We start from the raw sequence: 54594 nt of genomic DNA on the forward strand, positions 1-54594 counted from the left end.
TTGACGCCGTACAGCTCCGGGCGCTCCAGGCGCTCGATGAAGGCGAGGGCGTGGCCGACGGTGGGCAGCAGGATGTCGCCGCGCGGCTCGTTCGGCTTGGGCTCGATGGCGAACTTCAGGTCGTAGCCCTGGGAGGTCACGTACTCGCCGAGGAGGTCGAAGGCCTCCTTCATCCGGTCGAGCGCGACGCGCACGTCCTTGGCGGCGCCGGACTCGGCGCCCTCGCGGCCACCCCAGGCGACGTAGATCTTGGCGCCGAGCTCGACCGCCAGGTCGATGTTGCGGATCGTCTTGCGCAGCGCGTAGCGGCGTACGTCGCGGTCGTTGGCGGTGAACGCGCCGTCCTTGAAGACGGGGTGCGTGAACAGGTTGGTGGTGGCCATCGGGACCGTCATGCCGGTCGAGTCGAGGGCCTCACGGAAGCGCTTGATGTGCCCCTCGCGCTCACTGTCCGAGGATCCGAAGGGGATCAGGTCGTCGTCGTGGAAGGTCACTCCGTAGGCGCCGAGTTCCGCCAGACGCTGCACCGTCTCGACCGGGTCGAGGGCGCGCCGGGTGGCGTCGCCGAACGGGTCCCTTCCCTGCCAGCCGACGGTCCACAGGCCGAAGGTGAACCTGTCCTCGGGGGTGGGCTGGTAGTTCATGCCGCGGCTCCTTGCGCTCCGACTATTTCGTCATGGCGATTTACAAATTAGTATGCGGACGCGTCTGTGGGAAGACAAGATGTCGCCGGACGGAGACGTCAGCCGCGTCAGCGGCAGTCATGAGCCGCGTGAGAGGGAGAGCCCGATGTCAGCAGCCGAGGGTCCACTCGTCGTCGGTGTGGACTCGTCCACACAGTCCACCAAGGCCCTGGTCGTCGACGTGTCGACCGGGCGGGTGGTGGCGAGCGGGCAGGCGCCGCACACCGTGTCCTCCGGTGCGGGCCGTGAGAGTGATCCGCGCCAGTGGTGGGACGCGTTGTGCGAGGCGCTGAGCCAGTGTGGGGATGCGGCCCGCGAGGCCGCGGCGGTGTCGATCGGCGGCCAGCAGCACGGCCTCGTCACCCTCGACGCCCAGGGCGAGCCGGTCCGCCCGGCCCTGCTGTGGAACGACGTGCGCTCGGCACCGCAGGCGAGCCGCCTGGTCGAGGAGCTGGGCGGCGCGAAGGTTTGGGCCGAGCGTGCCGGAAGCGTGCCGGGGCCGTCGTTCACCGTGACGAAGTGGGCCTGGCTGGCCGAGAACGAGCCCGAGGCGGTCCGGGCCACCGCCGCCGTACGGCTCCCCCACGACTACCTGACCGAGCGCCTGACGGGTCAGGGCACGACCGACCGCGGAGACGCCTCCGGCACGGGCTGGTGGGCGTCGGCGACCGAGGCATACGACGAGGAGGTCCTCGCCCATGTGGGGCTGGACCCGGCGCTGCTGCCCCGCGTCGCCCGGCCGGGTGAGGTGGCCGGGACCGTGCGGGACGCTCATGACCTGCCGTTCTCCAAGGGCACCCTGGTCGCTCCCGGTACCGGTGACAACGCGGCCGCCGCGCTGGGGCTCGGGCTGCGGCCCGGCAGCCCGGTGCTGAGCCTCGGCACCTCGGGCACGGTGTACGCCGTCTCCAAGCACCGCCCCACCGACCCGACGGGCACGGTGGCGGGCTTCGCCGACGCGCACGGGGACTGGCTGCCGCTGGCCTGCACCCTGAACTGCACCCAGGCCGTCGACCGCGTGGCCGCCCTGCTGGGCCTGGACCGCGAGGCCGTGGAGCCCGGCACGAGCGTCACCCTGCTCCCCTACCTGGACGGCGAACGCACCCCGAACCTGCCGAACGCCTCGGGCCTGCTGCATGGGCTGCGGCACGACACGACCGGCGGTCAGCTGCTCCAGGCCGCGTACGACGGCGCTGTCCACTCCCTGCTCGGCGCCCTCGACCTGGTGCTGGACGCGGACGCGGACACCTCCGCGCCGCTGCTGCTCATCGGCGGTGGCGCGCGGGGCACGGCCTGGCAGCAGACCGTACGGCGGCTGTCGGGGCGTGCCGTACAGGTCCCCGAGGCCAAGGAACTGGTCGCGCTGGGCGCCGCCGCGCAGGCCGCGGGGCTGCTCACCGGCGAGGACCCGGCCGCGGTCGCCCGCCGCTGGGACACCGCCCGTGGCCCGGTGCTGGACGCCGTGGAGCGGGACGAGGAGACGCTGGCCAGGATCAGCGGGGTACTCTCCGACGCGGCTCCGCTGCTGGAGCGCGGGCCCGGCGGGCGCTGACAAGGGAAAGGGGTGTCCGACGTGGGGAAAGCCGGTTCCGGCATGATCTACGGGACACCCGCCACGACACACCGACGGGAACCGAGGGAGGCATGACCGCACCGCTGCACGAGGCGCACCCGAGCAGTCCCGGGCGCGGGCTGCCCGACACCCAGCAGGGGATGCGCCGCCGCAACCTCTCCCGGGTCATGCACACCCTCAACGCCGAGGGGCCGCTGTCGCGTGCCGCGGTCGCCTCGCACATAGGTCTGACCCGGGCCGCCGTGTCGACGCTGGTGGACGAGCTGATCCGCTCGGGGCTCCTGGAAGAGCTGGGTCCCGAGCGGCCCGGACGGGTCGGGCGACCAGGCTCGGCGCTCGCTCTCAGCGGACGTGGTCCCGCCGGCATCGGCGCGGAGATCGGCGTCGACCATTTCGCGGTCTGTGCCGTGGACCTGCGCGGTGAGGTACGGGCGCGGGCGGTGCGGCACGGCACCAACCGCGGCCGGTCGCCCGAGCCGGTCATCCACGAGCTGACCGCGCTCGTACGGCGGGTCGTCGCCGAGGCGGAGGGCGAGGGTCTGTGGCCGGCGGGCCTCGCGGTCGCCGTGCCCGGACTCGTGGCGAGCGACGCCCGGACCGTGGTCCGCGCCCCCAACCTCGACTGGCACGACATCGACCTCGGCGCCCTGCTGCCGGGCGATCTGCCGCTGACGGTGGACAACGAGGCCAACTTCGGCGGCCTCGCCGAGCTCTGGCTCGGCGAGGGGACGCCGTCCGACTTCCTGCATGTCTCCGCGGAGATCGGCATCGGTGGCGCGGTGGTCGTGGACGGCCGACTGCTCCGCGGAACCCGGGGTTTTGCAGGCGAGTTGGGCCATGTGCCCGTGCGTCCGGAGGGGCCCGCATGCGCCTGCGGTGGGCGTGGCTGTCTGGAGCAGTACGCCGGTGAGGAGGCCGTGTTCCGGGCAGCCGGGCTGGAACCAGGCGAGGACCGTGTCGAGTTGCTCGCCGAGCGAGCCGCCGCCGGTGACAAGGACGTATGCCGGGCGCTGAACGGTGCCGGTACGGCGCTCGGCATCGCGCTGACCGGCGCGGTCAATCTGCTGGACCCCGAGACCGTGGTGCTGGGCGGCGCGTTGGCCGGTCTCGCGCCCTGGCTGCTTCCGTCACTGGAGCGGGAGTTGTCCCGGCGCACGGCCGGACCCGCCTGCGCGGTGACCGTGTCGCGGCTGGGCTCCGAAGGGCCGCTGCTGGGGGCAGCGCATTCAGTGGTACGGGCGGTGCTGGACGACCCGGCGACGGTCGGGGTACGGCCGTAGCCGCCTGCCGGGAGAGTCGACTTCTCAACTCACAGGACCGCAGGCTCACTTACCTCTTGTGGGTGACGGAGTTATCCACAATGGGCTGGTTTTCCACTGATCTCCACGCCCTCCGACGGCTCGATCGGCGTTCGCCGTACGGTGATTCACGCGAGGCGCAGCCATTCAACCTGCGATTGCGTCTTCGAAACAGGACAACTCGCCAGCCAGGACAACTCACCAGCCACTCAGGGAAAGGCGGACTTCATGGAGCGAGCCAGATCGTCGCCGAGCAGGCGGCGGATGTTGCAGGGCGCGGCCCTCGCCGCGATCCCTTATGCGTTGCTGCCGAGCCCTAGGGCCGGTGCTCAGTCCGCGGCCGTCGACTACGCGCACGCCGGATGGGAGCCGGCGAGCCCCGCCAACTACACCACGGCCGAGCGTCCGACGAGCCACTCGGTCGACCTGGTGATCATCCATGTGACGCAGACGACGTACAAGAACACCTTGCCCGTCTTCTGGAACCCAGCGAAGCAGGTCTCCGCGCACTACGTCCTCCGGTCGGCCGACGGGCGGGTCACCCAGTGCGTCCGTGAGCGCGACATCGCCTGGCACGCGGGCAACTGGGACTACAACGCGCGCAGCATCGGCATCGAGCACGAGGGCTGGGTGGACCGGCCCGAGTACTTCACCGGTGCCATGTACGAACAGTCGGCGGCGCTCACCGCGGCGATCTGCGAGACATACGGCATACCCAAGGACCGTGCCCACATCATCGGTCACCACGAGGTGCCGGGCACCGACCACACCGACCCCGGGCCGCACTGGGACTGGGCGCGCTACATACGTCTGGTCAACGCCGTCTGAGGCGGGGAGCGGGACGGCGGACACCAGTGGTGCGGCCGAGCAACGCGGGCGATGTCGCGCGGCTTGTCGGGGCAGGGGTCCGGCGGTGACGATGGTCCTTGCCGCGGATACCTTGCGAAGGTCTCGCGGATGTCTGTCGGGAGGCCGAGTTGACCGATCCATGGGTGGCTCTGGAGCCGGGAGCCGACCCCGTCGAGCGGGTGCGGGTGCTGCGCCGTGCCCATGAGGCGTTCACCCAGGGCGGCCCGGTGGCGCGGCCGGTCCGTTCCGTGGTGGCCGACTCGTGGCGGCGTTCGGCCAAGGCGGGTGTCGGGCCGGAGGGCACCGCGTGTGTGGAGCTGACGGACGGCGACCTCGGTGCCTATCGCGCGGAGCATCCGCTGGCCAGGGTGATGCCGTTGGTCCGCGAGTTGCTGGGCACGTTCGCGGCGGACGGCGAACATCTGCTGGCCGTGTGCGACGCGCAGGGCAGGCTGCTGTGGGTGGAGGGCGATCCGGCGACCAGACGGCGGGCGGACCGGATGAACTTCGTGCCGGGAGCGCGCTGGGCGGAGTCCGCGGTCGGCACGAACGCGCCGGGGACCGCGGTCGCCCTGGACCGGCCCGTGCAGGTGTTCGCGGCCGAGCACTTCATACGGCGGGTGCAGCCCTGGACGTGCGCGGCGGCGCCGGTGCACGATCCGCGCACCGGGCGGGTGCTCGGCGCGATCGACATCACCGGCGGCGACGGACTGGCGCATCCGCACAGCCTCGGCTTCGTGCAAGCGGTGGCGCGGGCCGCCGAGTCGCAACTGGCGTTGCTCGAACCGCCGGGGGCCACGGCCGACGGTATCGAGCTCACCGCCCTCGGCCGAGACGAGGCCCAACTCCTCGTCGGCGGAAGCAAGGTCAGGCTCAGTCGGCGGCACAGCGAGATCCTGGTGCTGCTCGCCCGGCACCCGGAGGGGCTGTCCGGCGACGAGTTGCTCTGCGCGCTGTACGAGGACGAGTCGGTGACGCCGGTGACACTGCGGGCCGAGCTGGCCCGGCTGCGCCGACTGCTCGGGGCGGGTCTGCTGGGGTCGCGTCCGTACCGGCTCATGGTTCCGGTGGAGTCCGATGTCGCTGTGGTGGAGAGGAGGTTGGAGACGGGTGCGGTCATGTCGGCCGTGACGGCGTACGGGGGGCCGTTGCTGCCCGGTTCGCAGGCCCCGGCCGTAGTACGGCTACGGCACCGGCTCTCCGACGGACTGCGCACGGCGCTCATAGCCCGCCGCGACCCCGACCTCCTGGCTGACTGGGCCCACGCTCCCTGGGGCGAGGACGACCTCGACGTATGGCAGGCCCTGGCCGCCGTACGCCCGACGGCGGCCGTACGGGCAAGGCTGCGTGAACTGGAGGCGGAGCTGACGGCACCGCCGGGGTGGGAGCGAGGTGGGCGAGGGCTGCGGCGGGCGTCGCCCGGCTCGCAGGGCCTCGGCGGGTAGTCCGCGCGACGCCGGGTGCGGCGGCCGTGGCGGTGTGCGGCCGTACCGGAGGGGCAGTGTGTGGTCGTACCGAAGAGATGGGGTGCCGCAACGTCGTTGCAACATTCGGGTTTCTAGCCTCCTCACGAGAGCTGCCCAATGGCGGGTGGCGCTTCTTGGGAGGCAGGTATTCCATGACCCGTTTCGCAGCGCCCGGTACGGATGGCGCGGTCGTCTCCTACGAGGCGCGGTACGACCACTTCATCGGGGGTGAGTACGTGCCGCCGGCGCGGGGGCAGTACTTCGAGAACCCGAGTCCGGTGAACGGTTTGCCGTTCACCGAGGTGGCGCGGGGCACGAGCGAGGATGTGGAGCGGGCGTTGGACGCGGCGCACGCTGCCGCGCCCGGTTGGGGTCGTACCTCGGTGACCGAGCGTTCGGACATTCTGCGGAAGATCGCCGATCGGATGGAGGCGAACCTGGAGAAGCTGGCGGTCGCGGAGAGCTGGGAGAACGGCAAGCCGGTGCGTGAGACGCTGGCCGCCGACATTCCGCTGGCGATCGACCACTTCCGGTACTTCGCGGGCGTGGTCCGCGCGCAGGAGGGTTCGCTGGCGGAGCTCGACGACGACACGGTGGCGTACCACTTCCACGAGCCGCTCGGGGTGGTCGCCCAGATCATTCCGTGGAACTTCCCGATCCTCATGGCGACCTGGAAGCTGGCGCCGGCGCTGGCGGCGGGCAACGCGGTCGTGCTCAAGCCGGCCGAGCAGACTCCGACGTCGATCCATGTCTGGCTGAGCCTGGTCGCGGACCTGCTGCCGCCGGGTGTGGTGAACATCGTCAACGGGTTCGGGGTGGAGGCGGGCAAGCCGCTGGCGTCGAGTTCGCGGGTGGCGAAGGTGGCGTTCACGGGTGAGACGACGACGGGGCGGCTGATCATGCAGTACGCCTCGGAGAACATCACGCCGGTGACGCTCGAACTCGGCGGCAAGTCCCCGAACATCTTCTTCGACGACGTGTGGTCGGCGAACGACGACTTCCGTGACAAGGCCCTCGAAGGCTTCACGATGTTCGCGCTCAACCAGGGCGAGGTGTGCACCTGTCCGTCGCGGGCGCTGGTGCAGCGCGGCAACTACGCCGAGTTCATGGAGGCGGCCGTCGCCCGGACCGAGCAGATCAAGACCGGGCACCCGCTGGATACCGACACCATGATCGGCGCCCAGGCCTCCAACGACCAGTTGGAGAAGATCCTCTCCTACCTGGACATCGGCCGGCAGGAGGGCGCCAAGGTCCTCACCGGTGGTGAACGCATCGAACACGACGGCGAGTTGAAGGGCGGTTACTACGTCCAGCCGACGATCTTCGAGGGCGACAACCGGATGCGGATCTTCCAGGAGGAGATCTTCGGACCGGTCGTGTCCGTCACGTCGTTCAACGACTTCGACGACGCGATCAAAATCGCCAACGACACGCTGTACGGTCTCGGGGCGGGCGTCTGGACGCGGGACGCCAACACCGCCTACCGCGCGGGCCGTTCCATCCAGGCGGGCCGCGTCTGGACGAACTGCTACCACGCGTACCCCGCCCACGCGGCATTCGGCGGCTACAAGGGCTCGGGCATCGGCCGCGAGACCCACAAGATGATGCTGGACCACTATCAGCAGACCAAGAACCTTCTGGTGTCGTATTCGCCGAAGAAGCTGGGCTTCTTCTAGAGGCACGAGAAAAGGCGCCTGACCTGGGCTTTTGACCGTCAGGCGCCTTCCTCTCGGCCCGCCCGGAGCAAGGACCGACTTACGTCATAGCTCCCAGTTCCTCCCACCACTGTCCCGCTCCTGACCAGTACTTCCGGACCAGTCACGGACCAAACCCCGTCTCACCCTTCAGACTCCGTGCCCTGGCTGACGCGGTCCCACTCCTGCATGGACTGCTCGATGAGGCGGTTGGCCTGCTCTCGGACGCCGTCCAGGAACTTGGCGTAGTGGCGGAAGAGGACCTCAATGCTCTGGCCCGCGCGAGGGTGTGTCAACTTAACGGCTCTGTCTCACATTCGGTGGTGACGGAGCGTGCCGCTATCCGAGGAGGATGCGGTGGCGAAGGAGGGTGAAGCCTGCTCGTCCGTGCATCTGGCGCGCGATCCGCTTGGTCTTGGTGTTGACGCCCTCGGTGGGGCCGTTGCTGTACGGAAGCGGGAGCGCGGCGATCACGGTGTCGAGGTCCCGCTCCAGGCCCCGGGTGAAGGCGTGCAGGTGAGGCAGATCGACTGCGCGGACCTGGACGATCCAGCGCGAGAGTGCGTCGGCATTTCCTGCGCAAGGCGTCAGGAGTTCGGCGAAGCCCCGCCCGTTGGATGCCCCCGGCGGCTGCGGTCAGGCGCAGCCTGTCGTACGGAAAGAACGCAGTGCCACAGGTGCTCGAAGAGCAACGCCTGCGGAAGCCGACCACGACGATCACAGGGATTCGACCGCCGGGGAAGGCGGCGCGGGGTACAGCGTGTTGAGCAGCCGTGGCGAGGCCTGGAGTGCCGTTCGCTGCATCAGATCGACGACGCCGCGGGTGCCCGCCATCTCCGATCCTGCGCCGGCGCGACCGGGTCCGCCGTGTCTCAGGGCGGGCAGTGGTGATCCGTGCCCGGTTGTCTGCGCCATGTTCGTCGAGTCCAGCAGGTGGAGCCGTCCGTGCCAGGGGGCCACGTCCTGGAGGAAGGCGGTGGTCCAGGAGAGGTCGTCGCCGACGACGGAGGCGGCGAGGCTACCCCGACCGCGCACCACCAGGTTCGTCGCGTGGGCCGTGTCGCGGTACGCCAGCACGGTCGCGGCCGGGCCGAACGGTTCCACCGCGTGAGGGGCGGAAGCGTCCGGGTCCGCGGAGATAAGGAGGGTGTCCAGGAACGCCCCCCGCTCGGGGTCGGCGTCCACCACACGCACCTGTTCGGGGTCGCCGTGCACGAAGCGTCCGGACTTGGCGATCTGCCGCGCCGCCTGTCGTACGTCGTCGCGCTGGGCGAGGCTGACGACGGCCCCCATCCGCACGCCCTCCGCTGCGGGGTTGCCGATGGTCACCCCGGCGAGTTCGGAGGCGATCGCGTCGAGCGCTGCGGCCTCGTGCTCGCGGGGGACGAGGACGCGACGGATCGCGGTGCACTTCTGGCCCGCCTTGACCGTCATCTCGGTCACCACCTCGCGCACGAACGCCTCGAACAGGGGTGATCCCGGGGTGACGTCGGGGGCCAGCACGATGGCGTTGACGGAGTCGGCCTCGGCGTTGAAGCGGACGGAGCGGGCCACCAGGTTGGGGTGTGTGCGCAGCGTTGCAGCCGTGGCGGCGGAGCCGGTGAAGGAGAGGACGTCCTGCTCGCCGAGCAGGCCGAGTGCCGGGCGTACCGAGCCGACGACCATCTGCAGGGCTCCGGGCGGCAGGGCGCCGGCGTCGGTGACGATGCGGACCAGGTGCTCGGTGAGGTATGCGGTCGGGGTGGCCGGCTTCACCACACTGGGCATGCCCGCCAGCACCGCCTGGGCGAGCTTCTCCAGCGGCGCCCACACCGGGAAGTTGAAGGCGTTCACCTGGAGCATCAAACCCGGGGAGGGGGTGACGAGGTGGACGCCCAGGAAGTCTTCGCCGCGGGCGAGGCGTTCGGCGGGGCCTTCCACCAGGTGGGGTGCGTCCGGCAGTTCGGTGCGGGCGCGGGCGGCGTAGTCGCGCAGGACGCGGATGCCGCCGTCGACGTCGTAGCGGGCGTCGTTGAAGGTGGCGCCGGCGCGGGTCGAGAGGGCGTACAGCTCTTCGCGGCGGGCGCGGACGGCCGTGGCGACAGCGTCCAGGAGGTCGGCCCGCCGATGGAAGCTCAGCGCGCGCAGTGTGGGGCCGCCTGCGCGGCGCGCGTGGTCGAACGCGCCCGCGAGGTCGAGGCCTTGGGAGGAGACGCGGCAGACCGTCTTGCCGGTGACGGCGTCGTGCACGTCAACTGCCGTTGATTCGGCGGCAGATGGCACCACCCAGGTGTCCTGCAGATAGCTCTCGAGAAGCATGGGATACGGCCCGCCTTCTTTCAGGGGTCGAGGGACACGAAGTCGGACTACGAGACCGGGTGGTGGCCCCAGATGTCGGCCGTGTACGTACGGCTGACCCACGTGCTCTCGTCGACCTGCACTCCGCCCGCGCCGACCTCGATGCCGAAGCCGGCCGGCGAGGTCATGTAGAACGAGAACATTCCGTCGTTGGCGTGCTTGCCGAGTGTCGCCATGAGCGGTACGTCGTGCTCACGCGTCCGGTCGAGGGCGCGGCCGACCTCCTCCGGGCTGGTCACCTCGCACAGGATGTGGTGCGTTCCCTCGTTCTTGTACGACCGGATGAAGGCGATGCTGTGGTGCCGCGGGTTGCAGCCCAGGAAGTAGAACGTGCCCCAGGGGTAGTCGGCGGTGTCACTGAGCCGGAAGCCCAGGACGTCGCAGTAGAAGTCCACCGCCTTCTGGACGTGCGGGGTCTTCATGACGACGTGCCCGAGCCCCTGCTCGCCGGTCACGAAGTCGACGCCCAGCGGTGAGACGAACTGGCTGGGGGCGAGGCGGCGGCCGCAGAACAGCTCGGTGCGTATGCCGAGCGGGCCGGTGAAGTGCACCATGCGGGCCACCTGGCGGTCCCGGCACTCCTCGTCCGTGCCGGCGGTGACGTCGACGCCGGCCTCCTTGAGCCGCACGGTCATCTCGTCGATCGCGGCCGAGTCGCGGACCTCCCAGCCGATGACCGTCACACCGCCGGTCTCCGCCTCGGTCAGCCACATGCGGAACGGGTGCTGGTCCATACGCAGGCGGTGGCGCGCGAAGTCACTGGGCTCCCCCGGCTCGACCGCGAGGCCTATCACTGTCCGGGCGTACTCCGCCCATGCATCCGGGTCGGGCGCACCGATGCCCACGTACCCAAGGCTCTGGATCGTCATGACGAAGACGATATTTGTTAGACCCTTGACGGTCAAGGCACTGACTAATACGTTGACGCCATCGAGCCGAGGAGGTCCCCGATGTCGGGAGTAGTGCCCGAGAAGGCCCGCCTGCAGCCCGTCGACGAGGGCGAGCTGCACGAGAAGACACTGGCGTCGCTGGCGCCGTACCGCGATCAGGACGGGCGGGTCTACACGATCTGGGCGACCCTGGCCCACCACGAGGACGCGCTGCGCCGCTTCATCGTCTTCGGCAACCACGTGCTGGGGAAGAACACCCTGCCGCTGCAGTCCCGGGAGCTGATGATCCTGCGGATCGCCGCCCGGGCGCGGGCCGCGTACGAGTGGGACCAGCATGTCCGGATCGCCCGCCGCGCCGGGCTCACCGAGGACACGATCCTGGCCGCCGCGACCGGCGACTGGGACGGACTGGACGAGCTGGACCGGGTGCTGCTCACCGCCACCGACTCACTCCTCGACCGCCAGGGCGTCGACGACGAGCTGTGGGAACGGCTGACGGCCCACCTCGGCACCGAGCAGGTCATCGACGTCCTCTACACCGTCGGCCAGTACCTGACCATCGCCACCGTCATCAACACCCTCGGGGTCCAGGTCGAGGGCGACCTCGCACTGCCCCTGCCCGAACCGACCGAGAAGAAGGAAGAAGCCGCATGAAGCTCGCCAACCTCGCCGGCCGCCCGGTGGTCGTCCGCGACGACCTCGCCCTCGACATCGCGGACGCCAGCAAGGGAGCGATCGAGCCGCGCCTTGAGGTGCTCTCCGACCTCTCCCTCCACGACGAGCTGCGCGCCCTCGCCGAGCGGGCCGAGGAGCCGGACTGGAAGCCGTTCGAGCAGCCTGACCTGGGCCGGGTCGCCAAGCCCTACAAGGCGATCGGCGTCGCCCTGAACTACCGCGCGCACGCCGAGGAGTCCGACCTGCCCGTCCCGGACGAGCCGTCGGTGTTCGCCAAGTTCGCCTCGTCCGTGGTGGGACCGTACGACTCCATCGTGGTGGAGGCGCAGTACGACAAGGTCGACTTCGAGGCCGAGCTCGTGGTGGTCATGGGACGGACCGGCAAGAACATCCCCGAGGCCGACGCCTGGTCCTACGTGGCGGGTGTCACCGCGGGTCAGGACATCAGCGACCGCAAGGAGCAGTGGCGCAAGCCGATCAACCAGTTCACGCTGCCGAAGTCGTACGACACCTTCAGCCCGATCGGCCCGTACCTGGTCACGGTCGACGAGTTCGAGGACCCGAACGACATCGAGGTGGCGGGGTGGGTCGACGACCTGGAGGTACAGCGGGGCCGGACCTCGGACCTCATCTTCAGCGTGCCCGAGCTGATCGCCTGGCTGTCGAAGCGGGTGACGTTCGAGCCCGGGGACCTGATCTTCACCGGCACCCCCGCAGGCTGCGGGGTCCGCCGCACTCCTCGGCTCTACCTGACCGAGGGTAAGGTCCTGCGGACCGAGGTCACGGGCGTCGGCACTATGGTCAACCCGGTCATCGGCGGCTGACTGCGGTCCGGTCGGACCAGAGAGGGCGGGAGAACGTGACGGACACCGTTGGAGAAGCGGAAGCCACAAGTCTGCACCGGACCCGGGAGTTCTCGGAGCTGCTGCGCCACCACCATCGCGAGCTGGGCACCACCGATCCGCGGGATCTCGACGCGATCGAGATGGTCACCGACCTCACCCGCCTCGAAGCCCGGCTCACCAAGGACTTCGAGAAGCACGTCCACCGGCCGCTCGGTCTGACCTGGGCGGGATTCCGCATCCTGAACGCTCTGTGGGCCTACGACGGGCTCGCCCAGCAGGACATCGGCCGGGTCTCCGGGTCCACGCGCGCCAGCATCTCCAGCGCGCTGACGACCCTGGAGAACCGCGGCCTCGTCACTCGCCGGCGCGACGAGACCGACCGCCGCCAGCTGATCGTCGAGCTCACCGAGGAGGGTCGCGAGACGCTGCGGAAGGCGATCGAGGCCCAGACCCTGCGGGAGCGGGCATGGACCGCCGTCCTGCGCGACGACCAGCTCGGTGAGCTGGTTCACCTGCTGCGGACCCTGGTCAATCAGGAGACCCCGGCCGCAGACTGAACGACCGCGCCCGGCCCCTCGGCGACTGCCCGAAGCCCGTGGTGACGCCACCTTTCAAATTCGTAAGAACTTTGACTGTCACACCTCTGTCGAATATCTCCTAAGTGCTTTAACGTTCAGCCACCTTCACCTGACGCCCCCGTTCGGTTTCTCAAGGGAGAGAATCATGGTCCGTCGTGTCGTCACCGGTGTCAGCCCGAGCGGCAAGCCCGTGATCATCAGTGACGGCGAGCCGCCGCGCACCCGTCAGTACACCCACACCCCCGGCTTCGCCCGGTCCGTGGTGTGGAACACGGCGGCGCCCGCCGTTCCGTCGGCCGACCCGACGGAGTCCCTGAAGTCGTTCGTGCCCGCCCCCGGCGAGACGATAGCCCTGACCGTCACCTTCCCGCCGGCCAGTGTCTACGCCGACCCGGCCTGGGACCCGGCGGCCGCCGCCGACGAGCAGTTGGAGGCCACCCCGGGTCTGGCGGAGCTGTTCGAGCCCGACAACCCGGGCATGCACACCACGCCCACCGTGGACTACGGCGTCGTCCTGAGCGGTGAGATCGTCCTCGACCTCGACGGCGGTGAGGTCGCCACGCTGGGGCCCGGCGACCTGGTCGTGCAGAACGCCACCCGGCACGCCTGGCGCAACCCCGGCACCGAGCCCGCCACGGTCTTCTTCGTCCTGATGGGCGCCGGCGGCACCGCATGAGCGCCCTGATGGCCGCTGCCCCGGGTGCACCCGTCGTCGAGCTGGATCTCGCCGAGCTGCGCGACGACCCGTACCCGGCCTACACGGAGCTGCGCCGCACCGCCCCGCTTGCGTGGGTGCCGGCGGTCGGACGGCATCTGCTGACCCGGTACGAGGACATCGTCCACGCGGAGAAGCTGCCGGAGGTGTTCAGCTCCCGCGAGGAGGGCTCGCTGCTGCTGCGCACAGTCGGCTCCAATCTGCTCCGTGAGGACGACCCGGAGCACCGGCGGCTCCGGGCCGCGGCCGAGCCGCCGACCCGCCCCCGCCAGGTCCGCGACCTGTGGGCGGGGACCTTCGAACGCAACGCGCACAACCTGCTCGACCGGATCGCCGGGCGCGGCGAGGGTGACCTGATCGGCGACTTCGCCGAGCCGCTCGCGGCGGCCAACCTGGCCGTGGTCCTGGGGCTGCGCAACGCGAGCGCCGGCGACATCTCCGACTGGTCGCGGGCGATGATGGCGGCGAACGGCAACTACGCCGACGACCACGACATCTGGCTGCGTGCCGAGCAGGCCACCCGGGCCATCGAGGACGCGGTGGCCGAGATGGCCGAGGCCGCCCGCCGCGAGCCCGACGGCTCGGTGATCTCCTCCATGGTCCACGCGGCCGATCCGGTGGAGCTGACCGAGATCCAGAACAACATCAAGGTCATCATCGGCGGCGGCGTCAACGAACCGCGCGACGTCTTCGGGGTCGGCGCCCAGGCACTGCTGCGACGCCCGGACGTACGGGACCGGGTCGTGGCCGATCCGGGGCTCTGGAAGCGGGTCTTCGAGGAGACCGCCCGCTGGATCTCCCCGATCGGCATGTATCCGCGCCAGCTCAGCCAGGACTACGAGATCGCGGGCGTCGCTCTTCCCGCCGGGAGCCGCGTGGCCCTCGTCATCGCCTCGGGGAACCGGGACGAGTCGGTCTTCGAACGGGCCGATGCGTTCGACATCGACCGGCCGCACCGGCCGCATCTCGCCTTCGGGGGCGGTCCGCACTTCTGCATGGGCGCGTGGGTCGCGCGCCACGAGGTCAGCGCGCTCGCCTGGCCCCTCCTCTTCAGCCGCCTCAAGGGACTCCGCCTCGTCGAAGGCGCGGAGGACCGCATGGAGGGCTGGGTGTTCCGGGGACTCACCTCGCTGAACGTCACCTGGCAAGCCTGAGCCCCGCCGGGGCCCTGAGAGCCCTGCGGAGCCACTAGAGCCGTCCCCACCGGGAGGACTTCATGCCCATCGTCATCTTCGAGTTGCCCGACGGCACCCAACGCAAGGTAACCGCCGATGCCGGGACGGTTCTCATGCAGGCGGCCGTGTCGAACGGCGTCGACGGCATCGTCGCGGAGTGCGGAGGAAACGCCTCCTGCGCCACCTGCCACGTCTACGTCGACGAACGGCACGGCGAACTGGTGGGGCCGCCGAACGACGTCGAGGACGAGATGCTGGACTTCACCGCCGCCGAACGCCGGCCCACCAGCCGGCTCAGCTGCCAGGTCCAGGTCTCCGACGCACTCGACGGGCTGGTCGTCCACATCCCCGAGGAGCAGGTATGAGCGCCCCCGGCGCAGGCTCGGGTGTGGTCGTCGTCGGGGGCGGACAGGCCGGGTTCAGCGTCGTCCAGGCCCTGCGCGGCGCCGGGTACGAGGGCCCTGTCACCGTCTTCACCGACGAGCCCCGGCTGCCGTACCAACGGCCCCCACTGTCCAAGAAGGCCCACACCGAACCGGAGGGCCTGGGCGTCGACCTGGTGCCGGAGACCTTCTACCGCGAGCGGGACATCGATCTGCGGCTCGGCGAGTACGTCGCCGCCATCGACACGGCGGCCTGCGCGGTGACCACCGGCTCGGGCGAGCGCGTCCCGTACGAGCACCTCGTCCTGGCGACCGGCGCGCGCAACCGTCCGCTGCCCGTCCCCGGCGCCGAGTTGTCGGGCGTCCACGCGCTGCGCTCCCTCGACGACGCACTCGCGATCGGCCGGGCGCTGACGACGGCCCGTGACGTGGTGGTCGTGGGCGGCGGGTTCATCGGACTGGAACTGGCCCAGGTCGCCCGGGCACGCGGAGCAAACGTGACGGTGGTCGAACTGGCCGACCGGCTGCTCAGCCGCGCCGTCTCGCCTCAACTCCAGGAGCATCTGCGGCAGCGGCACGAGCGCGACGGCATCCGGATCCACACCGGAACGGCCGTCGAACGGATCGAGGGCAAGGGCGGGCAGGTCTGCCAGGTCCTCACTGGCCAGGGTCCGCTCCCCGCCGACCTCGTGGTCTACGGCATCGGGGCCGCGCCCAGGGACGAACTGGCCCGCGACGCAGGTCTGGCGGTCGACGACGGGGTCGTCGTGGACGAGCAGCTGCGCTCGGTCTCCGATCCCCGGGTCTTTGCCGTGGGCGACTGCGCCCGGCATCCGCATCCGCATGCAGACGGCCTGGTCCGGCTGGAATCCGTGCAGAACGCCATCGACCAGGGAGCGCTCGTCGGCCGCCGTATCGCCGGGGGCGCCGCCGGGCCGTACGAGAGCCTGCCGTGGTTCTGGAGCGACCAGGGTCCGGTGAAGCTGCAGATCGCTGGGTTGCGGGCGAGCACCGACGAGGTGCGGGTGGTGCCCGGTGACACCCCGGAACGGCTGGCCGCGTACGCCTTCCGCGACGAGCGGCTGGTGGCCGTGGAGACACTGAACTGGCCCGCCGAGCATCTCGCGGCCCGTCGGCTGCTCCAGCAGGACCCGCCCGTCTCTCCCGCCGACCTCGCGGGGGCCACCCTCGGCGCACTCGCCCGCGCCCGCCGTACGAAGGAGGTGCGCGCATGACCGGAGACTCCACCGAGGTGTGGTTCGGCGCCCACCTCGTGACGAGCGCGGCCGAGGCCGGCTCGCGGACCGCCCTGGTTTTCGCGGACAGGTCCTGGACCTACGCCGAGCTGGATCTGGCCGTGCGGCGCACGGTCGCCCGTCTCGACAAGTTCGGGGTGCGCAGGGGCGACCGGGTCGTGATGCAGGGGACGGCCCGGCCCGAGGCGCTGATCACGCTGTTCGCCGTGACACGGATGGGCGCGGTCCTCGTACCAGTCCATCCCCAGGTGACCGATGGCGAGTTGGCGGTGTTCCGCGAGGAGACCGCGCCGCGTGCGGTGGTCGGCGACGAGCGCTTCCTGAACGCTGGGCCCGGCGACGGCGGTGGTACGTGCTTCCGGCTGACTTGGGACGATCTGCACCCCGACGACGAGACGTCGGCGCCGGCCCCCGATCCCGAGCCGCCCGCCGGATCCGATGTCGCGATCATCGCGTTCACGTCCGGGACCTCCGGCCGCCCCAAAGGCGTCGCGCTCACGCACGACAACCTGCGCTGGAGCATGGTCAACGGCCTGTCCCTGCTGCCGGTCGGCGAGGACGATGTCGCCCTCGTCTCCACGCCGCTGGCGCACGTGGCCGTACTGGGCGGGCTTCCGCAGTACACCTGGGCGCGGCGCGGAACGGTGGTGCTGGCGCCGAGGTTCGACCCGGACCTGTTCACCGACCTGGTCCGTGACCACCGGGTGACCTGCGCGTTCGCGGTGCCCGCCATGGCCGCGCTTCTGGCCCGGCATCCCCGCTTCACCAGCGGCGATCTGGACTCGCTGCGGTGGATCCTGTCCGGCGGGGCACCGGCCCAGGCGGCGACCCGGGCGCAGCTCCATCAGCGCGGTATCGGGGTCGCCGACTCCTACGGGCTGACGGAGACCTGTGCCGGGGTGACGTACTCACCGCTCGACACGGCGGCCGCTGTCGCGGGGCGTGCCGTGCCCCATGTCGAGCTGCTGGTCGTGGACGGGGCGGGGGCGCCCGCCCCGGCGGGTGTCGCCGGTGAGATCTGGGTGCGCGGGCCGTCGGTCACCTCGCACTACTGGACGGCGACCGGGCTGCGGCCCGCCACCGACGACGAGGGCTGGTTCCACAGCGGCGACCGGGGACGGGTCGACGCCGAGGGCCGGCTGGAAGTCGTCGGCCGGGTCAAGGACACCATCATCACCGGCGGCGAGAACGTCGACCCCGCCGAGGTCGAAAACGCGCTGGCCGACCTTCCGGGCGTGGTCGAGGCCGCGGTGTCCGGGACGCCGGACGAGGTGTGGGGCGAGGTCGTGACCGCGTTCCTCGTCTCCGACTCGGGCGAACCGACGCTCGACGACGTCCGCGCACACCTCGACGGACGGCTGGCCCGCCACAAGTGGCCCCGCCGCCTCTGCGTCGTCCCGGCACTGCCCCGAGGGGCGACCGGGAAACTCCAGCGGCAGCGGCTGACGACGCTGCTGGACGACTGAGATCACGCACGCCGTACGGGCGGTCCGTCCGGACCGCCGGGCGACCGATCACGCCGTACGACGACGGCAACCCCGTACTGACGGCACCGGTGGTGCGGTTCGAAAGCCCACCGCAGAACCGCGTCTCCCAGAGCTCCACACCCCAGAGAGCCCCACGTATCCCGCCCCCCACACACATCCACATCCCCGACCCATGAGATGGGGGCCGGCTCCACCGGCGACATCTCCACACCACGAAGGAGTGGCCATGAGTGCGACCATGCGAGCCGCGCGGATGCACCAAGTCGGCGAGCCCATGCTGATCGAGGAACTCCCCGTTCCCGAGCCGGGCCCCGGCGACGTCCGGGTGGCCGTGCACGCCGTCAACATCGTCCCGAACCTCGCCAACATCCTGAGCATGTGGACCACGTGGTTCCCGCACAGCCCCCTGCCCACGCTCCCGGCGATCTTCGGGCTCGACCCGGCCGGTGTGGTCGAGGCGGTCGGCGAGGGAGTCCAGGGCTGGAAGGTCGGCGACCGGGTGTACGTCAACCCGGGCCGCAGCTGCGGGTCCTGTCGGTCCTGCCGCAACAACGACTCGATCAACTGCGCCAGCTACGCCTTCGCCGGGTACTTCGGTTTCTCCCCCACCGCGATCGACCTCCTCGACCGCTACCAGGGCGGCCTCGCCGAGTACATGGTCGCCCCGGCCTACTCCCTGGTGAAGCTCCCCGACAACCTGTCCTTCAACGCCGCCGCCCGCTTCGGCTACCTCGGCACCATGTACTCCGCCCTCCGCAAGGCCGGCGCCGGTCCGGGCAAGTCGGTCCTGGTCAACGGCATCAGCGGCACCCTCGGCATCGGCGCCGCCCTGCTCGCGCCCGCCATGGGCCTGACCGAGGTGTACGGCACCGGCCGCGACCAGGGCCTCCTCGACCAGGTCGACAAACTGGGCGGCGGCCGACTGCACCTGCACTCCCTCAACGACGGCCCGCTGGACGACTGGATCCACCAGGAGACCGACAACTACGGCGTCGACATCTACATCGACGCCCTCGGCCCCGGCGCCCCGCACGAGACCTTCCTGGCCGGCATGCGGGCAATGGCCCGCGGCGGCATCGCGGTGAACATCGGCGCCGTCGCCGGTGACCTGCCGATCGACATCCACCGCATGATGGACCAGCAGCTGCGGCTCATCGGCTCGGCGTGGTTCACCTCCGGCGAGGGCCAGACCATGGCCGACATGGTGGAGGCGGGCTTGCTCGACCTGAGCCCGCTGGAGCACCAGGTCATCCCGCTGGAGCAGGTCAACGAGGCCATCAGCGGCATCGCGGAGCGCAACGGCGGCTTCAGCAACTTCATCATCAGCCCGACGGCGACGTCCTGATCCCTATGGCCGGGGGTCGTCGGCCAACTCCCCCTCAGGACCGGCGGCCCCCATCCCCATCCCCCTTCACCTCTGCTCTCCCCTCGTCTCGTCTCTCCTCGCTTCTCTTCGCTTTGGAGCCCCGATGCACGCGCAGAACTCCGGCCGTCCGGCCGACCCCCTCGACCTTCTGGAGATTGACAGCCTGCTGACCCCGGACGAGCACGCCGTGCGCGACGCCGTACGCACCTTCTGCGACCGGCGCGTGGAACCGCACATCGCCGAGTGGTTCGAGCGGGGCGCGGTCGAGGACATCCGCGGACTCACCAAGGAACTCGGCGAGCTGGGCCTTCTGGGCATGCACCTGGAGGGCTACGGCTGTGCCGGTATGAGCGCGATCGACTACGGCCTCGCCTGTCTCGAACTGGAGGCAACCGACTCCGGTCTGCGTTCGCTCGTCTCGGTCCAGGGTTCGCTCGCCATGTACGCGATCTGGGCGTTCGGGTCGGAGGAGCACAAGGAGGAGTGGCTGCCCCGGCTCGCGGCCGGCACCGCCATCGGTTGCTTCGGCCTCACCGAGCCCGACTCGGGGTCCGACCCGGGCAGCATGCGCACCGCCGCCCGTCGCGACGGCGACGACTGGATCCTCGACGGCCGCAAGATGTGGATCACCAACGGGTCGGTCGCCGACGTGGCGGTGGTCTGGGCCCGCACCGACGACGGCGTCCGCGGCTTCGTCATGCCCACCGACACCCCCGGTTTCTCGGCTCCGGCCATCAAGCACAAGTTGTCGCTGCGGGCGTCGGTGACGAGCGAGCTGGTCCTGGACTCCGTACGCCTCCCTGGAAACGCCGTTCTGCCGGAGGTGCGAGGGCTGAAGGGACCGCTGTCCTGCCTCAACGAGGCCCGGTACGGCATCGCCTGGGGCGCCATGGGCGCCGCCCGCTCGTCGTTCCGGGCGGCCCTGGCCTACGCGGGCGACCGGGTGCAGTTCGGCCGCCCGATCAGTGGCTTCCAGCTGACGCAGGCCAAGCTGACCGACATGGCCATCGAGCTTGCCAAGGGCACGCTGCTCGCCTTCCACCTCGGCCGGGCCAAGGACGACCGCGGGCTGCGCCCCGAGCAGGTCAGCTTCGGCAAGCTCAACAACACCCGCAGCGCGCTGGAGATCTGCCGGACTGCCCGCACCATCCTGGGCGCGAACGGCATCTCGCTGGAGTACCCGGTGATCCGGCACGCCAACAACCTCGAGTCGATCCTCACCTACGAAGGCACCGTCGAGATGCACACGCTGATGATCGGCCAGGCGCTGACGGGGCAGGCGGCCTTCCGGTGAGCGCCGGGCCGGGCTCGGACGTGCGCGGGGTCGGCGTCGTCGGTTGCGGCCTGATGGGCGCGGGCATCGCCGAGGTCTGCGCCCGGGCCGGCTTGGACGTCGTGGTGCACGAGGTGAACGCGGAGGCGGCGAAGGCCGGTCGGTCCCGGATCGCCGCCTCGCTCGACCGGGGCGTACGGCGCGGCAAGCTCACCGGTGAGGAGCGCGACGCCGCGCTGGGCAGGGTGCGGGTCACCTCCGACCTCGTAGACCTGTCCGACCGGGACCTGGTGGTGGAGGCGGCGACCGAGGACGAGGCAGTGAAGCTCGACCTGTTCGCCGCCCTCGACCGCACCGTCGTACGCGAGGACGCGCTGCTCGCGTCGAACACCTCCTCGCTGCCCATCATGAAACTGGGCACGGCCACCACGCGCCCGCACCAGGTGATCGGGGTGCACTTCTTCAATCCGGTCCCGGTCCTCGGCCTCGTGGAGATCGTGCCGTCCCTGCTGACGAGCCCTCAAACCCAGGCCCGGGCACAGGGGTTCGTGACGGGCACGCTCGGCAAGCAGGTGATCCGCTCCCAGGACCGGGCGGGCTTCGTGGTCAACGCCTTGCTGGTGCCGTACCTGCTCTCCGCGATCCGGATGCTGGAGTCCGGCTTCGCCTCCGCGGAGGACATCGACACGGGCATGGTCCTCGGCTGCGCCCACCCCCTGGGCCCGCTGAGCCTGGCCGACCTGATCGGCCTGGACACCCTCGCGGCGATCGCCGACGCCATGTACGCCGACTTCAAGGAGCCCTTGCACGCCGCACCTCCGTTGCTGTTGCGCATGGTGGAGGCCGGACTGCTTGGCCGGAAGTCGGGGCGCGGCTTCCACGACTACTCGGAATCCCAGAAAGGCAGTTGACCCATGGCGCAAGAAGTACGCGGCGTGATCGCAGCGGGCAGGGACGAACCGGTGCGGGTGGAGACGATCGTGGTGCCCGATCCGGGCCCGGGCGAGGCCGTGGTACAGGTGCAGGCATGCGGGGTGTGTCACACCGATCTGCACTACAAACAGGGCGGCATCAGCGACGACTTCCCGTTCCTGCTGGGCCACGAGGCGGCGGGCGTGGTGGAGTCGGTCGGCGAGGGGGTCACCGACGTCGAGCCAGGAGACTTCGTCATCCTGAACTGGCGGGCATTGTGCGGGAATTGCCGGGCCTGTCTGCGCGGCCGGCCCTGGTACTGCTTCAACACGCACAACGCCACGCAGCAGATGGCCCTGGCCTCGACCGGCCAGGAACTCTCCCCGGCACTCGGTATCGGCGCCTTCGCGGAGAAGACGCTGGTCGCGGCCGGGCAGTGCACCAAGGTCGACCCGTCGGTCGCCCCGCAGGTCGCCGGACTGCTGGGCTGCGGCGTGATGGCCGGAATCGGTGCCGCAATCAACACCGGGAAAGTCGGCCGGGGCGAACCTGTCCGGGGCGGCGAAGATCATCGCCGTCGACATCGACGACCGCAAACTGGCCACAGCCCGCACCACCGCGGGTGACGCGAGGGGGCCAGGCACCGCCGCCACAGCCAACGAGTTGCCGCCCAGCCCCAAAGGCCGGAGTTCAACGCTGCGTATTCAGCACCAAGCCTGCACGTCAAGCCACCCCGAATCACGCACCCCTGACACCGTCTGTCCTGCCGCCGATCGAGCGCCTGGTCCGGATTTTGAGAGGCAGAGGTGGAGGCCACGCTCACACTCCGGCCCCGAACTATGTTGTCCCACCACATGTGCGCCTGACCTGCGGATTCCTACGATGTTCCGACACGAACCCGTCCCCACCGCACACAAGGAAGCGGCGCACCTGGCCTCGGCAGCAACCGCTCCACCGACGCCGAACAACCTCAAGCGCGTCGTCACCGTAAGCCTCATCGGCACCACCATCGAGTGGTGCGACTTCTTCCGCATGTGCTCGCCGCGAGGCACCTACTCGCCCTCGATGAAAATCGCAGACTCCATCTTGCACAGCAGCTCAGCAACTCGGCATATCGCCCCCGTCGGCTGCGCCCTGGGTCATGTCCCGCCATGTGGTGTAGCAGCGATCAAGGTGAAGCTGCAGGTCGCGCCCCCATCGGCCCGCCCCGCCGCCACCGCCGGCCTGACTGCCCGTCAGGCGACGGCGGCCGCCGTCGTGGAACCCGCGGGCCCGGCCTCGATGAAGGCCGAGCCCATACCGGCGTCGCAGCGTCGCAGCGTCGCGGGCAGGGCGCACTGACGCAGCGTCAGGTCAGCTCAATGGGCCGCCACGCGAACCAGGCCCGCGAGCTGCGCTTTCACCATGATCGCTGCTACACCACTCGGCGGGACACTATCGCGCCCTGCATCGCGAAGTCCCGCTGGTACACCCACGAGGAGTAGGCCACGCCCCGGGCCCAGTGCACAACCAGTGCACATTGAGCCGGAAACTCCTGGGGAATCCCGGGAAGTTCAGCACAGGCGGTGCCAGCAGAGCCGCCTCCGGTCCTGTCAGCAGCTCCCTCAGGCAGGATCCGGACCAGCCACGGGCCATGGTGTTACAGAAAGGCCCTCACTTACGCCATCCGCGCAGGTCAACGAGTGTGCGCCACCTGTACCACCAGCAGACGAAGAACCTGCTGGTGTCGTACTCGCCGAAGAAGCTGGGCTTCTTCTAGACGCAGAAAATGGGCGCCTGACCAGGGAAGATACCCGTCAGGCGCCCATTTCCGGGTGCACCTGGATCACGAGCCGACATTCGACCCTACTCCCGATTCCTCCCACCGGTGTCTCACCTCTGACCAGCCGTTCCGGGGGATTTCCGGGCCAAGCCCTGGCTAAGAGGCCGCATGGACAGGCGGTTTGGGCACCCCGCAGCGGAACGGGCAGGCGACGAACGCCACTTGGCCGCGCACCCTCCCGGATCGCGTCGCCGCCGGGCAACAGTGGCAGGGTGCAGCGCTCTTCGTGTCGGAGCGGGGCGGTCACCGAGCGCACGGCCTGTCCGCCGGTTCGGTCACGCGGTCATTCGACGCCGTGTCCTGCCCGCGTTGCGACCGCACCTGTCTGGTCGGTCTGCGCCCCGAGAATCACGCCCCAGCGCCGCCACGGTCCGACAACTGCATCACACCGCGTAGCACACGATGAGCACAGCCACCGAGAAGGCCAGCATACCCAGGCAGTTGAGCCAGAACTCCTGCTTGAGGAACCGCGCCCGGAAGTGCGCATACGCCGCACATATGAAGTACCCGATGACGGCGACGTTCGTGGTGAACGCGACACCGGGGTACTTGAGGCCGACTGCCAGTCCAGCCGCCGCCAGGAGCTTGATCACGACGAGGATCCACCACCAGTCTCGCGGCAGCCGGACCCCGTCGAGACACCGCTGGATGAAGCCCGGCGGGCGCAACGACATCACGGCGTCGCCGAACAGGACGAGCGCCAGCAGTGCCGTGAGCCACCAGTAATGGGGCGTGTCGGTCATTCGTCTCCTCCTTCATGGGCGATCACGAATTCGATCACCTCATGGAGCTGGTCGATTGCGTCATGCTCACTGATGGCACCGTTGGAGACGGTCATGAGGATGCCGAGATACGAGAAGTAGCTGACGCGCGCCCCACAACCGGCATCGACGCCGGACAGACCCGCTCGCGTGAGCACTCCATCGATCTCGGCGATCAGAGACAGCGCGAGGTTCTGGAAGATCGCCGACTCGCGTTCTCCTCGCACGATGATCGCCGCGTACTCGCGCGAGAGTTCCTCGTCGCGTGCGAAGTATCGGATGAAAGGCTCGAAGAGAGCCATGACTGCGTCTACCGCGACGTCTGCGGTCAGCGAGCCGGAAGCTGGTCCGTCGGCACCTTTTCTCTCTTGGTGTACGACATCGATCCAGCGGTCGAAGATGGCGACCAGGAGTGCGTCCTTGTCGCCGACCGACATCACAGTCCCGGTGCTGACTGCCGCATCGGCAGCGATCTGACGGATCGTTGTGGCACCGAATCCTTGCTCGCGGAACAGCCGCTCGGCTGCAGCCAGCACCTTCTGCCGCGTCGCCTCCCGCTTTGCAGCGCGAGACTGAACAGGTTCAGTGAACATGTTCAGAAAGCTACATTGTCGAATCTCTGGGCACAACACCCCACTGAGAGCGTCCTGCAGTAGGCGTGTGCTCATCGGAGTCGTAGGAGTACTCCCGGACCGCGGCAGCCGGTCCGGGAGACGCAGTCGTTTTTTCCCCGGGCGCTTCGCATTTTGCCGCACGCGACGGACGTATTAGCGGGGGGCGCCGCCGGCGGTCGAGGATGTCCGGGAACCGACTCGGTCACGTGGACCCGGTGCCCGTACGGGCGTGCGACCACGTCCCGCGGCCCCCGTCCGGCGCCGGGTCGGCCGGTCCGGGCAGCCCGCTGGGACCGGCTTCTGGGACGAGGCGTCCGAGGGCCGACTCGGTGCTCTCGCCGAGGAAGCCGCCCGACTGGTGCTGCCACAGCTTGGCGTAGGCACCCTCCGCCGCGAGCAGTTCCTCGTGGGTGCCCTGCTCGACGACGCTTCCGCGGTCGAGGACGACGAGACGGTCCATGCCGGCGACGGTGCTCAGGCGGTGGGCGACCACGAGGGCCGTACGTCCGTCCATCAACCGCCACAGGGCGTCCTGGACGAGGAGCTCGCTCTCCGAGTCCAGCGCGCTGGTCGCCTCGTCGAGCAGCAGGATCGGGGCGTCACGCAGGATGGCCCTGGCGAGGGCGACGCGCTGACGCTGGCCGCCCGAGAGTTTGACTCCCCGCTCCCCCACCAGAGTGGCGAAGCCGTCAGGGAGTTGGTCGGCGAACTCCGTGACGTGCGCGGCCGCGGCCGCCGCGTGGATCTCCTCGTCGGTGGCGCCGGGCCGGGCGAAGGCGATGTTGTCCCGCAGGCTGCGGTGGAACATGGCGGGTTCCTGCGGGACGTAGGCGATCAGTGAGCGCAGATCGGTCTGGCGCAGCCGGGTGATGTCCTGACCACCGATCAGGAGGCGTCCGTCGTCGATGTCCGACATCCGCAGCAGCAGCCGGGTGAGCGTGGTCTTGCCGCCGCCGGACCTGCCGACCAGACCGATCCGTGCGCCTGCGGGCACGTCCAGGTCGAGTCCCTGGAAAATCGGCTTCGCACCCGTGTGGGCGAAGGTCACCGCCTCGAAGCGGATGCCGCTGTCCCTCGGTGCGAGCGGTTCGGGTTTCGTCGGGTCGAGCACGGTGGGCGGATCCAGCAGCAGCTCCGTGAACTGCGCGGCCTCGGTCATCGAGCTCTCCAGACGCCGGTAGATCTGGTTGAACTCGAACATGATCTGTGTGGCGTTGGAGTAGTAGGTGAAAGCGACGACGATCTCCTCGACTCCCTGGCCCGAGCCGCCGAAGGCGATGGCGACCAACAGACCCAGCACGTTGGTCAGTACCGACATGGGGGCGATCAGGGTGTCGACGCGCAGATTGCCGTAGTCCCACGACCTCAGCGTCAGGCGCCGGGAGTCCGCGACACGGCTGCGGTGTTCGTCGGCCTCCCGCCGCTCGGCCGCGAACGCCCGGATGGTCTCCATGTTCATGAGGCTGTCGGCGACGTGGCCGGAGACCCTGGCGATCGCCGCCTCACGGTCGTTGACGAGCCTCTGCCGGCGACGGATCAGAGGCGTCGCGGCCACCACGGTCAGCGCGATCATCACAAGAAGGCCGACGACGAGCATCGGTTCGTAGCTCCACAGCACCACGGCACCGAACACCAGGGGGACGAGACTGCCCACGATCCGGTACGTCAACGTGTCGACGAAGTCCTCGAAGCGCTTGCCGAAGCTGAGCGCCCGTTTGGTCAGGGAGCCGGCGAAGTTGTCGTGGAAGAATGCCGCGTCCTTGGCGAGGAGTTCGTCCATACCGCTCACGTACAGGTGCTCCATGCCGAGGGCGTCCACGCGGTTCAGGCAGTGTTGCCCGATCCGCCACACGGCCTCGGCGAGCAGCAGCGTCACGCCGAAGCCCAGCACGTACGGCAGCGCCGAGCTGAGGGTGAGACCACCGTCGTCGGCTGCCTGTGCTGCCAGTTTGGCGATCAGTAGGGGGGCGACGTAGCGGATGCCGATGTTGCCCACGGCCGGCAACAGCATCGCGGGTAAGGCCAGCCGTCGTAGTCGCAGCAGTTCCCGGCCGTAGCGGCGCAGTGCCAGAACGACCGCGCTCCTGCCCGGCATGGGCCCTCGCGTATCTGTTGTCCCCATCACACTCCCGGAGGTTCGGAAGTCGGAAGTGTCCCGTCGAGGGAGGGTCTCAGTCCAGGCATTTACCGCGGACCGGCGAGAACCGGACATCGCCGCGTTCATCGTTCGCAGCGGACGTATCCGGTGGTGAGCTTGCGGTGGTTGGTGTAGCCGTCGTCGTATTCAGGGCCCAGCACATGGCGGGCTCGGGAAGGTCGCGGCAGTACGCGATGGCCTCCGTCGCGCTCATCGCGGCCGGTGAGGAGCCGCGCTGCCAGGCCAGGTCCGATCCGGTCGTGGCGTACGGGTCAGATGCTGCCGATGGCTTCGAGGTCGAGCGGTGTGGGCCTGAACTCCTGCAGCTGGTTCGCGTACGCGTCGGCGAAGAGCTCGCTCACCGCCTCGGAGGTCCAGCCGCCCGGCCGGAGGTGTGGAGCGATCTCGCCGGGGTGCGTCCACAGGGCGATCCGGTCTCCTCCGACGGCGATGGCCTGACCGGTCACGTCGGCCGACTCCTTCGACGCCAGGTACACGATCAGCGGGGCGACGTCGTCCGGCGAGCCCCCCCCTGGCGGTGGGCTCCCTCGGGAACCGGCTCGCCCGCGTCCACCTTCGCCACGAGGTCGCCGATGCGTGGCATGGTCGCGACCATACGGGTCAGGGCGGTCGGTACGACGGCGTTGACGGTGATGTCGTTCTTCGCGAGTTCGAGAGCCCAGGTACGGGTCATCGCGACGATCGCGCCCTTGGCGGCCGAATAGGCGGTCTGGCCGAAGCTTGCGCGCTGTCCCGCGGGGGAGCCCACGAGGACGATCCGGCCGCCGTCGCCCTGTTCGCGGAAGCGCGCCGCCGCCGCGCGGCCGCAGGTGAACGTTCCGCGCAGATGGCTGGTGACGACGAGGTCGAAGTCCTCGTCGGTGACGTTGCGCAGGGTCCTGTCCCGCAGCGCGCCGGCGTTGGTGATCATCACGTCCAGGCGGCCGAACTCGGCGACGGCCCGCTCGACCAGCGCATCGGCGAACTCGGAGCTGCCGACCGCGCCGGCATGGGCGACGGCCGAGCCTCCCGCCCCGCTGATCACGTCGACGGTGTCCGCGGCCACGTCGGCGTCGAGGTCGTTCACGACGACAGCGGCACCCGCCGCCGCCAGCGCACGGGCGTAGGCCCGCCCCAGGCCGCGGCCCGCACCCGTGACGATGGCGACTCGGCCGTCGAGCATGTGGTCCTCCTGAACAGGGAGCCGGTAAGGCGTTTCCCCGAGCGTAGGTATGCTCCGGGCCCTGAAGGATCTGCCCGATGCCGTCGCCATCGCCGAGCCCGGGCGCGAGCTGACCTACCGGGAGTTCGACGATCGCGCGTCGCGCCTGGCGGCCGCGCTGGAGGATGCCGGGGTGCGGGCGGGCGACACAGTGGCCTGCTACCTGTACAACGGCGCCGCGTACTTGGAGACGGTGTATGCCGCGTTCAAGCTCGGCGCCGTCCCCGCGAACGCCAACTATCGCTACCCCGGCGAGGAGTTGTCCGAGCTGCTCACGGACGCGGACGCGGCGGCGCTCGTCTTCGGCGGCGCCCTGGCGGACCGGGTCACGCACGCCGCCGGACATGTACGGACGCTGAAGCTGCTCGTCCGCGCGGGAGACCCGCCCGCCGACGGCCCGGCCGGGCCCGACGTACCGGAGTTGGAGGACCTCCTGGCGGCACACGCACCACGTGAGCCGCGCCCGCGTCCAGGATCGGACCGGCTCTTCATGTACACCGGCGGCACCACAGGCAAGCCGAAGGGCGTGATGTGGCAGCTCGGCGATCTGCTCCACTCCATCCCGGTCCTCCGGCAGGCCGGCGTCACCGAACTGCCGAAAACGCTCGACGACGCCGCGTCGTTCGCGGTCGCCGCTCACCACGAAGGCAGAGCGCCCACCACCATGCCGGTCGTCCCTCTGATGCACGCCACCGGCCTGTTCAACACCATGGGCACCCTGCTGGTGGGCGGCGGGTGGTCACGGCACGGCACGGCAGGGGGACTGGATCCGGTTTACGTCTGGCAGACGCTCGCCGAGCGCGAGGTCGGCACACTGTTCGTCGCGGGCAACGCCGTCTGCCGACCGCTCGTCGACGAACATCCCGCCGCCTTCCCGATCGCCCGGCAGACGTCCCCCTCCCATCTCACATCCCGAGGAGTCCAGATGGCCTCCACCACCCCCCAACCCTCCGACGGCGCCCTGCTGGTGATCAGCGCCCACGCAGGCGACTTCGTCTGGCGCGCGGGCGGCGCCATCGCCCTGGCCGCCGAACGCGGTCAGCGCGCCAAGGTGTTGTGCCTGAGCTTCGGCGAACGCGGCGAGTCCGCCCGTGCCTGGCGGGAGGGCCTCCGCCTCGACGAGATCAAGGAACTCCGCCGCACGGAGGCCACCAACGCCGCCGCCGCGCTGGGCGCGGAGATCGAGTTCCTTGACGCCGGGGACTACCCCCTGCTGGAGACACCGGAGTTGGTGGACCGCATCGTCCGCGTGTACCGGGAGGTGAACCCCGCCGTCGTCCTCACGCATACCCTCGCCGACCCCTACAACGGCGACCACCCCGCCGCCGCCCGCATGGCGCTCCAGGCACGCGTGCTCGCGCAGGCGGTCGGCTACGACGCGCCCGGTGAGCCCCTGGGCGCTCCCCCGGTGTTCTTCTTCGAGCCGCACCAGCCCGAGCAGTGCGACTTCAAGCCGAACGTCCTGCTCGACATCACGGCCGTCTTCGAAAGGAAGCGCAAGGCCATGGAGTGTCTGCCCGCCCAGCAGCACATGTGGGACTACTACACCGAGCACAAGCAGCAGCTCGCGGTGATGCAGGAGGATGTCGACGCCCTGGAGGCCCAGGAGTTGATGTACGCCACGGACCCGGGCGGCACCGCCGAGTCCAGCATCCGCTCCGACCTGGCCGCCCTGCGCGGACGCCGCGCGCTGGCGAAGATGCTGGCCCGCGAGCAGCGAGGAAACGTGCCGGCATGAGTGTCTTCGTCCTCCTGCACGGGGCCTGGCACGGCGGCTGGGTATGGCAGCGTGTGGCACCGAGGTTGCGCGCGGCCGGGCACGAGGTGCACGCCCCCACGCTCACGGGGGTGAGCGACCGCGCCCACCTGCTCAACCCGCAGGTCGGCCTCGGCACTCATGTCCAGGACGTCGTGGCCCTGGTCGAGGCCCACGATCTGCGGGACGTGGTGCTCGTCGGGCACAGCTACGCCGGTCAGGTCGTCACCGGGGTCGCGGACCGCATCCCGGAGCGGTTGGCCAGGCGGGTCCACCTCGACGCCTTCGTCGGCGACGACGGGGACGCGGCGATCGACCTGCTGCCCGCCACCGTCGCGGGCCACTACCGGGAGTCCGTGGCCGGGCCCGGCTTCGGCCGGCTCATCCCGGTGCGCTCGCTGAGCGTTCTGGGTGTGGAGGAACAGCCGGACCTGGACTGGCTCGGCCCCCGCCTCACCCCGCACCCGTGGCTGACCTACACCGAGCCACTGCGGCTCACCGGCAAGGCCGACCAGGTCCCCGGCGCCTTCGTCGAATGCACCGACTGGATGCGGGTGTTCACCCCGCACGCCGAGCGCGCCGCCGCCCGCGGCTGGCCGTTCCACGAGATCGCCACTGGCCACGAGGCCATGGTCACCGCCCCTGCCGAACTGGCGGACCTGCTGCTGGAGTTGGCCTGAGCCCTCCCGAAAGGACACCCACATGGAATTCCTCGTCCGCACGGAGAACACCCTGCCCCCCGACACCCCTGACGACGTCCGCGACAGCCTGCGCAAGGGTGAGCGCGAACGGGCTCAGGAACTCCGCGAGGCCGGGATCCTCAAGCGGCTGTGGCGGGTGCCGGGCCGCAACGCGACCATCGGCCTGTACGAGGCGGCCGACCCGGCGGAACTGCACGACGCCCTGGTGTCCCTGCCGATGTGGAAGTGGATGGACATCACCGTGGAGGCCCTGGCCACCCACCCGCAGGAGAAGGCACCGTGACCACGCAGGGCACGCGCGTCGCGGTGGTCACGGGAGCGGCGGGCGGACTCGGCGAGTCTGTCGCCCGCCGACTGGCCGCCGACGGATTCACCGTCGCCGCCCTGGACATCACCGAACCGGACGACACGGCAGGGATCGACGACAACACAGGAATCACCGGCGTACGAGCCTGGCGTTGCGACGTCAGCGACCCGGCCGCCACGCGCCGCACCGTCGAGGAGATCGCCGAGACCTACGGCGGCGTTGACGTCCTGGTCAACAACGCGGGCCTGCTGTCCGGCCGGAGCAGTCTGCTGGAGACCACCTCGCAGGAACTGCACCGCTTCTTCGACATCAACGCCGTAGGACCGCTGCTCATGGTGCAGGCGTGCGTGCCATGGCTGGTCAAGAGCGCACACCGCGGACGGGTGATCAACGTCGCCTCCCGCACCTTCTTCACCGGCTCACCGGGCCAACTCGCGTACGTCGCAAGCAAGGGCGCGCTGATCGGCATGACCCGGGTGATGGCGCGCGAACTGGGCGAGCACCGGGTCACCGTCAACGCCGTGGCCCCCGCCCAGGTCGCCACCCCCGGCACCAGGGGCCACTCCGGCGACGAGGCCTTCGCCGCGACCATGCGGCAGCAGGCGATCCGGGAGTACGTCACCCCGGACCACTTCGCGGGACTCGTCTCGTATCTCGCCTCACCGGACGCGGCCATGGTCACCGGCCAGACGCTCGTCTGCGACGGCGGCGGACTGCTGCACTGACCGGCCGCCCGGAAACGACAGCGGAAGAGGAAGGGAAAGGGAGAGGAGAGCCATGTCCACCCGCACACTTCACATCACGGGTACCTATGTCTTCGACACCGCCGACAACCGTCGAGGCCGGGCGCTGAACCGGCTCTGCGGGTCGTTGAAGGACGCCGACAACCGGGTGAGGTTCAGCGCCGACGAGGGCGCGTACTGCGAGGCGTACGGGCTCACGGCCGAGCAGCGGGAGGCGGTCCTGAGCCGGGACTGGACGCGGATGCTGGAGCTGGGCCGCTCCATCTTCTACGTCTTCAAACTCGCGGTCCTGGACCAGAAGTCGATGCAGTACCTCGGCGGCGTGTTCACCGGTATGACCACCGAGGAGTTCACGGACGCGCTGAAGGCGGGAGGGCGGAGCTTTGGCTGAGGTGATGTGGGGTCTGGCCACCTCGCACGTACCGTCGATCGGCGCGGCGATGGATCACGGGAAGACCGAGGACCCGTACTGGAAGCCGCTGTTCGACGGGTACGGGCCGGCCCGGGAGTGGATGGCCCGGCGCACTCCGGACGTGGCCGTGGTCGTCTACAACGACCATGCCAACGCCGTAGACATGTCCGTCACACCGACCTTCGCGATCGGCGCGGCGGCCTCGTACGAGGTGGCGGACGAAGGATGGGGCAGCCGCCCGGTCCCGGCCGTCACCGGCGCCCCGGAGTTCTCCGACCACCTCATCGAAAGCCTGGTCGACTCCTCCTTCGACATCACCGTGTTCCAGGATCTCGCCGTCGACCACGGCCTGACCGTGCCACTGTCGGTGTACTGCCCCGACCCCGGGGAGAGCTGGCTGTGCGCTGTCGTCCCCCTGCTGGTCAACGTCATCCAGTACCCGCAGCCCACAGCCGCCCGCTGTCTGGCCCTCGGCCACGCTCTCGGCGAGGCGATCCGCTCCTACCCCGACGACCTCAAGGTCGCCGTCTTCGGTACCGGCGGCATGTCCCACCAACTCGCGGGCACCCGCGCGGGATTGATCAACCAGGACTTCGACCGGATGTACCTCGACGCCATCGAGCACGCCCCGGAGAAGCTGGCAGCGCTGACCCGCGAGGACTACATCCGCGAGGCCGGCTCTGAGGGCATCGAGCTCATCATGTGGCTGATCATGCGCGGTGCCCTGGGGCCACGGATCCGCCGCGTGCACGACGCCTACCACGTACCCGCGTCCAACACGGCGGCCGGGATGGTGCTGTTCGAGAACCTGGGCATGTGAGGCACGGCGTGGGCCCGGTCCACGACTAGGAGGTCTGCCTCTCCAGGTGCTCGACAATGCGGTCCGCCACGCAGGCGAACGTGCGGAGTTCCTCGGGAGTCAGGGGTTCGATGAACAGGCGGCGTACCGCCTCCACATGGCGGGGCGCGGCCTCCGCGATCACCCCCCGCCCCTCAGGGGTGACGACCACGAACGCGCCGCACCCAAGGGCGATTGATTGACTCATCAACCTTGCAGGCCTAAGGTGCATTGTTGACACAGCAACCTCTGGCCGCACTGTCCCGACCGGGCGTGGGCCGCATGGGAAGGAACCACGCCATGTACATCACCGCCGCCATATTCAGCGTGCTGCTCACCTTGGTGGCGTTGGGCGCGGGCGTCCCGAAGGCACTGCTCAAGGGCGACGTCTCGGCAGGACTCCAGTCGCACATGGGCCTGAGCGCGGGCATGGTCCGCTTCATCGGTCTGGCCGAGGTAGCCGCGGCCGTGGGCCTGGCCGTGGGGCTCTTCTGGCAGCCCTTGGGCATCGCGGCCGCCGTCGGATTCGGCATCACGATGATCGGCGCCGTGGCGTTCCACGCCAAGGTCGGCGACTACGCCAACCCCGACACCCGCGGCAACGCGATGGCGCCCATCGTCCTCGCACTGGTCGCCGCGGCGACGGCCGCGACCGTCGGCCTGGCCATGTGAGCCCAGCAGCCCCGCAGGCTGGGCGCCGGCCGCCACGGGAGCGGCCGGCGCCGACTCAGGACGGGTCCTCGTCCAGCTTCGCGACCACACGCTCGGAGATCTCACCCAGCGTCCGCAGTTCCGCGGGGGTGACATGGTCGAGGAACAGCGAACGCACCGCCTCCACATGGAGCGGAGCGGCCGCTTCGATGGCCGCACGCCCCGCCTCCGTAATCACCACGAACGCGCCGCGGGCGTCCTCAAGACAATCCTCCCGCACGACCAACCCGCGCCCGGCCATCCGCGCGATGTGATGAGACATCCGGCTCTTCTCCCACTCCAGCTCGCGAGCCAGGTCCTGGTAACGCTGCCGCCCTTCCGGTACGTCCGTCAGATGGACCAACACCGCGAAGTCGGCAGCCGACACCTTCGACTCCGTCTGCAACAAGCGGGACAACCGGCCACCGAGCTTCTCATGCAGCCGGACGAAGCTCCGCCACGCGTGCTGCTCCTCCGACGTCAACCACCGCACCGAGTTTTCCATGCAGAAAGTGTAAACGTCGTTGATGGATCACCTACGCTCCAATAGTTATCACGTCAACTAAATGGAGTGATGATTGATACGTCAAGCAATCCGGCCGTCCGGAGCCCGCGTGGTCAAGACCTTCAACCACATGGGCTACCACGACCTCGAGGACGAGGCCCGCCCCGTAGGAATACGTGGCCGCAAGGCGATCGCGATCGCCGGTGACGACCCCGACGACCTCATGACGGTCGCCCGCCTCGTCGACGGTTTCGGCTTCGACCCCGTCATCGCGGGCCCTCTCGCCGCAGGGGTACGGCTCGAACCGGGCACCGAGCCGTTCGGCGCGAACGTCGACGCCGAGGAACTGCGCGCCACGCTCAACCGCTTCGCGGAATCGGAGCGCGGGCGCCTCGCCACCGAGGCCCGGGCCGCTGCTTCGGCACCTGCGGAGGACGCGGCCTGACCGCGATGCCGCGCACACCGGGGCAGGGGCCGCACGGTCACGTGTCGGCGATTCAGTGCGCGGTCACGCCAAGGTCCGTGACGCCGTGTCCCACGACGCGTAACCGAGTCACCCCGGCTGCACTGCGATTTCCCCGGTAGCACTGCGATCCTGACGGTGCGGCGGTCGTGCCGTTCTGAGGCACGACGCAGGTGGGGAAGTGCAGATCACCTCCCCACCTGCGCGCATTACCCGGACGCTCAGCCCACCTGGATGTTCGCGGCGTTCTCGGCCAGCCAGGTGTCGAAGTTCTTGAGTGCCGGGTTGATCTCCCGCAGCCTGTCCAGGTCACGGGCGCCGGTGAATTCCTGGTCGAAGTCGCCGTAGTACTGGAACATGTTGGCGATCTCGTCGCCGGCCGGTACGCCGAGGGAGCGGAAGATAGGGCACCGACTGGAAGCGCACCGGTTCGCCGATCGCCGCCCCCAGTTTCTCCGCGTTCTGGGCACCGGTCAGATGGTCGCCCGCCAGGCCGACGGTCTGGCCGATGAACCGCTCGCCGTCCTTGAGGATGGCCAGGGCCGTGCGGCCGATGTCGTCCACGTCCACGCCGGCCAGCAGCTTGCCGTCCTCGAACGGCAGGGTCAGCGTCAGCACGCCGTCCTCGGCACGCTTGGGCGCCATCATCGACAGGAAACCCTGGAAGAAGAAGGTGGTGTTCAGGAAAGTCGTCGGTACTCCGGCCTGCCTGAACAGCTCGTTGCCCTCACCCTTGGCGTCGAAGTGCGGCACGTTGTACTTCTCCTGCAGGACGGGCATTCGCTCGTCGTCCAGCGGCAGCAGCTCGCGGGTGTCCTCCAGAGTCGACCACACCACGTGGCGCAGGCCCGCCGCCTTGGCCGCCCGGACCAGGACCTCGATTTCTTCCGTCTCCTTGGCCGCCGAGCCGTGCGCCCAGAAGTTGGTGACCAGGAAGGCACCGTACGCACCCTCGAACGCCTTGTGCACACTCGGCTCGTCATAGAAGTCCGCCCGCACGACCTCCGCCCCGAGCTCGGCGAGCTCCTTGGCGGCGGGCGAGTCGGGGTTCCGTGTCAGCGCGCACACAGTGAAGCCAGACTCCGGATCAGCGAGGATCGCCCTGGCGGCCCCGCCGCCCTGCGCACCCGTGGCTCCGGCGACCGCGATGACCTTCTTGTCATTCATGCCAGCTTCCCCTGCCCCCAAGAGATGATGTTGATGCATCAACTAAACTGGATCCCCCATGATTGTTGCGTCAACGTGGTAGCAACTGGAGAAATAGTTGACATATCAAGTGTTGGTACTGTGTCATCTTCCTCGGCGGCAACCCGCACGGCCGAGGAGAGCCCATGAGTACGCCATCGAAGAGCGGCATCGACGCGCTGCCGAGACCGACGGAGAGCGTTCTGCTGCTGATCGACCACCAGCCGCTCCAGTACCTGCACAGCCACGAGCCGACGAGGGTCTTCGGCAACGTCCTGGACCTGGCCGACGCCGCCGCGGCGGTGCGCGTCCCGACGGTCCTCACAACCATGGTGGAGGAGTACGGCGGCCGCACGCTCCAGCCGCTCCAGGACCTCCTCCCCAGCCAGAAGCCGATCGACAGGACCTCGCTCAACGCCTGGGATGACGAGCGTGTGGTGGATGCGGTGAAAGCGACCGGCCGCAGAAACCTGGTCGTCACCGGCCTCTACACCGAGACCTGCGTGCTCCTGCCCGCCTTGCGGGCGGCCGCCGAGGGCTACGACGTCCACGTCGTCACCGACGCCTGCGCGGGCGTGACGGCCGAGGCCCACGACATGGCCGTACGGCACATGGTTCGGGCGGGCATCGTGCCGATCGAGCGGAGGGCCGTAGGCAACAAGTGGCTACGGCACCGGGGCCGGAATCAGGCCCCGCCCCAGGCCGCCTCGTCCGGAGCGGTCCGGTGACCCGGCGCTGGGCCGTGGGCCTGGCGGTGACGGTCCTCGTGTACGTCACCCTCCTGACGATGCCCGAGGCCAGGCCCATCCATTGCTGCGATTAGGCCTCAGGAGGCCCGCCGTCTCGCTCCGCGGCCGCCCTTGACCCTCAGCCCAGCTCTTCCTCCAGCCGGCGCAGGACGTCCGGCGTCACCGGGTCGGTGATGTCAGCGAACTCCTCATGCCGCTTGAGGAACTTGGCCACGTACGGGCAGACCGGCACGATCCGCATCCCGGATTCACGCACATCGGTGAGTGCCCACTGGACCAACTCCGCGGCCAGGCCCTGGCCGGCGAAGGCGTCGTCGATCTCCGTGTGGAAGAAGACGCGTTGTTCACCGTGGTCGCGGTAGGCCGTCAGCCCGGCGCGTCGGCCGTCGACCAGAATCTCGTAGCGATAACGGGCGTCCACCCGCTGGACGATCCGGGTGGCGGAAGACTCGTTCATGACATTCCTTTCGCACGGAGAGTACGGAGATCAGCGGCGCGAGGGATTGCCGCGCGGCGTGATGACGGCGTTCGGCAGCGCCGGGGCGGGCAGGCGGCGGCCGGGAAAGCCCTCGACTTCGCCGAAGCGGTCGGAGCCCGCCTGCCAGTCCTCTCGGGCCCGGACGATGTCCTCGTGGCTGCGGCCGATGAAGTTCCACCACATGACGATCTCCTCCTCGAAGGGGGGACCTCCGAGCAGGATCGTGCGTGCGGGAGCGTCCGACTCGTTCACCACCGTCACGGCGTCGACACCACAGGGTACGTAGCCGAGTTCGGCCGGACGCAGCGCGGTGTCGATCAGGCGGACGTCCCCGCTGTCCACGAGGAGGCCGTGCTCGAAGGCGGTGTCCACGGCGAGGGTGACCGTCGCACGTGGTTCGAGGGTGATCTCGGCGCCGAGCAGGGGCGTGAAGGTTCGCACCGGGGAGGTGCTTCCGGCGAGCGAGCCCAGGAAGACCTTGATCTCGGCCCCGTCGACCCGCACAGGTTCGGGCACGTGGTGCTGGAAGTCCCGAGCGGTGTTCCGGTGCTCATCGGGCAACGCCACCCACAGCTGGACGCCGTGGATGACGGACGTGCGCGGAGTGGAGATCTCCGAGTGGGCGATGCCGTATCCGCCGGTCATGAGGTTCATCTCGCCGGGCCGGATGAAGGCACGGGTGCCCAGGGTGTCACGGTGTTCGATCTCCCCGCTGAACAGCCAGCTCACTGTCTGCAAGCCGGTGTGCGGATGCGGGGGCACGTCCACGCCGCCTGTCGCGGTGGCGTCAACGGGGCCGTAGTGATCGGCGAAGCACCAGGCCCCGATCAGTGTTCGGGCCCGCTGAGGCAGCGTGCGGCGCACGTGCATGGCACGGGGTCCGCCCAGGGGCACGTCCCGCGCCGGCAGCACATCGACCCGGGGTTCTTCGGCCGACCGGTCGCCGTCGACCTCGGCCCCACACTTCAGCGCCGCCGGTTCGGATTCCACATTGCTCACCGAGACCACCTTCTCCCCCATACTCTAGTTGTCACATCAACTATCATGCCATGAAGAGCGGACCGATTGCTATGCACGCACATGACGTACGGTCGCAGGCGGCCCCGAAGGAGGAGCGAAGTGAGAAGCGTGCCCCTTCGCATGGTGAGGGAAGGCGTCGTGGGGGTCGTGGTCGTGGTTGGCCCGGCCCTGCGTGCGGCCTCGTCCCGCTGCCGGGGAGGAAACGGCGGTACGGCGTGACGGGCGTCCCTCAGTGGTTCACAGCCTGTCTCCTGACAGGGCCGGGCGGCACCCTGGCACCGGTGCCGCCCGGCACCGGTGGTCCGCCGTCACGCTCCGGTCGTGTCGGGGACAGGGGTGTTGAGGAGCTGCTGCTCCCAGAGGGTCACCACCCCGGTGGCACCGCCGTGCGCCAGGGCCGCCAGCTGGTCCTCGGGAGAGATGAGGTTCGTCCGGGCCCAGTCGCGCTGCCACCCGGCCGTGGCAACCATCCACGTGATCGGGATGACCCCGGCCTGCACCATGCGCCGTACGGCCATGTCGTGGGCCTCGGCCGACGTGCCTCCGGAGGCATCGGTGACGGCGTAGACCTGGAAGCCCTCCGCAGCCGCGTGGAGGGCGGGCATGGCCACGCAGATCTCCGTCCACAGACCGGCGATGACCAGCTTCTTGCGCCCCGTGGCCTTCACGGCGTCCACCACACGCTGGTCCTCCCAGGTGTTGATGAACGTCCTGTTGATCGGCTTCTGGTCCGGGAAGACGTCCTGGAGCGGCTGGATCAGATTGCCGCCGCGCTCCTCCACGACCGTGGTCAGGATCGTCGGGACGCCGTAGCCCTTGGCGGCCTTGGCCAGGCCGACGACGTTGTTGACGATCATCGTGGGCTCGTGGCTGTTCAGGTTGGCGAACTGGTACGGCTGGTGGTCGATCAGCACCAGAACGCTCTCCTCGGGGGTCAGCAGGGCCAAGACCGGTCTTCGGTGACGTGCTCATGGGGTCTCCGTAAGTTGTTAGGCGGCCCGCGAGGGCCGGATGTGGCTATGGGCAAGCGGGCGTGTGGTTGACGCGTCACCTTGGAGGACGGCACCGAGCGCCGCGCCGCCGGAGACGCCGAGGACGCCGGGTTCCGCGAGCGCATTGCGGGTCACGGCCTGGACGATCGTTCCGGCGAGGGCGAGTGCCGCGCCGGCGAGGAGCGCCGCGAGGACCCGGGGCACCCTTGTGTCGAGGACGAACGAGACGGTCTGGCCCGCCCTGCCCTGCGCCCAGTTCATGACGTCGCCCAGCAGCAGCTTGCTGTCGCCCAGCAGTACGGCGGCGATCGTCACGCCGACGAGCACCGCCGCGAGTACGGCCGTGGTCGTGAGGAAGACGGCCCGGCTCCTGATGCGCAGCCGGTCGGGTGCGGTGGCTCCGGCCGCGTCCTTCAGCCGGGTGGCCATCACGATCAGGAAGACGGCGCCGACGAGGCTGGTGACAACGCCCGTCGGCACGGCGACCGCCAGATCCGACGGCACGACCGCGCGCAGCAGTACGTCCGAGCCGAGGACCAGGACCACCGGTCAGGCCGACGACCGGGAGGCTCGCCCGTGACCGGGTGAAGCCGCAGGCGAGTTCGGCGACGCCGGTCATGGCGAGCGCGCGGGCCACCGCGGCCCGGCCGTCCGGGGCGGTCCTGCCCCAGCGGCCCCGGTGCGGGTAACGGCCGAACTCGACGACGTCCCGTACGGTCAGCCCGCTGGGCGTGGGGCGCCCCGCCCCTGCGTCAGCAGGGCGACGCGGCGGAAGAATTCACGCGGGGTCAGCGCCAGGCCGTCGGTGTCGTCGATGACGAGCGTGGCGGTCCTGGGCCGCTGCAACCGCGCGATCGTCCGCAGCAGTGTCGACCTCCCACTGCCGTTCGGACCCACCAGCACGGTCACTTCGCCCGGCCGCAGCGTCACCGACGCGTCATGCACGACGTCGACGCCCTCGTAGGCCACGGTGACTCCCGTGGCCGACAGTTCATGACCGCGGGGCTTCACCGCCGTGGAGGTCTCTTCACCCGCCCACACGTGACGCAGGTTAGCCTAACCTAAGCAGGAACTGTGAAATGGTCGGAACCGACGGGCACAAGGGGAAGATCGGCCAAAGCCGAGGCCTTCCGCTAGGCGACGCCAACACGCTGGACCTGAACCCCGTTGACGCCGTCAACTCCGCTTCGCCCCGTCAAGCGGAACGTTTCATCCAGCCGATCCAGCCGATCCGTGCGCAGGGCGAGGATGCCCACGCGCAGGGCTATGGCGACGAGATGCGTGCGGTTCTTCGCGCACAACTTCTCCCGGATGCTGCGCATATGGGAGGCGACGGTACGGGGCGAGATGGACAGCCGATGGGACATGTCCGCGTCCGACATGCCGTGGGCTGCCAGAAGAAGGATCTCCAGTTCCCGGTCGCTGAGTCGGCCACAACTGTCCAATGCTGCTGCCATGGTTCCTGCCTTGTTCGAAAGGGGGTCGAGGACCCGCGACGTCGTTCGCCTGGTGCGCTGTGACTCTGCCGTGACACCCGGGCCCCCGGCATCGACCATTCGACCGATACCTGGCCGTGACCATCGGCCGACCGGCCTCGGCCCTTCCGCCCGACTAGGACCGACCATCCAGAACGCGCCAACTGCCGTACCGGCCGCGTGATCCATGACATGCTCGGCCCCGTGAGCAGCACCCCCACACGCGTGATGATCGCCGACGATCAGGATCTGATCCGGGCTGGTTTCCGTCTCATCCTCGACGCCCAGGACGGCATCGAGGTGGTCGGAGAGGCCGCCGACGGGCTGTCGTGCGTGGAGTTGGCGCGCGCGTTGCGGCCGGATGTGTGCCTGGTGGACGTCCGTATGCCGAAGCTGGACGGGCTGGAGGTGACCCGGCTGCTGGCCGGGCCGGGGGCGACGCATCCGACGCAGGTCGTGGTGGTCACCAGCTTCGACCAGGACGACTACCTGAACGTGGCGCTGCGCAACGGGGCTTGCGGTTTCCTGCTGAAGGACGCCACGCCCGCGTTGCTGATCGAGGCGGTGCGGGCGGCGGCGCGCGGTGACGCGCTGGTCTCGCCCGCGGTGACGGTCCGGCTGCTGAAGCAGCTGGAGGAACGGGTGTCGGCCCCGGCGAACGGCACAGTTGTGGCCGAAGCGTCGCTCAGCGCCCGGGAGTTGGAGGTCGCCCGGCTGGTCGCGGTGGGCCGTACCAACCAGGAGATCAGCGACGAGCTGTGTCTCTCCCTGTCGACCGTGAAGACGCATCTGGGCCACATCCACCACAAGCTCGGCGTCCGCAACCGCGTCGAGGTGGCCGCGTGGGCCTGGGCCAACGGGACCGTCCGGACAGGACCCTGACGGTGGTTCTGTGAAGCCCTTGTGACGATCTGTGTCTCTCCCCACAGATCCATCCACCGCCTGCCAGGAAGGCATGCACATGCCTAGCCTCCGGTTGTATGACAACTTCGTCACTCGCGGCCCTCTCGGCGCAGGCGACCCAACCGCACGTCGGTTCCCCCCGGTTACCCACACGGCGGCTGTACCACCGTGCCCTGTACCCGGCTCTGGGCGTGCTGTGGCTGCTCGACCTGGCGATCATCGGGTCGCAGCAGCGCGGCCCCGTCGACTGGCTGCCGCTCGTGACCGGCCCCATGGCGCTGGCGCTGGTGCTCGTGCCGGAACCGCGGCTGACCACCGAGTGGCGAGCGGGGATCTGCGCGGGGATCTCGACGACGGTGACGCTGGCCACCTGCCTGATGGGGTGGGCCCTGCCCGACTGGGGGCTGCTGGAGACGGCGTGCATGCTGGTCCTGCTCGCCCGCACCTGCCGTAACGTCACCCGGCCCGGTGTCGTCCTCGCGCTGGCCGCCGCGATGGGGGCCAGCATCATCGACGAGCCGCTGCGCACCGGCGGCACCGGAATCACGCTGACCTATCCCTTTCTGCTGACGTTCGCCGTCGGCGGGACGGTCGGCGCGGGCTGCTATCTGCGCACCCTGGACGCCCGGCGGAAGCGTACGATCGCCGCCGTACGGCTCGCCGAGCGGATGCAACTGCCCGGGAACTGCACGACTTCGTCGCCCACCATGTGACGGGCATCATCGCGCAGGCACACGCCGCCGGAGTGATCCATGAGAGCGCGCCCCACCAGGTCGGCCCGATCCTGGGCAACATCGCCGAAGCCGGGCAGCGGACCATGGACTCCATGCGCCGGCTGATCCGCGTGCTGCGCGAGGAAGGCGGACAGACCACGCTGGAGCGCCCCGAGGAACCGTACGCCGAACTCACCAAACTGGTCTCCGCGTTCAGCGGCCAGGGCGACGGATCGACCGCCCAACTGGAGATCACCGGCGCCGCCCGGAAGAGCGGTCTGCTGCCCGAGGTGGGCTCCGCGGTCCACCGCGTGGTGCAGGAGGCACTGACCAACGTACGGCGCCACGCGCTCGGCGCTCAGGCGACGGTGCGCGTCCACTGCACCCGCGACGACCTGCTCCGGGTCGACGTGTACAACACCGGCCCCGAGCGTCGGGGGTTCCACCCCACGGGAGGCCAAGGCGGCTACGGTCTGATCGGTCTGCGCGAGCGGGTGGAGGCGGTTGGCGGTTCCTTGACTGCGGGCCCCGCCGACGACGGCGGCTGGTGGCTCATCGCCCATTTCCCGGTGCTCATGGAGTCCGCCCTCGATGGCGCCGAACGGTCCGCCGGCCTGGTTGCGCCGCCCCACGCGAAATCCGGACGGCATGCCAAGCGGAATGCCCCTACGAAGCCCGAGCCGGACATGAGCTGGGACGCGCTTTAGGTGATCCGGGGGCGCGAGATTAGGCAATTCTGCGAATCGCGCCGGGCGGGCCCACCCTCTAAAGTTGAAGACTCAAAGGCGCCGGGACGGCCTTCTCACGTCCTGCAGAGTGGTGAAAGGGCCCGGACCGGGCCTTGTGAGGGCCCGGTCCATCACTTTTCCGTCCACCACGTCGCAAAACCGGCGGACCGGCGCCATCGTCGAGGAGACGCGGGAGACGTATGAGTACGGCCGTCGTGGTGGGCAGCGGCCCGAACGGTCTCGCCGCCGCCGTGTACCTCGCCCGGGAGGGCGTCGAGGTCACCCTCCTCGAGGCCGCCGACTCCATCGGCGGCGGCACACGCACCAGCGAACTGACCCCGGGCCTCCTGCACGACCACTGCTCCGCCACCCACCCCATGGCTGTCGGCTCGCCCTTCCTGCAGAGCCTCGACCTCGGCCGACACGGCCTCACCTGGTGTCTGCCGGACATCGACTGCGTGCACCCGCTGGACTCCGGCGAGGCCGGGGTCCTGCACCGGTCGGTGGAGGAGACGGCCGACGGCCTCGGCGGTGTGGACGGACGCCGGTGGCGGCGGGTGTTCGGGCCGCTCACGAACGGCTACGACGCGCTGGCCGAGGACATCATGCGGCCGCTCACGCATGTGCCGCGCCATCCGCTGCGCCTGGCGGCCTTCGGGCCGCAGGCCCTGCTGCCCACTGCCGCGGTGGCCCGGCTGTGGCGGTCGCGGACCGCCCGCGCGCTCTTCGCCGGCGTGGCCGCACACGCCTTCCGCCCGTTCCACCGGCCGGCCAGCGCCGCGGTCGGCCTGACGATCATCGCCGCAGGTCACCGGCACGGCTGGCCGGTGGCCGCAGGCGGTTCCCGGGCGATCAGCGACGCGCTCGCGGCGCAGCTCATGGAGTTCGGCGGCCGGATCGAGACCGGTGTGTGGGTGCGCTCCCCGGCCGATCTGCCCCCGGCCGACGTGGTCCTCTTCGACCTCGCCCCCCGCGCGGTCGCCGACATCCTGGGCGACCGGCTGCCGGGGCGGGTCGCGCGGGCCTACCGCCGTTTCCGGCACGGGCCCGGAGCCTTCAAGGCCGACTTCGCGGTCGAGGGCGGCGTCCCGTGGACCAGCGAGGCGGCCCGCCGGGCCGGCACCGTCCATCTCGGCGGGACGTTCGAGGAGGTCGCCGACACCGAGCGGATGATCCACGCCGGGCACATGCCGGAGCGGCCCTTCGTCCTCGTCGGCCAGCAGTACCTGGCCGATCCGAGGCGCTCGAGCGGCGACGTCCACCCGGTCTGGACCTACGCACACGTTCCGCACGGCTATGACGGTGACGCGACCGAGGTGATCATCGGGCAGATCGAGCGGTTCGCCCCGGGGTTCCGTGAGCGCGTCCTCGACATGGCCGTCCGCCCGCCGGCCGCCTTCGAGGACTACAACCCGAACTACGTCGGCGGGGACATCGTCACCGGGGCGAACACTCCCCTCCAGCTGGCGATGCGTCCCCGCGTGGCCCTCGACCCGTACCGCACGGGAGTCCCCGGGATGTACATCTGTTCCGCGGCATCGCCACCGGGCGCCGGTGCCCATGGCATGTGCGGCGCGAACGCCGCCGCGTCGGCCCTGCGTCATCTCGGGCGGCGGCGCGCGAGGAAGTGAACCGGGAAGCCGCGGCGGCCCGCACCAGTCCCGGAAAAGGCCTGGACCGATTCGGTCCAGGCCTTTTCTGTGTCGCCGTATACACGGCGGCCGGCCGTCCGGATTCCGTTTCCCGCAGGATTTCGGTGCCGACGGGAAGGGCGGCCTCAACAATAGGCATTTTTATCGATGCGGAGGCGGTTGGACAGACCCTATTGTTATCTCCAGAAGGGCACAGGAAGAAAGAATTTCCGAAGTCCCGAAAGTGAGAGGAAGAAAAAAATGAGCAGCATCGAGAACGCACTGAACAGCATGGAAATCCCCGTCGAGGGTGTCTTCCGCCTCGTCGCTCGCCCGACCCTGGGCACCCCGCGGATCGCCCGGATCGCCCGGGTCGCCGATGTGGCCCAGGCGGCCGGGGCGGTCGTGGCGGCCGGCGCCGCCGGTGTCGGTGTCGTCCAGGCCGCTGAGGCCAACGCCCTGGCGGCGGAGGCCAACGCCCAGAACGCGCAGCTCGCCGCCGCGGCCGGTGGCGCGCCCGTGGCCTGACAACCGGCGGTCAACTCATAGAAACCCGCTGTCGGACCAGAGGCCTGTTCTGGTCCGACAGCGGGCTCTCCGCACGCAAAAACGTGATCAAGGCTACCAGGAAAAGAGGTTCCATGAAACTCGTCCGAAGGATCACTTCCGCGGTGCCGGGCAGGTTCGCCTCAGCGGTGTTCAGCCCGATACCGGTCAGCCGGGACCGTGCGCTGGGCCTGTCGGAGCGGCTGGCCGCCGCGACGAGCCTCACCTCGTCCCTCGAATACCTCTCCCAGCGCCACGAGATGGGCAAGGGGGGCATGAACGACTGGGAGATCGCCAAGGACAGCATCGCTTATGCGAATCCCCTGGTGCGTCGGCTGATCGATATCGCCAGCGGACCACGGACCACGACAGCTCTGCACGTCACACGCGCTGCGGTCGCCTCCGCCATGCTGCTGCCGGGCAGGTCGAATTGGCGCGGCGCGGGCAGCCTCTTCCTCGGTGCGACCTCCGCCCTCCTCGGCCCTCGCCAGCACTACGGCGGCGACGGCGCCGACCAGGTGGCGACCCTCGTGCAGCTCGCCACCGGCGGCGCCCGCCTGGTGCCCTCGCCGGCCGCCAAGGACGCCCTGCTGTGGTACGTCGCCCTTCAGTCCAACCTCTCCTACCTGGTCTCCGGCTGGGTCAAGCTGCTCGGCCCGGACTGGCGCGACGGCTCCGCGCTTGCGGGCGTGATGCGCACCCACACCTACGGCCACGAGGGCATGCACACGTGGATCCGGAACAATCCCCGGGCCGCCAAGCTGCTCGCCCACAGCGTGCTGGCGCTGGAGTGCCTCTTCCCGCTCGCCTATCTCAAGGGGGGCCGGCTGACCCGTCCCGTCCTCGCGAGCGCCGCCGCGTTCCACCTGGCCAACGGCTACTTCATGGGACTCGGCAGGTTCGCCACCGCGTTCCCCGCGATGCACCCCCTGATCGCCTACACCTCGGCTCCCCGCACGCACTCCGCCGTCGCGGGACGCGACGACCGCGCTCTGCCGACCGCCCTCACCGTGCTCGCGGGGGCGACGGCGGCCGCGGCCGTCACCGCCGTACACCGGCGCATGCGCACCACGGAGGGCTGGCCGACCTCTCGTGTGCTGACGACCCGCCACGGCAACCGGCTGCAGTACGAGCAGATGGCGATGGGTGACGCCGAGCGGCCGGTCTTCGTATTCACCGCCGGTCTGCTGTCCACGAGCGAGCACTACGCCTGGATCAGCGAGCGCCTGTCCTTCGAGACCACGTACGGCGTCATCACCTACGCCCGCGCCGGATACGCCGGAAGCCGCCGCAGGGCGACCACCGTCTACCAACTGACGGAGTCCGTCGACGACCTCGTCGACCTGGTGAACGGGGCCGTGGCTCCGCACCGCAAGGTGATCCTGGTCGGCCACTCGATCGGCGGAGAACTCGTCCGCCGTGCCGTCAAGCACCTCGGCGACCGAGTGCAGGGTGTCGTGTACCTGGACTCCTCGCACCCGGACCAGTTCAACCGCTCCGCCCAGCAGAGGGTGACCGGCGCCGGCCTCGGCGGCTCCTTCGCGTCCATGAGCCGGGCACTGCGCCTCGGCACCGGGGCCCTCCTCACGCGCCCGTGGTGGATCAAGGAACTGCCCGCCGCCTACCACGACAAGGTCTTCGCCCAGTACGCGGACGCGCGGATGTGGTATGCGGCACGCCGCGAATGGGCGGCGCTGCAGGAGGACTTCAAGGCCTTCCCCGGGCGGCTCCACCGGATCGAAGGTGTGCCCGGCCTGGTGATCTCCGCCCAGCAGACGGTGGACCGCGACCCCGAGCAACTGCTGATGCACCGGGAACTCGCCGAGGCCCACCGCGGGGCGCCCAGGGAGACGGTGGTCATCGAGGGCGCGGGACACGACACCCTGCTGATCAACAGCCGTTACGCCAACCAGGTCACGGACCGCATCCTCGCGTTCTTCCAGGGCGTCGACGAGCGCTCCCGGGCACCCCGGCCCACCCGATCCGTCACACTCAAGAAGGAGACCACGCGGTGAGCACCCTGCGACGTTTCCCACTGAAGAATCTGTTCACCGGCGAAGGCGCGGGCTGGCGGATCGCCGGAGCCGCCATGCTGGTCGTCACCGTTGCGGGCCAGCACCCCTTCGAGCAGTTCTCCCGGTTCCGTTCCAAGGACCTGCTGTCCCTGGTGCCGAACTGGAAGTTCTTCGCCCCCAACCCCTGCATGCACGACAGCCACTTCCTGTACCGGACGGTGAACGCGGACGGCAACACCTCGGCGTGGCACGACTCGTTCACGGCGGAGACGCGCAAGCCCCAGCACATCGTGTGGTTCCCCACCCGCCGCGCGGACAAGGGGATCCACGACGCCTGCGCCGACATCCTCCCGACCCTCGAATTCAGGGGCTTCGCTGCGGCCTCACACTCCCCCGGGTACCGGCTGATCACCGAGCACCTGCGCGTCCTCATCAGGTCCCAGGGCCCCGTGGCCGAGGAGGTCCGGGGCTTCCAGTTCGCCCTGGCCCGGGCCACCGGCTACGACACGCGCCACCGCCCTGACCTGCTGTTCGTCTCCCCCTTCGTCCCACTCGACCCGCAGGCCCCGGGCACCCCGCTGACGCGGGCCCCGGCCAAGACCCCCGCAAAGGTGTGATCATGGACTTCGCCACCACCTTCATCCTCCTCGGGATCCTCATATTCGTGATCGGCCTCCTCAAGGCGGGCCTGCGGCTCTCCAGGGACCGAGCGAAAAAGGACGGGAGGGAGCACGAGTGAGCCGGGTGTGGACGGCCGCCGCGGGGCCGAGGCCGCGGGATGAGTGACCATCTGGCCGGCCGGGGGCGGCACACACGCCCGCAGGACCCGCCGGTCAACCTGGAGAAGGAGGCCAAGCCCGGTGGCGGGCGGCGGGCCATGCACCGGGCGGTACCCCAGCTCAACCTGCACCTGTTGTGGGGCGAGGGAGCGAAGCCCTGGCGGGCCATGGGCCGGCATCGCCGGCTGGTCCTGCTCGGCATCCTCCTCGGTCTGCTGGGAGCCGCGACGTCCCTGGCCCAGCCCGCGGTCATCGGCGGACTGGTCGCCGCCGTCGACGAGGGGCGCTCGCTGACCGGCCCGATCATGGTGGGCGCGGCACTGTTCATCGCCGACGCCACCCTGGGCGCGCTCCACTCGTACGTCATCGGGCTGGCCGGGGAGAACATCGTCTACGACATCCGCCGGACCCTGGCCTCGCGGCTGCTGCGCTCCCGCTTCCGGGCGTACAGCGGCCTGCAGCAGGGCGATGTGTTCCACCGGCTGGTCAGCGACACCATCCTCGCCCGCTCCACCATGACGCACGCGATCGACAGCATCCTCAACAACAGCTTCCTGGTCATCGGCGGGATCGCCCTGATGGCCTGGATCGACACCGTGCTGCTCACGGCAACCCTGGTCTGCCTCGGCGCGACCAGCATCGTCTCGCTCTATCTGGCGCGCGGCGTGCGGAAGGTGTCGGTGCTCAACCAGACCGACCTGGGCAACTTCGGCTCCGCCCTGATGCGGGTGCTGGGGGCGATGCCCACCGTGAAGGCTTCCCGGGCCGAGGCCCGGGAAGCCGAGGGGATCGCGGCCATCGCCCGGCGGGCCCGGAAGTCAGGGATCAAGGTGACGGTGATGTCGTCGCTGCTCGACCCGACCATGAGCATCGGCACCCAGCTCGCCCTGACGGTCGTCATCGGTCTGGGCGCGGCCCGCACCGCGACCGGGGCGATGGCCACCTCCGATCTGACGGCGTTCATCCTCTACCTGTTCTACCTGGTGGCGCCGTTGCTGACGCTGTTCGAGTCGATCGCGCAGTTCCAGATCGGCAGAGCGTCGGTGGAGCGGCTCGCGGAACTCGGCAAGATCGAGGTCGAGACGGGCCCGGGCAGCAGCCGGTCGCCCGAACAGCCGGGTGCCGCCCGCCCGTTCGGGCGCGGGTACGAACCCGGACTCACCTTCGACGACGTCCGGTTCTCCTATCCCGGCAGCGACAAGGTCGTCCTCGACAGGATCTCCTTCACCGTCCCGTCCGAGGGGCTGACCGCCATCGTGGGCCCCTCCGGCGGCGGCAAGTCCACCGTCTTCCAGCTGATCGAGCGGCTCTTCGACCCGGTGTCCGGGTCGATCCGCATCGACGGCACGGACATCACCGACCTGCCGCTCAACCAGCTGCGCTCCATCGTCGGCTACGTCGACCAGGACCACACCCTGCTGCGCGGCACCATCCGGGAGAACCTCACCTACAGCGCGCCGGACGCCGGCGACAAGGACATCGCCGAGGCGCTGCGCATGGCCAACCTGACCGAGGTGATCGCCGGGCTGCCCCAGGGCCTCGACACCGCACTCGGCGACCGGGGCGCCGGTCTGTCCGGCGGCCAGCGCCAACGCCTCGCCATCGCCCGTACGTTGCTGCAGGCTCCCCGGTTCCTGCTGCTGGACGAGGCCACCGCAAACCTCGACACCGAATCGGAGAACGCGCTGCGCGACAGCATCACGATGATCTCCGGATTCTGCGCGGTCATCGCCATCGCCCACCGGCTGTCCACCGTCACCGAGGCCCGGCAGATCGTCGTGCTCGACCAGGGACGGCTGCACGCCATCGGCACCCACGACGAACTCCACCGGCACAGCGACCTCTACCGGCGGCTCGCCCGGCTTCAGGAGCTCAGCGACGTGCCGTCCTGACCGAAGTCCCCGACAGCAGAACAGACCTGACAGACCCGACAGGAGAACAGATCCCGACAGGAGTACCTGATGAACGACTTCCTACTGACCCCGCTCGTGGTGGCCCTCGGCATCGTCGGCTTCCTGATCACCACCGGCGCCGTCAACGCTCCCGCCGTGATCGGCGCCACCCTCGTGGTGCTGCTCGGCGCCTGCTCCCAGGCCAGAAGGAACATCCGTCCGAGGACCGTCCCACCCAAGAAGCGGAGGCAGCACCCATGAGCACGTCCACCGAGCCCACACCGACCACGACGACCACCGCGACCACGTCGGCCGGCATCGTCGACGACATCGGCTACGGCCGTCAGTTCGACGGCTGGTACCACCGGCTGTTCCCCGACGACGCGTCCGTCGTCGCCGAGGTCGAGCGCCTGGTCTCCCTCCACCCCGACCCGGCCTCGGGCACCGTCGAGTTCGGCGTCGGCACCGGGCGGATAGCGCTCCCGCTGTCGCGCCGGGTGGGCGGGATCACCGGCGTCGACTCCTCCCCCGAGATGCTCGACGTCCTGCGCCGGAACCTGACCGACGACACCCCCGTCGAGCCCGTGCACGCCGACATCTGCACCTACACCGCCGACCGCACCGTGGGGCTCGTGTACTGCATCTGCGCCACCCTTTCCATGCTGCTCACCCCCGAGGAGCAGGAGCAGGCGGTGCGGCGCGCCGCCGGTCTGCTGGCCCCCGGCGGCAGGCTCGTCGTGGAGACCCACAACAAGCCGGCCATCCTCGACCTGCACGAGGGCCGCAACCGCGCCACGTACTTCACGCCCTACCCGGAGCCCGGTACCGGGCTGCAGAGCCACTCCCAGTTGCTGCCCGAGTCGCTGTGGCACCTCGCCCACGTCTGGTACGAGGCCGACGGCACCACCCGCGTCGGCACGGAGGTGTCCCGGCTGACCGCGCCCGACGAGATGGACGCCTACGCCCGTGCATCCGGCCTCGAACCGGAGGCCCGTTTCGGCGACTGGCCCGCCGAAACGGAGCTGTACACCGCGCACTCCCCGCTGGCGATCTGCACCTACGTCAAACCCTCGTAGCCCCGGCTCTGCCCCCGGGGACGCGTCAGGCGGAGCCGGTGCGGCGGCTCTTGAGCCACCACACGGCGCCGCCGAGGGCGAGTACGGCGGCGCCGATGCCGAGGGGCAGGGCGAGGGACATGCCGTCGTCCTCCTCGGTGCTGTTCGCCGCGGCCTGCTCCGAGGTGGCCGGTGTCGACGACTGCGGCGTCGGCTCTTTCGAGGCGGTGGTGGGTTCCTGGGTGGGCGTGGGGCTGACCGGCTCGGCGCCGGGTTCGGCCGCCGCCAGGTCCAGGCGGGGCGCGGGGTGGCCGTGTCCGTGACCGTCACCGCTCTCCTCTTCCTCCAGTTCGATCCAGCGGTCGACCTTGCCGTCGCTGTAGGACTGCAGCGTCTTGAAGACCAGGGACTTCGCGTCGGGCAACTGCCGTACGGTGACGACGTATTCGACGTCCTTCCCCACGGCGAGCTTCTCGCCCGACACGGTGTAGCCGCGCTCCGTAGGAGCGAACTTCCAGCCGTCGGGGCCGCTGCCGCCCTTGTAGGTGATGTCGGCGGGCGTGATGCCCTCGGGCAGGATCACCTCCAGCTTGGTGATGCCGGCGGAGGAGGACTCCGACGCCGCGGAGAAGGTCAGCTCGACGTTCTGGGCGAGGGCGCGGGCGCCTTCGGCTTCGACGTCCGCGTGGGCGGCGGCAGGCCCGGCGAACGCGACGGTGGCGGCGAGGACGGCTGCCGTGAGGGCGCCGAGGCGGCGGGCCGTGGCTGCCGGATGGGTGCGGGACACTACGGGACTCCCTGGTGTTCAGCGACGGGGCGGCCTTCGGGAAGCGGACGCCAAAGCGGTGGTTCGCTCCAGGAGTCGGATCGCCCCGGCGGGAAGTTCCCGGCCGATCAGGTGATCCACATCACACAGCCCACCCCGAGGCTCAGCACAGACACCGCCCAACCTGCTCCGACAGGGTCGGAGCACGCCTCGCGCTTCCGACAGTCACGAAGACCTGATCAGTGTGTTGATCGTCGATGACGAGCCCGGGCTTGTCGAAACGTTGTCCGTCGCCGTCGCCGTCGCCGAGGCCGGCTGGCGGCCGTATCCGGCGGGCGACGGGGAGAGCGCGCTGCGGGTGGCGCGTGCTTGTGCGCCGCACGTCGTCGTGCTGGACGGCATGCTGCCCGGCCTGGACGGGGTGCAGGTGCTGCGGCGGCTGCGCGACGAGAATCCGCGGCTGCCGGTTCTCATGCTGACGGCCCGGGACGCCCTAGAGCACCGTATCGAGGGGCTCTCGGCGGGCGCGGACGACTACGTCACGAAGCCCTTCGCGCTGGAGGAGGTGGTGCTGCGGCTGTGTGGCCTGTTGCGCCGGGCCGGAGTCGAGGACGCGAAGTCCGACGACGACGTCCTGGTCGTCGGGGATCTGGTCCTGGCCGAGAAGACCCGCGAGGCGCACCGCGACGGGACTCCCATCGAGCTCACCGCCAAGGAGTCCGACCTGCTGTGGCTGCTGATGAGCCACCCGCGCCAGGTGCTGGGCAAGGCGCAGATCCTCGACCACGTCTGGAGCAGTTCCTTCGATGTCAGCGGGAACCTCGTGGAGGCGTACATCTCCAACCTCCGCAAGAGGATCGACAAGGGCCGGGCGCCGATGATCCGCACGCTGCGCAGGATGGGGTACACCATCAAGCCCGCCGAGGAGGGCAGTTGAGGGGCGCGGGCGTTCGCTGCGGGCGCGGCTTCTGCTGTCCATGGGGCTCACTCTCGTCTTGGTGTGTGTCGCGATGGCGCTCACCACCGTCTACGCCCAGCGCGCCTATCTCCTCGGCAACCTGGACCAGCGCGTCACCGACGCCGCCGAGCGCAGCCAGGGCGGACTGCAGCGCCGGACGGGGGACGCGACGGATCTGGGGTTCCTCAACGAGCGGGGGCAGCCCGCCGGGACGATCGCCGCCCGGCTCGACGCCGAGGGGAACGTCGTCGCCGCCGAGGTGGTCGCCCCAGACGCGGAACCGCGGGCGCTCACGTCCGCCCAGCGGGCCGCCCTCGACGGCATCCCCACCGACGGGTCCCTGCACACCCGGACCGTGCCCGGCCTGGGCACCTATCGCCTCACCGCGATCAGCGGCGACGGCACTCCTGTCCTGGCCCGTCTCCCCATGGACGACGTACAGGACGTGATCGGCAACCTGATCGCGGTCGAGGCGGGAGTGGTGGCGGTGGGGCTCACCGCCGCCGGCTGTGTCTGTGCGGTGCTCATCCGGCGCCAACTGCGGCCCCTCGGCCGGGTTGCCGCCACCGCGGTCGAGGTCTCGCGCTCGCCGCTGAGCCGTGGCGAGGTCACCGGGCTCACGCGTGTACCGGAGGGCGACACCGACCCGGCGACGGAGGTGGGCCAGGTCGGCGCCGCGCTCAACCGCATGATCGACCATGTCGAGTCCTCGCTCGCCGAACGCCAGCTCACCGAGGAACGGATGCGCCGTTTCCTCGCCGACGCCAGCCATGAACTGCGCACGCCGCTCGCCTCCATCGTCAACTACGCGGCACTGATGGACCATGGCACCGACAGGATCGAACCCGGGCTCGCCTGGCGCCGGGTCTCCGCCGAGTCCGTGCGCATGAGCGGACTGGTGGAGGATCTGCTGCTGCTCGCCCGGCTCGACGAGGAGCGGCCCCTGCGCCGCACCGAGGTGGACCTCACCTCCCTGGTCGCCGATGCTGGTAGTTCCGGCTATCAGAAGTTGCGCAATGCGGTGCTGTGCTACCGCCCGATGTCAGTCGTGACGGGCGAACTTGACCGCGGAGACGAGCAGGATCACGGCCCACGCCTCATCAGAGATCACGTCACGCGACACAAGCACAAGGCTGCGCCCGACGACTTCGAAGACCCTCTGGCAACACGCTCCGAGGCTGACCGAGGCTCGTTGCCCGCGAGCACCACGAAGCGTCTACTGGTCAGACGGGATCGGTGAACGAGATCGGCTTGCCGATGGCGTGGGCATATGCGATCTCCCTGCTCGTGGACTCGCCGATATACCCGCCGGGGTTGACGACCAGAACCCGGTCAGCCAGGTCGATCTTGCGCAGGTGGAGGGCGTCCAGCGCGGTCTTCTGCTCGTTGGTGATCAACTCGTCTGCTTCGCCTGGCGCGACGACGATGACACCTGCGAAGGTCAGATCACGGTTCGCCGCACGCATCTCGTCCACGAACCGGGTAGAGCCGCAGATGCAGACGATCTCAGGTCGGTCGGGCACGGCTCAGTCCTTCGATCGAACGGGAAACCGTCAGTGTGCACGTTGACATCACAGACAGGCACACAAGCCAACAGTTTGCGCAGCGCGATGGACACCACGCGGCTGCACCGTCGCAGGTGGGAGGCGTGGCCCGTACTGGGAATGGCGCTGCTCGACGGCGAAGTCTGGGGTGCACCCGGCTCACCGGCTTCCTTTAGCAACACGGGCTAGGTGTATGAGGGCTCGACGTTGGTGACGCTCTCGCGGAGGCGTGCTGCCGGCGGCTTTCCGGCGGCAGCACTATGCGGCCGGTGGTAGTTGTAGTGGATGTTCCACACTGTGATCGCGGCTGACCGGGCGTCCTCGCTGGTGAACTCGCGGGCGTAGAGGACTTCCTCGGCCATGATGCGCTGGTAGCGCTCCACCTTCCCGTTGTGCCGAGGTGTGTATGGCTTGGTTCTCTGATGCCGGGTGCCTTGCCCGACGATGCGGGCGAAGTCGCCGGAGCGGTAGCAAGCGCCATTGTCGGTGACGACCCGGTGGATGTGGTTGATGCCGTGGGCGGCGAACCAGACCTTCGCCCGGGCGAGGAAAGCAGCAGCCGTCGCGCCCTTCTCATCGCCCAGCGGTTCTGTGTAGGCGAGCCGTGAGAAACCATCGACGACGGAGTGCAGGTAGACGTAGCCACGCTTCGCCCCGGCCGACTTCGCCCGACTAGGGCCTGTTCTGAGTTGAGATCACGGGAGGGCTGGCAGGCTGCGTAGCCAGAGGATGGAGCCGC

The 54594-nt window shown here is 69.7% G+C and carries 54 protein-coding genes and 9 pseudogenes (1 of these 63 only partly in view); 41 read left to right on the forward strand and 22 right to left on the reverse strand.

Going from position 1 to position 54594, the window contains the following annotated elements:
* Positions 1 to 644 carry the 5' portion of a xylose isomerase gene (xylA, locus tag F3T56_RS03380; protein ID WP_149823130.1) on the reverse strand. It extends 523 nt beyond the left edge of the window, so the window shows 644 of its 1167 coding nt (coding positions 1-644); its start codon is at positions 642 to 644; the stop codon falls past the left edge of the window.
* 145 nt (positions 645 to 789) lie between these two features.
* On the opposite strand from xylA, the gene xylB reads away from it, so the two are divergent.
* The 5 genes from xylB to adh all read left to right on the forward strand — a co-directional run bounded on the left by xylB (position 790) and on the right by adh (position 7545).
* A complete protein-coding gene (gene xylB / locus F3T56_RS03385) occupies positions 790 to 2235 on the forward strand; it encodes a xylulokinase (RefSeq protein ID WP_149823131.1) in 1446 nt (481 codons plus the stop codon).
* 92 nt (positions 2236 to 2327) lie between these two features.
* A complete protein-coding gene (locus F3T56_RS03390; protein WP_149823132.1) occupies positions 2328 to 3536 on the forward strand; it encodes an ROK family transcriptional regulator in 1209 nt (402 codons plus the stop codon).
* Positions 3537 to 3782: 246 nt separating this feature from the next.
* Positions 3783 to 4382 carry an N-acetylmuramoyl-L-alanine amidase gene (locus tag F3T56_RS03395; protein WP_149823133.1) on the forward strand — a complete coding sequence of 200 codons (600 nt, stop codon included), beginning with the start codon at positions 3783 to 3785 and terminating at the stop codon, positions 4380 to 4382.
* 149 nt (positions 4383 to 4531) lie between these two features.
* Complete coding sequence (locus F3T56_RS03400; RefSeq protein WP_172638785.1) at positions 4532 to 5848, forward strand: GAF domain-containing protein; 1317 nt, start codon at positions 4532 to 4534, stop codon at positions 5846 to 5848.
* Between the two features lie 173 nt (positions 5849 to 6021).
* A complete protein-coding gene (gene adh, locus F3T56_RS03405; RefSeq protein ID WP_149823134.1) occupies positions 6022 to 7545 on the forward strand; it encodes an aldehyde dehydrogenase in 1524 nt (507 codons plus the stop codon).
* Between the two features lie 161 nt (positions 7546 to 7706).
* Here the strand turns inward: adh and F3T56_RS03410 are convergent, their stop codons facing one another.
* The 4 genes and pseudogenes from F3T56_RS03410 to F3T56_RS03425 all read right to left on the reverse strand — a co-directional run bounded on the left by F3T56_RS03410 (position 7707) and on the right by F3T56_RS03425 (position 10769).
* Positions 7707 to 7859 (reverse strand): integrase, encoded by a 153-nt coding sequence (locus F3T56_RS03410; protein WP_149823135.1) that lies wholly within the window; start codon positions 7857 to 7859, stop codon positions 7707 to 7709.
* A gap of 43 nt (positions 7860 to 7902) precedes the next feature.
* Positions 7903 to 8184: pseudogene (locus F3T56_RS03415) on the reverse strand (transposase); the annotation flags it as partial.
* 96 nt (positions 8185 to 8280) lie between these two features.
* A complete protein-coding gene (gene paaZ / locus F3T56_RS03420) occupies positions 8281 to 9861 on the reverse strand; it encodes a phenylacetic acid degradation bifunctional protein PaaZ (protein WP_149823136.1) in 1581 nt (526 codons plus the stop codon).
* A gap of 47 nt (positions 9862 to 9908) precedes the next feature.
* Positions 9909 to 10769, reverse strand: coding sequence for a VOC family protein (locus F3T56_RS03425; protein WP_149823137.1), 861 nt, complete (start codon positions 10767 to 10769; stop codon positions 9909 to 9911).
* A gap of 81 nt (positions 10770 to 10850) precedes the next feature.
* On the opposite strand from F3T56_RS03425, the gene F3T56_RS03430 reads away from it, so the two are divergent.
* The 14 genes and pseudogenes from F3T56_RS03430 to F3T56_RS49230 all read left to right on the forward strand — a co-directional run bounded on the left by F3T56_RS03430 (position 10851) and on the right by F3T56_RS49230 (position 23214).
* A complete protein-coding gene (locus F3T56_RS03430) occupies positions 10851 to 11444 on the forward strand; it encodes a carboxymuconolactone decarboxylase family protein (RefSeq protein ID WP_149823138.1) in 594 nt (197 codons plus the stop codon).
* Positions 11441 to 12289, forward strand: coding sequence for a fumarylacetoacetate hydrolase family protein (locus tag F3T56_RS03435; protein ID WP_149823139.1), 849 nt, complete (start codon positions 11441 to 11443; stop codon positions 12287 to 12289). The genes F3T56_RS03430 and F3T56_RS03435 overlap by 4 nt, the downstream gene beginning before the upstream one ends.
* 35 nt (positions 12290 to 12324) lie before the next feature.
* On the forward strand, positions 12325 to 12867 hold the full coding sequence (locus F3T56_RS03440) for a MarR family winged helix-turn-helix transcriptional regulator (RefSeq protein WP_246203377.1): 543 nt from the start codon (positions 12325 to 12327) through the stop codon (positions 12865 to 12867).
* A 166-nt stretch (positions 12868 to 13033) separates the two neighbouring features.
* A complete protein-coding gene (locus F3T56_RS03445; protein WP_149823140.1) occupies positions 13034 to 13564 on the forward strand; it encodes a cupin domain-containing protein in 531 nt (176 codons plus the stop codon).
* Positions 13565 to 13572: 8 nt separating this feature from the next.
* Positions 13573 to 14757: a cytochrome P450 gene (locus F3T56_RS03450; protein ID WP_172638786.1), complete on the forward strand. Its 1185-nt coding sequence runs from the start codon at positions 13573 to 13575 to the stop codon at positions 14755 to 14757.
* Between the two features lie 62 nt (positions 14758 to 14819).
* Entirely contained in the window at positions 14820 to 15143 is a 324-nt protein-coding gene (locus F3T56_RS03455; RefSeq protein ID WP_149823142.1) for a 2Fe-2S iron-sulfur cluster-binding protein, read from the forward strand.
* Positions 15140 to 16396 (forward strand): NAD(P)/FAD-dependent oxidoreductase, encoded by a 1257-nt coding sequence (locus tag F3T56_RS03460; protein ID WP_149823143.1) that lies wholly within the window; start codon positions 15140 to 15142, stop codon positions 16394 to 16396. The genes F3T56_RS03455 and F3T56_RS03460 overlap by 4 nt, the downstream gene beginning before the upstream one ends.
* A complete protein-coding gene (locus F3T56_RS03465) occupies positions 16393 to 17883 on the forward strand; it encodes a class I adenylate-forming enzyme family protein (RefSeq protein ID WP_149823144.1) in 1491 nt (496 codons plus the stop codon). Before F3T56_RS03460 ends, F3T56_RS03465 begins: the two co-directional genes overlap by 4 nt.
* A 247-nt stretch (positions 17884 to 18130) precedes the next feature.
* Complete coding sequence (locus tag F3T56_RS03470; protein WP_149823145.1) at positions 18131 to 19249, forward strand: alcohol dehydrogenase catalytic domain-containing protein; 1119 nt, start codon at positions 18131 to 18133, stop codon at positions 19247 to 19249.
* Between the two features lie 124 nt (positions 19250 to 19373).
* Positions 19374 to 20564 carry an acyl-CoA dehydrogenase family protein gene (locus F3T56_RS03475; RefSeq protein WP_149823146.1) on the forward strand — a complete coding sequence of 397 codons (1191 nt, stop codon included), beginning with the start codon at positions 19374 to 19376 and terminating at the stop codon, positions 20562 to 20564.
* Positions 20561 to 21454, forward strand: a complete 894-nt coding sequence (locus tag F3T56_RS03480; protein WP_281291797.1) for a 3-hydroxybutyryl-CoA dehydrogenase — start codon at positions 20561 to 20563, stop codon at positions 21452 to 21454. Before F3T56_RS03475 ends, F3T56_RS03480 begins: the two co-directional genes overlap by 4 nt.
* Before the next feature lie 3 nt (positions 21455 to 21457).
* A pseudogene (locus F3T56_RS03485) lies at positions 21458 to 22067 on the forward strand (alcohol dehydrogenase catalytic domain-containing protein); the annotation flags it as partial.
* A 270-nt stretch (positions 22068 to 22337) separates the two neighbouring features.
* Entirely contained in the window at positions 22338 to 22796 is a 459-nt protein-coding gene (locus F3T56_RS45985; protein WP_172638769.1) for a hypothetical protein, read from the forward strand.
* A gap of 292 nt (positions 22797 to 23088) precedes the next feature.
* Positions 23089 to 23214 (forward strand): hypothetical protein, encoded by a 126-nt coding sequence (locus F3T56_RS49230; RefSeq protein ID WP_281291798.1) that lies wholly within the window; start codon positions 23089 to 23091, stop codon positions 23212 to 23214.
* A gap of 446 nt (positions 23215 to 23660) precedes the next feature.
* Here F3T56_RS49230 and F3T56_RS03495 read toward each other — a convergent pair whose 3' ends face one another.
* The 4 genes and pseudogenes from F3T56_RS03495 to F3T56_RS03510 form a co-directional block, all read right to left on the reverse strand.
* A complete protein-coding gene (locus F3T56_RS03495; protein ID WP_149823147.1) occupies positions 23661 to 24020 on the reverse strand; it encodes a DoxX family protein in 360 nt (119 codons plus the stop codon).
* Positions 24017 to 24631, reverse strand: a complete 615-nt coding sequence (locus F3T56_RS03500) for a TetR/AcrR family transcriptional regulator (protein ID WP_149823148.1) — start codon at positions 24629 to 24631, stop codon at positions 24017 to 24019. The genes F3T56_RS03495 and F3T56_RS03500 overlap by 4 nt, the downstream gene beginning before the upstream one ends.
* 223 nt (positions 24632 to 24854) lie before the next feature.
* Positions 24855 to 26774, reverse strand: a complete 1920-nt coding sequence (locus F3T56_RS03505; protein WP_149823149.1) for an ABC transporter ATP-binding protein — start codon at positions 26772 to 26774, stop codon at positions 24855 to 24857.
* Positions 26775 to 27061: 287 nt separating this feature from the next.
* Positions 27062 to 27972: pseudogene (locus F3T56_RS03510) on the reverse strand (SDR family NAD(P)-dependent oxidoreductase).
* A 49-nt stretch (positions 27973 to 28021) separates the two neighbouring features.
* Here F3T56_RS03510 and F3T56_RS03515 point away from each other — a divergent pair.
* From F3T56_RS03515 to F3T56_RS03545, 7 genes and pseudogenes are all read left to right on the forward strand, one after another.
* Positions 28022 to 28867 (forward strand): annotated as a pseudogene (locus F3T56_RS03515) (AMP-binding protein); the annotation flags it as partial.
* 69 nt (positions 28868 to 28936) lie between these two features.
* Positions 28937 to 29563, forward strand: a pseudogene (locus tag F3T56_RS03520) (PIG-L deacetylase family protein); the annotation flags it as partial.
* A 182-nt stretch (positions 29564 to 29745) separates the two neighbouring features.
* Entirely contained in the window at positions 29746 to 30447 is a 702-nt protein-coding gene (locus tag F3T56_RS03525) for an alpha/beta fold hydrolase (RefSeq protein ID WP_149823150.1), read from the forward strand.
* A gap of 22 nt (positions 30448 to 30469) precedes the next feature.
* On the forward strand, positions 30470 to 30751 hold the full coding sequence (locus F3T56_RS03530; RefSeq protein ID WP_149823151.1) for a muconolactone Delta-isomerase family protein: 282 nt from the start codon (positions 30470 to 30472) through the stop codon (positions 30749 to 30751).
* The gene (locus F3T56_RS03535; protein WP_149823152.1) at positions 30748 to 31500 is read left to right on the forward strand and encodes an SDR family NAD(P)-dependent oxidoreductase; all 753 of its coding nucleotides are present in this window, start codon (positions 30748 to 30750) and stop codon (positions 31498 to 31500) included. The genes F3T56_RS03530 and F3T56_RS03535 overlap by 4 nt, the downstream gene beginning before the upstream one ends.
* 52 nt (positions 31501 to 31552) lie before the next feature.
* Positions 31553 to 31909 (forward strand): protocatechuate 3,4-dioxygenase, encoded by a 357-nt coding sequence (locus F3T56_RS03540; RefSeq protein WP_149823153.1) that lies wholly within the window; start codon positions 31553 to 31555, stop codon positions 31907 to 31909.
* 1 nt (position 31910) lies between these two features.
* Entirely contained in the window at positions 31911 to 32750 is an 840-nt protein-coding gene (locus F3T56_RS03545; RefSeq protein WP_216372921.1) for a class III extradiol dioxygenase subunit beta, read from the forward strand.
* Positions 32751 to 32775: 25 nt separating this feature from the next.
* On the opposite strand, the gene F3T56_RS03550 is transcribed toward F3T56_RS03545, so the two are convergent.
* On the reverse strand, positions 32776 to 32976 hold the full coding sequence (locus F3T56_RS03550; RefSeq protein WP_149823155.1) for a hypothetical protein: 201 nt from the start codon (positions 32974 to 32976) through the stop codon (positions 32776 to 32778).
* A 92-nt stretch (positions 32977 to 33068) separates the two neighbouring features.
* Here F3T56_RS03550 and F3T56_RS03555 point away from each other — a divergent pair, with 92 nt between their 5' ends.
* Positions 33069 to 33440 carry a DoxX family protein gene (locus F3T56_RS03555; protein ID WP_172638787.1) on the forward strand — a complete coding sequence of 124 codons (372 nt, stop codon included), beginning with the start codon at positions 33069 to 33071 and terminating at the stop codon, positions 33438 to 33440.
* A 55-nt stretch (positions 33441 to 33495) separates the two neighbouring features.
* Here F3T56_RS03555 and F3T56_RS03560 read toward each other — a convergent pair whose 3' ends face one another.
* Positions 33496 to 33963: a MarR family winged helix-turn-helix transcriptional regulator gene (locus F3T56_RS03560; protein WP_149823157.1), complete on the reverse strand. Its 468-nt coding sequence runs from the start codon at positions 33961 to 33963 to the stop codon at positions 33496 to 33498.
* Between the two features lie 109 nt (positions 33964 to 34072).
* On the opposite strand from F3T56_RS03560, the gene F3T56_RS03565 reads away from it, so the two are divergent.
* Positions 34073 to 34408, forward strand: coding sequence for an NAD(P)-binding domain-containing protein (locus F3T56_RS03565; protein WP_246203380.1), 336 nt, complete (start codon positions 34073 to 34075; stop codon positions 34406 to 34408).
* A gap of 239 nt (positions 34409 to 34647) precedes the next feature.
* Here the strand turns inward: F3T56_RS03565 and F3T56_RS47410 are convergent, their stop codons facing one another.
* Entirely contained in the window at positions 34648 to 34785 is a 138-nt protein-coding gene (locus F3T56_RS47410; RefSeq protein WP_246203381.1) for a hypothetical protein, read from the reverse strand.
* Positions 34736 to 35593, reverse strand: coding sequence for an NmrA/HSCARG family protein (locus tag F3T56_RS03570; protein WP_246203382.1), 858 nt, complete (start codon positions 35591 to 35593; stop codon positions 34736 to 34738). Before F3T56_RS03570 ends, F3T56_RS47410 begins: the two co-directional genes overlap by 50 nt.
* A 164-nt stretch (positions 35594 to 35757) precedes the next feature.
* On the opposite strand from F3T56_RS03570, the gene F3T56_RS03575 reads away from it, so the two are divergent.
* Entirely contained in the window at positions 35758 to 36339 is a 582-nt protein-coding gene (locus F3T56_RS03575) for an isochorismatase family protein (RefSeq protein ID WP_149823158.1), read from the forward strand.
* 139 nt (positions 36340 to 36478) lie between these two features.
* On the opposite strand, the gene F3T56_RS03580 is transcribed toward F3T56_RS03575, so the two are convergent.
* The 6 genes and pseudogenes from F3T56_RS03580 to F3T56_RS03605 all read right to left on the reverse strand — a co-directional run bounded on the left by F3T56_RS03580 (position 36479) and on the right by F3T56_RS03605 (position 40307).
* Complete coding sequence (locus tag F3T56_RS03580; RefSeq protein WP_149823159.1) at positions 36479 to 36817, reverse strand: GNAT family N-acetyltransferase; 339 nt, start codon at positions 36815 to 36817, stop codon at positions 36479 to 36481.
* Between the two features lie 30 nt (positions 36818 to 36847).
* Positions 36848 to 37837, reverse strand: coding sequence for a pirin family protein (locus F3T56_RS03585; RefSeq protein ID WP_149823160.1), 990 nt, complete (start codon positions 37835 to 37837; stop codon positions 36848 to 36850).
* A 329-nt stretch (positions 37838 to 38166) separates the two neighbouring features.
* A pseudogene (locus F3T56_RS03590) lies at positions 38167 to 38830 on the reverse strand (hydrolase).
* A 50-nt stretch (positions 38831 to 38880) separates the two neighbouring features.
* Positions 38881 to 39442: pseudogene (locus F3T56_RS03595) on the reverse strand (iron chelate uptake ABC transporter family permease subunit); the annotation flags it as partial.
* A gap of 3 nt (positions 39443 to 39445) precedes the next feature.
* Positions 39446 to 39891: pseudogene (locus tag F3T56_RS03600) on the reverse strand (ABC transporter ATP-binding protein); the annotation flags it as partial.
* A gap of 92 nt (positions 39892 to 39983) precedes the next feature.
* Positions 39984 to 40307 carry a response regulator transcription factor gene (locus F3T56_RS03605; RefSeq protein WP_149823162.1) on the reverse strand — a complete coding sequence of 108 codons (324 nt, stop codon included), beginning with the start codon at positions 40305 to 40307 and terminating at the stop codon, positions 39984 to 39986.
* Positions 40308 to 40517: 210 nt separating this feature from the next.
* Between F3T56_RS03605 and F3T56_RS03610 the strand changes: the two genes are divergently transcribed.
* From F3T56_RS03610 to F3T56_RS03650, 10 genes are all read left to right on the forward strand, one after another.
* Positions 40518 to 41207 (forward strand): response regulator, encoded by a 690-nt coding sequence (locus F3T56_RS03610; protein ID WP_149823163.1) that lies wholly within the window; start codon positions 40518 to 40520, stop codon positions 41205 to 41207.
* Between the two features lie 98 nt (positions 41208 to 41305).
* A complete protein-coding gene (locus F3T56_RS47415; RefSeq protein ID WP_246203383.1) occupies positions 41306 to 41941 on the forward strand; it encodes a hypothetical protein in 636 nt (211 codons plus the stop codon).
* Positions 41938 to 42648, forward strand: a complete 711-nt coding sequence (locus tag F3T56_RS47420) for a sensor histidine kinase (protein WP_246203384.1) — start codon at positions 41938 to 41940, stop codon at positions 42646 to 42648. Before F3T56_RS47415 ends, F3T56_RS47420 begins: the two co-directional genes overlap by 4 nt.
* Before the next feature lie 221 nt (positions 42649 to 42869).
* Positions 42870 to 44300: a phytoene desaturase family protein gene (locus F3T56_RS03620; protein ID WP_149823164.1), complete on the forward strand. Its 1431-nt coding sequence runs from the start codon at positions 42870 to 42872 to the stop codon at positions 44298 to 44300.
* Positions 44301 to 44561: 261 nt separating this feature from the next.
* Positions 44562 to 44828 carry a hypothetical protein gene (locus F3T56_RS03625; protein WP_246203385.1) on the forward strand — a complete coding sequence of 89 codons (267 nt, stop codon included), beginning with the start codon at positions 44562 to 44564 and terminating at the stop codon, positions 44826 to 44828.
* Between the two features lie 113 nt (positions 44829 to 44941).
* A complete protein-coding gene (locus tag F3T56_RS03630; RefSeq protein WP_149823165.1) occupies positions 44942 to 46861 on the forward strand; it encodes an alpha/beta fold hydrolase in 1920 nt (639 codons plus the stop codon).
* The gene (locus F3T56_RS03635; RefSeq protein ID WP_149823166.1) at positions 46858 to 47478 is read left to right on the forward strand and encodes a hypothetical protein; all 621 of its coding nucleotides are present in this window, start codon (positions 46858 to 46860) and stop codon (positions 47476 to 47478) included. The genes F3T56_RS03630 and F3T56_RS03635 overlap by 4 nt, the downstream gene beginning before the upstream one ends.
* 161 nt (positions 47479 to 47639) lie before the next feature.
* Positions 47640 to 49532 carry an ABC transporter ATP-binding protein gene (locus F3T56_RS03640; protein WP_149823167.1) on the forward strand — a complete coding sequence of 631 codons (1893 nt, stop codon included), beginning with the start codon at positions 47640 to 47642 and terminating at the stop codon, positions 49530 to 49532.
* A gap of 69 nt (positions 49533 to 49601) precedes the next feature.
* Positions 49602 to 49793 (forward strand): hypothetical protein, encoded by a 192-nt coding sequence (locus F3T56_RS03645; RefSeq protein ID WP_149823168.1) that lies wholly within the window; start codon positions 49602 to 49604, stop codon positions 49791 to 49793.
* On the forward strand, positions 49790 to 50608 hold the full coding sequence (locus tag F3T56_RS03650) for a class I SAM-dependent methyltransferase (protein WP_149823169.1): 819 nt from the start codon (positions 49790 to 49792) through the stop codon (positions 50606 to 50608). The genes F3T56_RS03645 and F3T56_RS03650 overlap by 4 nt, the downstream gene beginning before the upstream one ends.
* A 25-nt stretch (positions 50609 to 50633) precedes the next feature.
* Here F3T56_RS03650 and F3T56_RS03655 read toward each other — a convergent pair whose 3' ends face one another.
* The gene (locus F3T56_RS03655) at positions 50634 to 51374 is read right to left on the reverse strand and encodes a DUF1775 domain-containing protein (protein WP_149823170.1); all 741 of its coding nucleotides are present in this window, start codon (positions 51372 to 51374) and stop codon (positions 50634 to 50636) included.
* A 223-nt stretch (positions 51375 to 51597) separates the two neighbouring features.
* Between F3T56_RS03655 and F3T56_RS03660 the strand changes: the two genes are divergently transcribed.
* Positions 51598 to 52290 (forward strand): response regulator transcription factor, encoded by a 693-nt coding sequence (locus tag F3T56_RS03660; RefSeq protein ID WP_149823171.1) that lies wholly within the window; start codon positions 51598 to 51600, stop codon positions 52288 to 52290.
* 40 nt (positions 52291 to 52330) lie between these two features.
* Entirely contained in the window at positions 52331 to 53551 is a 1221-nt protein-coding gene (locus F3T56_RS03665) for a sensor histidine kinase (RefSeq protein ID WP_246203386.1), read from the forward strand.
* On the opposite strand, the gene F3T56_RS03670 is transcribed toward F3T56_RS03665, so the two are convergent.
* On the reverse strand, positions 53535 to 53834 hold the full coding sequence (locus F3T56_RS03670; protein ID WP_149823172.1) for a hypothetical protein: 300 nt from the start codon (positions 53832 to 53834) through the stop codon (positions 53535 to 53537). The genes F3T56_RS03665 and F3T56_RS03670 overlap by 17 nt on opposite strands.
* Positions 53835 to 54040: 206 nt before the next feature.
* Positions 54041 to 54526 (reverse strand): annotated as a pseudogene (locus F3T56_RS03675) (integrase core domain-containing protein); the annotation flags it as partial.
* Positions 54527 to 54594 lie beyond the last annotated feature (68 nt).

Source organism: Streptomyces tailanensis (genome assembly GCF_008386495.1).
Taxonomy (GTDB): Bacteria; Actinomycetota; Actinomycetes; order Streptomycetales; family Streptomycetaceae; genus Streptomyces; species Streptomyces tailanensis.

Bases quoted from the DNA above. Each gene is read 5' to 3' on its own strand.
- F3T56_RS03525 (WP_149823150.1), top strand. From the start codon at position 29,746: ATGAGTGTCTTCGTCCTCCTGCACGGGGCCTGGCACGGCGGCTGGGTA.
- F3T56_RS03605 (WP_149823162.1), bottom strand. From the start codon at position 40,307: ATGGCAGCAGCATTGGACAGTTGTGGCCGACTCAGCGACCGGGAACTG.
- xylB (WP_149823131.1), top strand. From the start codon at position 790: ATGTCAGCAGCCGAGGGTCCACTCGTCGTCGGTGTGGACTCGTCCACA.
- F3T56_RS03640 (WP_149823167.1), top strand. From the start codon at position 47,640: ATGAGTGACCATCTGGCCGGCCGGGGGCGGCACACACGCCCGCAGGAC.
- F3T56_RS03505 (WP_149823149.1), bottom strand. From the start codon at position 26,774: ATGGGGACAACAGATACGCGAGGGCCCATGCCGGGCAGGAGCGCGGTC.
- F3T56_RS03465 (WP_149823144.1), top strand. From the start codon at position 16,393: ATGACCGGAGACTCCACCGAGGTGTGGTTCGGCGCCCACCTCGTGACG.
- F3T56_RS03425 (WP_149823137.1), bottom strand. From the start codon at position 10,769: ATGACGATCCAGAGCCTTGGGTACGTGGGCATCGGTGCGCCCGACCCG.
- F3T56_RS03645 (WP_149823168.1), top strand. From the start codon at position 49,602: ATGAACGACTTCCTACTGACCCCGCTCGTGGTGGCCCTCGGCATCGTC.
- F3T56_RS03445 (WP_149823140.1), top strand. From the start codon at position 13,034: ATGGTCCGTCGTGTCGTCACCGGTGTCAGCCCGAGCGGCAAGCCCGTG.
- F3T56_RS03430 (WP_149823138.1), top strand. From the start codon at position 10,851: ATGTCGGGAGTAGTGCCCGAGAAGGCCCGCCTGCAGCCCGTCGACGAG.
- F3T56_RS03530 (WP_149823151.1), top strand. From the start codon at position 30,470: ATGGAATTCCTCGTCCGCACGGAGAACACCCTGCCCCCCGACACCCCT.
- F3T56_RS03580 (WP_149823159.1), bottom strand. From the start codon at position 36,817: ATGAACGAGTCTTCCGCCACCCGGATCGTCCAGCGGGTGGACGCCCGT.
- F3T56_RS03475 (WP_149823146.1), top strand. From the start codon at position 19,374: ATGCACGCGCAGAACTCCGGCCGTCCGGCCGACCCCCTCGACCTTCTG.
- F3T56_RS03470 (WP_149823145.1), top strand. From the start codon at position 18,131: ATGAGTGCGACCATGCGAGCCGCGCGGATGCACCAAGTCGGCGAGCCC.
- adh (WP_149823134.1), top strand. From the start codon at position 6,022: ATGACCCGTTTCGCAGCGCCCGGTACGGATGGCGCGGTCGTCTCCTAC.
- F3T56_RS03630 (WP_149823165.1), top strand. From the start codon at position 44,942: ATGAAACTCGTCCGAAGGATCACTTCCGCGGTGCCGGGCAGGTTCGCC.
- F3T56_RS03550 (WP_149823155.1), bottom strand. From the start codon at position 32,976: ATGAGTCAATCAATCGCCCTTGGGTGCGGCGCGTTCGTGGTCGTCACC.
- paaZ (WP_149823136.1), bottom strand. From the start codon at position 9,861: ATGCTTCTCGAGAGCTATCTGCAGGACACCTGGGTGGTGCCATCTGCC.
- F3T56_RS03455 (WP_149823142.1), top strand. From the start codon at position 14,820: ATGCCCATCGTCATCTTCGAGTTGCCCGACGGCACCCAACGCAAGGTA.
- F3T56_RS03570 (WP_246203382.1), bottom strand. From the start codon at position 35,593: ATGAATGACAAGAAGGTCATCGCGGTCGCCGGAGCCACGGGTGCGCAG.
- F3T56_RS03460 (WP_149823143.1), top strand. From the start codon at position 15,140: ATGAGCGCCCCCGGCGCAGGCTCGGGTGTGGTCGTCGTCGGGGGCGGA.
- F3T56_RS47410 (WP_246203381.1), bottom strand. From the start codon at position 34,785: ATGTTCCAGTACTACGGCGACTTCGACCAGGAATTCACCGGCGCCCGT.
- F3T56_RS03620 (WP_149823164.1), top strand. From the start codon at position 42,870: ATGAGTACGGCCGTCGTGGTGGGCAGCGGCCCGAACGGTCTCGCCGCC.
- F3T56_RS03650 (WP_149823169.1), top strand. From the start codon at position 49,790: ATGAGCACGTCCACCGAGCCCACACCGACCACGACGACCACCGCGACC.
- F3T56_RS03625 (WP_246203385.1), top strand. From the start codon at position 44,562: ATGAGCAGCATCGAGAACGCACTGAACAGCATGGAAATCCCCGTCGAG.
- F3T56_RS03500 (WP_149823148.1), bottom strand. From the start codon at position 24,631: ATGTTCACTGAACCTGTTCAGTCTCGCGCTGCAAAGCGGGAGGCGACG.
- F3T56_RS03390 (WP_149823132.1), top strand. From the start codon at position 2,328: ATGACCGCACCGCTGCACGAGGCGCACCCGAGCAGTCCCGGGCGCGGG.
- F3T56_RS45985 (WP_172638769.1), top strand. From the start codon at position 22,338: ATGTTCCGACACGAACCCGTCCCCACCGCACACAAGGAAGCGGCGCAC.
- F3T56_RS03560 (WP_149823157.1), bottom strand. From the start codon at position 33,963: ATGGAAAACTCGGTGCGGTGGTTGACGTCGGAGGAGCAGCACGCGTGG.
- F3T56_RS03395 (WP_149823133.1), top strand. From the start codon at position 3,783: ATGGAGCGAGCCAGATCGTCGCCGAGCAGGCGGCGGATGTTGCAGGGC.
- F3T56_RS49230 (WP_281291798.1), top strand. From the start codon at position 23,089: ATGGTGTTACAGAAAGGCCCTCACTTACGCCATCCGCGCAGGTCAACG.
- F3T56_RS03435 (WP_149823139.1), top strand. From the start codon at position 11,441: ATGAAGCTCGCCAACCTCGCCGGCCGCCCGGTGGTCGTCCGCGACGAC.
- F3T56_RS47415 (WP_246203383.1), top strand. From the start codon at position 41,306: ATGACAACTTCGTCACTCGCGGCCCTCTCGGCGCAGGCGACCCAACCG.
- F3T56_RS03540 (WP_149823153.1), top strand. From the start codon at position 31,553: ATGTCCACCCGCACACTTCACATCACGGGTACCTATGTCTTCGACACC.
- F3T56_RS03665 (WP_246203386.1), top strand. From the start codon at position 52,331: ATGGGGCTCACTCTCGTCTTGGTGTGTGTCGCGATGGCGCTCACCACC.
- F3T56_RS03495 (WP_149823147.1), bottom strand. From the start codon at position 24,020: ATGACCGACACGCCCCATTACTGGTGGCTCACGGCACTGCTGGCGCTC.
- F3T56_RS03450 (WP_172638786.1), top strand. From the start codon at position 13,573: ATGGCCGCTGCCCCGGGTGCACCCGTCGTCGAGCTGGATCTCGCCGAG.
- F3T56_RS03575 (WP_149823158.1), top strand. From the start codon at position 35,758: ATGAGTACGCCATCGAAGAGCGGCATCGACGCGCTGCCGAGACCGACG.
- F3T56_RS03555 (WP_172638787.1), top strand. From the start codon at position 33,069: ATGTACATCACCGCCGCCATATTCAGCGTGCTGCTCACCTTGGTGGCG.
- F3T56_RS03610 (WP_149823163.1), top strand. From the start codon at position 40,518: ATGCTCGGCCCCGTGAGCAGCACCCCCACACGCGTGATGATCGCCGAC.